The 54,414-nt window shown below is 57.0% G+C and carries 65 protein-coding genes and 1 pseudogene (2 of these 66 running past the window's edge); 39 read left to right on the top strand and 27 right to left on the bottom strand.

The features are described 5' to 3' along the window. Together EE949_RS17280 and EE949_RS17275 are read right to left on the bottom strand one after the other, a co-directional pair. Positions 1-28, bottom strand: partial view of a multidrug efflux RND transporter permease subunit gene (locus EE949_RS17280; RefSeq protein ID WP_122665381.1) — the 5' portion only. The gene continues 3,074 nt to the left of window position 1, outside the view; 28 of the gene's 3,102 nt are visible here — the first part of the coding sequence; its start codon is at positions 26-28; its stop codon lies off the left edge, out of view. Next, positions 25-1,185: an efflux RND transporter periplasmic adaptor subunit gene (locus tag EE949_RS17275; protein WP_122665380.1), complete on the bottom strand. Its 1,161-nt coding sequence runs from the start codon at positions 1,183-1,185 to the stop codon at positions 25-27. Before EE949_RS17275 ends, EE949_RS17280 begins: the two co-directional genes overlap by 4 nt. Positions 1,186-1,434: 249 nt before the next feature. Between EE949_RS17275 and EE949_RS17270 the strand changes: the two genes are divergently transcribed. The 7 genes from EE949_RS17270 (at position 1,435) to EE949_RS17240 (ending at position 8,626) form a co-directional block, all read left to right on the top strand. Further along, positions 1,435-1,806 carry a hypothetical protein gene (locus tag EE949_RS17270; protein WP_122665379.1) on the top strand — a complete coding sequence of 124 codons (372 nt, stop codon included), beginning with the start codon at positions 1,435-1,437 and terminating at the stop codon, positions 1,804-1,806. A gap of 331 nt (positions 1,807-2,137) precedes the next feature. Further along, positions 2,138-2,722, top strand: a complete 585-nt coding sequence (locus tag EE949_RS17265; protein ID WP_122665378.1) for a fimbrial protein — start codon at positions 2,138-2,140, stop codon at positions 2,720-2,722. Between the two features lie 181 nt (positions 2,723-2,903). Further along, positions 2,904-3,650: a fimbrial biogenesis chaperone gene (locus EE949_RS17260; RefSeq protein WP_122665377.1), complete on the top strand. Its 747-nt coding sequence runs from the start codon at positions 2,904-2,906 to the stop codon at positions 3,648-3,650. Positions 3,651-3,894: 244 nt separating this feature from the next. Beyond that, the gene (locus tag EE949_RS17255) at positions 3,895-6,342 is read left to right on the top strand and encodes a fimbria/pilus outer membrane usher protein (protein WP_240350582.1); all 2,448 of its coding nucleotides are present in this window, start codon (positions 3,895-3,897) and stop codon (positions 6,340-6,342) included. Further along, positions 6,339-7,070: a fimbrial biogenesis chaperone gene (locus EE949_RS17250; protein ID WP_122665376.1), complete on the top strand. Its 732-nt coding sequence runs from the start codon at positions 6,339-6,341 to the stop codon at positions 7,068-7,070. The genes EE949_RS17255 and EE949_RS17250 overlap by 4 nt, the downstream gene beginning before the upstream one ends. A 231-nt stretch (positions 7,071-7,301) precedes the next feature. After that, the gene (locus EE949_RS17245; RefSeq protein ID WP_430735952.1) at positions 7,302-8,300 is read left to right on the top strand and encodes a fimbrial protein; all 999 of its coding nucleotides are present in this window, start codon (positions 7,302-7,304) and stop codon (positions 8,298-8,300) included. A 101-nt stretch (positions 8,301-8,401) separates the two neighbouring features. Beyond that, complete coding sequence (locus tag EE949_RS17240; RefSeq protein ID WP_122665570.1) at positions 8,402-8,626, top strand: hypothetical protein; 225 nt, start codon at positions 8,402-8,404, stop codon at positions 8,624-8,626. Positions 8,627-8,819: 193 nt separating this feature from the next. On the opposite strand, the gene EE949_RS17235 is transcribed toward EE949_RS17240, so the two are convergent. From EE949_RS17235 to EE949_RS17220, 4 genes are all read right to left on the bottom strand, one after another. Next, positions 8,820-9,572: a YkgJ family cysteine cluster protein gene (locus tag EE949_RS17235; RefSeq protein WP_122665375.1), complete on the bottom strand. Its 753-nt coding sequence runs from the start codon at positions 9,570-9,572 to the stop codon at positions 8,820-8,822. Positions 9,573-9,678: 106 nt separating this feature from the next. Then, positions 9,679-9,999, bottom strand: coding sequence for a hypothetical protein (locus tag EE949_RS17230; RefSeq protein ID WP_122665374.1), 321 nt, complete (start codon positions 9,997-9,999; stop codon positions 9,679-9,681). 43 nt (positions 10,000-10,042) lie between these two features. Further along, a complete protein-coding gene (locus EE949_RS17225) occupies positions 10,043-10,540 on the bottom strand; it encodes a GNAT family N-acetyltransferase (protein ID WP_240350611.1) in 498 nt (165 codons plus the stop codon). A gap of 5 nt (positions 10,541-10,545) precedes the next feature. Next, positions 10,546-11,445 (bottom strand): chemotaxis protein, encoded by a 900-nt coding sequence (locus EE949_RS17220; protein WP_122665373.1) that lies wholly within the window; start codon positions 11,443-11,445, stop codon positions 10,546-10,548. 325 nt (positions 11,446-11,770) lie between these two features. On the opposite strand from EE949_RS17220, the gene hmpA reads away from it, so the two are divergent. The 7 genes from hmpA to cyoE all read left to right on the top strand — a co-directional run bounded on the left by hmpA (position 11,771) and on the right by cyoE (position 19,171). Beyond that, positions 11,771-12,952 carry an NO-inducible flavohemoprotein gene (gene hmpA, locus EE949_RS17215; RefSeq protein ID WP_122665372.1) on the top strand — a complete coding sequence of 394 codons (1,182 nt, stop codon included), beginning with the start codon at positions 11,771-11,773 and terminating at the stop codon, positions 12,950-12,952. 395 nt (positions 12,953-13,347) lie between these two features. Then, a complete protein-coding gene (locus tag EE949_RS17210) occupies positions 13,348-13,872 on the top strand; it encodes a disulfide bond formation protein B (protein ID WP_122665371.1) in 525 nt (174 codons plus the stop codon). Between the two features lie 457 nt (positions 13,873-14,329). Beyond that, positions 14,330-15,289, top strand: coding sequence for a ubiquinol oxidase subunit II (cyoA, locus tag EE949_RS17205; RefSeq protein ID WP_122665568.1), 960 nt, complete (start codon positions 14,330-14,332; stop codon positions 15,287-15,289). A gap of 3 nt (positions 15,290-15,292) precedes the next feature. Next, entirely contained in the window at positions 15,293-17,311 is a 2,019-nt protein-coding gene (gene cyoB, locus EE949_RS17200) for a cytochrome o ubiquinol oxidase subunit I (protein WP_122665370.1), read from the top strand. A 2-nt stretch (positions 17,312-17,313) separates the two neighbouring features. Next, the gene (locus tag EE949_RS17195; RefSeq protein WP_122665369.1) at positions 17,314-17,937 is read left to right on the top strand and encodes a cytochrome o ubiquinol oxidase subunit III; all 624 of its coding nucleotides are present in this window, start codon (positions 17,314-17,316) and stop codon (positions 17,935-17,937) included. Then, positions 17,938-18,273, top strand: coding sequence for a cytochrome o ubiquinol oxidase subunit IV (gene cyoD / locus EE949_RS17190; protein WP_122665368.1), 336 nt, complete (start codon positions 17,938-17,940; stop codon positions 18,271-18,273). A 10-nt stretch (positions 18,274-18,283) separates the two neighbouring features. Further along, a complete protein-coding gene (gene cyoE, locus EE949_RS17185) occupies positions 18,284-19,171 on the top strand; it encodes a heme o synthase (RefSeq protein WP_122665367.1) in 888 nt (295 codons plus the stop codon). Between the two features lie 74 nt (positions 19,172-19,245). Here the strand turns inward: cyoE and EE949_RS17180 are convergent, their stop codons facing one another. Beyond that, positions 19,246-20,754 (bottom strand): hypothetical protein, encoded by a 1,509-nt coding sequence (locus EE949_RS17180; protein WP_122665366.1) that lies wholly within the window; start codon positions 20,752-20,754, stop codon positions 19,246-19,248. A 314-nt stretch (positions 20,755-21,068) separates the two neighbouring features. On the opposite strand from EE949_RS17180, the gene EE949_RS17175 reads away from it, so the two are divergent. Continuing rightward, the gene (locus EE949_RS17175; RefSeq protein ID WP_122665365.1) at positions 21,069-21,959 is read left to right on the top strand and encodes a glycosyltransferase family 2 protein; all 891 of its coding nucleotides are present in this window, start codon (positions 21,069-21,071) and stop codon (positions 21,957-21,959) included. Positions 21,960-21,986: 27 nt separating this feature from the next. Here EE949_RS17175 and EE949_RS17170 read toward each other — a convergent pair whose 3' ends face one another. Then, positions 21,987-22,412 (bottom strand): VOC family protein, encoded by a 426-nt coding sequence (locus tag EE949_RS17170; protein WP_122665364.1) that lies wholly within the window; start codon positions 22,410-22,412, stop codon positions 21,987-21,989. A gap of 121 nt (positions 22,413-22,533) precedes the next feature. On the opposite strand from EE949_RS17170, the gene EE949_RS17165 reads away from it, so the two are divergent. Together EE949_RS17165 and EE949_RS17160 are read left to right on the top strand one after the other, a co-directional pair. Next, on the top strand, positions 22,534-23,418 hold the full coding sequence (locus tag EE949_RS17165; protein WP_122665363.1) for a LysR family transcriptional regulator: 885 nt from the start codon (positions 22,534-22,536) through the stop codon (positions 23,416-23,418). Between the two features lie 108 nt (positions 23,419-23,526). Then, positions 23,527-24,546, top strand: a complete 1,020-nt coding sequence (locus tag EE949_RS17160; RefSeq protein ID WP_122665362.1) for a branched-chain amino acid aminotransferase — start codon at positions 23,527-23,529, stop codon at positions 24,544-24,546. A gap of 90 nt (positions 24,547-24,636) precedes the next feature. Here EE949_RS17160 and EE949_RS17155 read toward each other — a convergent pair whose 3' ends face one another. From EE949_RS17155 to EE949_RS17145, 3 genes are all read right to left on the bottom strand, one after another. Next, positions 24,637-25,614, bottom strand: a complete 978-nt coding sequence (locus tag EE949_RS17155; RefSeq protein ID WP_122665361.1) for an ATPase — start codon at positions 25,612-25,614, stop codon at positions 24,637-24,639. 186 nt (positions 25,615-25,800) lie between these two features. Continuing rightward, positions 25,801-26,589 (bottom strand): transporter substrate-binding domain-containing protein, encoded by a 789-nt coding sequence (locus tag EE949_RS17150; protein ID WP_122665360.1) that lies wholly within the window; start codon positions 26,587-26,589, stop codon positions 25,801-25,803. Between the two features lie 185 nt (positions 26,590-26,774). After that, a complete protein-coding gene (locus EE949_RS17145; protein WP_122665567.1) occupies positions 26,775-27,563 on the bottom strand; it encodes a transporter substrate-binding domain-containing protein in 789 nt (262 codons plus the stop codon). Between the two features lie 445 nt (positions 27,564-28,008). Between EE949_RS17145 and EE949_RS17140 the strand changes: the two genes are divergently transcribed. Continuing rightward, positions 28,009-28,623: a YitT family protein gene (locus tag EE949_RS17140; protein ID WP_122665359.1), complete on the top strand. Its 615-nt coding sequence runs from the start codon at positions 28,009-28,011 to the stop codon at positions 28,621-28,623. Positions 28,624-28,710: 87 nt separating this feature from the next. On the opposite strand, the gene EE949_RS17135 is transcribed toward EE949_RS17140, so the two are convergent. Both EE949_RS17135 and EE949_RS17130 read right to left on the bottom strand, forming a co-directional pair. Next, entirely contained in the window at positions 28,711-28,950 is a 240-nt protein-coding gene (locus EE949_RS17135) for a hypothetical protein (protein ID WP_122665358.1), read from the bottom strand. A 48-nt stretch (positions 28,951-28,998) separates the two neighbouring features. Then, on the bottom strand, positions 28,999-29,883 hold the full coding sequence (locus EE949_RS17130; RefSeq protein WP_122665357.1) for a manganese catalase family protein: 885 nt from the start codon (positions 29,881-29,883) through the stop codon (positions 28,999-29,001). A 191-nt stretch (positions 29,884-30,074) separates the two neighbouring features. Between EE949_RS17130 and EE949_RS29660 the strand changes: the two genes are divergently transcribed. From EE949_RS29660 to EE949_RS30285, 3 genes and pseudogenes are all read left to right on the top strand, one after another. After that, positions 30,075-30,227 (top strand): hypothetical protein, encoded by a 153-nt coding sequence (locus tag EE949_RS29660; RefSeq protein ID WP_205504982.1) that lies wholly within the window; start codon positions 30,075-30,077, stop codon positions 30,225-30,227. 302 nt (positions 30,228-30,529) lie between these two features. Continuing rightward, positions 30,530-31,309, top strand: a pseudogene (locus EE949_RS30290) (PAS domain-containing protein); the annotation flags it as partial. 84 nt (positions 31,310-31,393) lie between these two features. Then, complete coding sequence (locus EE949_RS30285; protein WP_431194224.1) at positions 31,394-31,849, top strand: methyl-accepting chemotaxis protein; 456 nt, start codon at positions 31,394-31,396, stop codon at positions 31,847-31,849. Between the two features lie 229 nt (positions 31,850-32,078). Here EE949_RS30285 and EE949_RS17115 read toward each other — a convergent pair whose 3' ends face one another. The 3 genes from EE949_RS17115 to EE949_RS29860 all read right to left on the bottom strand — a co-directional run bounded on the left by EE949_RS17115 (position 32,079) and on the right by EE949_RS29860 (position 33,583). Further along, positions 32,079-32,321, bottom strand: coding sequence for a hypothetical protein (locus tag EE949_RS17115; protein ID WP_240350583.1), 243 nt, complete (start codon positions 32,319-32,321; stop codon positions 32,079-32,081). Between the two features lie 426 nt (positions 32,322-32,747). Continuing rightward, positions 32,748-33,026, bottom strand: coding sequence for a hypothetical protein (locus tag EE949_RS17110; RefSeq protein WP_122665355.1), 279 nt, complete (start codon positions 33,024-33,026; stop codon positions 32,748-32,750). Next, positions 33,023-33,583 (bottom strand): hypothetical protein, encoded by a 561-nt coding sequence (locus tag EE949_RS29860; protein ID WP_240350584.1) that lies wholly within the window; start codon positions 33,581-33,583, stop codon positions 33,023-33,025. Before EE949_RS29860 ends, EE949_RS17110 begins: the two co-directional genes overlap by 4 nt. A gap of 236 nt (positions 33,584-33,819) precedes the next feature. Here EE949_RS29860 and EE949_RS17100 point away from each other — a divergent pair, with 236 nt between their 5' ends. Continuing rightward, entirely contained in the window at positions 33,820-34,776 is a 957-nt protein-coding gene (locus EE949_RS17100) for a tyrosine-type recombinase/integrase (protein ID WP_240350585.1), read from the top strand. A 546-nt stretch (positions 34,777-35,322) separates the two neighbouring features. Here the strand turns inward: EE949_RS17100 and EE949_RS17085 are convergent. The 8 genes from EE949_RS17085 to EE949_RS17050 form a co-directional block, all read right to left on the bottom strand. After that, positions 35,323-35,766: a DUF2528 family protein gene (locus EE949_RS17085; RefSeq protein ID WP_122665351.1), complete on the bottom strand. Its 444-nt coding sequence runs from the start codon at positions 35,764-35,766 to the stop codon at positions 35,323-35,325. After that, a complete protein-coding gene (locus EE949_RS17080; protein ID WP_122665350.1) occupies positions 35,759-36,037 on the bottom strand; it encodes a hypothetical protein in 279 nt (92 codons plus the stop codon). The genes EE949_RS17085 and EE949_RS17080 overlap by 8 nt, the downstream gene beginning before the upstream one ends. A 68-nt stretch (positions 36,038-36,105) precedes the next feature. Next, positions 36,106-36,420: a hypothetical protein gene (locus EE949_RS17075; RefSeq protein WP_122665349.1), complete on the bottom strand. Its 315-nt coding sequence runs from the start codon at positions 36,418-36,420 to the stop codon at positions 36,106-36,108. Between the two features lie 24 nt (positions 36,421-36,444). Further along, on the bottom strand, positions 36,445-39,138 hold the full coding sequence (locus EE949_RS17070; RefSeq protein WP_122665348.1) for a toprim domain-containing protein: 2,694 nt from the start codon (positions 39,136-39,138) through the stop codon (positions 36,445-36,447). After that, the gene (locus EE949_RS17065) at positions 39,135-39,374 is read right to left on the bottom strand and encodes a hypothetical protein (RefSeq protein ID WP_122665347.1); all 240 of its coding nucleotides are present in this window, start codon (positions 39,372-39,374) and stop codon (positions 39,135-39,137) included. Before EE949_RS17065 ends, EE949_RS17070 begins: the two co-directional genes overlap by 4 nt. 74 nt (positions 39,375-39,448) lie before the next feature. Next, the gene (locus EE949_RS17060) at positions 39,449-39,814 is read right to left on the bottom strand and encodes a hypothetical protein (RefSeq protein WP_122665346.1); all 366 of its coding nucleotides are present in this window, start codon (positions 39,812-39,814) and stop codon (positions 39,449-39,451) included. Next, positions 39,811-40,290 carry a YmfL family putative regulatory protein gene (locus tag EE949_RS17055; RefSeq protein WP_275899021.1) on the bottom strand — a complete coding sequence of 160 codons (480 nt, stop codon included), beginning with the start codon at positions 40,288-40,290 and terminating at the stop codon, positions 39,811-39,813. The genes EE949_RS17060 and EE949_RS17055 overlap by 4 nt, the downstream gene beginning before the upstream one ends. A gap of 29 nt (positions 40,291-40,319) precedes the next feature. Then, positions 40,320-40,520: a DNA-binding protein gene (locus tag EE949_RS17050; RefSeq protein WP_122665344.1), complete on the bottom strand. Its 201-nt coding sequence runs from the start codon at positions 40,518-40,520 to the stop codon at positions 40,320-40,322. 93 nt (positions 40,521-40,613) lie between these two features. Here EE949_RS17050 and EE949_RS17045 point away from each other — a divergent pair, with 93 nt between their 5' ends. Continuing rightward, positions 40,614-40,967 (top strand): helix-turn-helix domain-containing protein, encoded by a 354-nt coding sequence (locus EE949_RS17045; RefSeq protein ID WP_122665343.1) that lies wholly within the window; start codon positions 40,614-40,616, stop codon positions 40,965-40,967. Positions 40,968-41,058: 91 nt separating this feature from the next. Continuing rightward, positions 41,059-41,235 carry a hypothetical protein gene (locus tag EE949_RS29495; RefSeq protein WP_162874437.1) on the top strand — a complete coding sequence of 59 codons (177 nt, stop codon included), beginning with the start codon at positions 41,059-41,061 and terminating at the stop codon, positions 41,233-41,235. 66 nt (positions 41,236-41,301) lie between these two features. Here EE949_RS29495 and EE949_RS17040 read toward each other — a convergent pair whose 3' ends face one another. The 3 genes from EE949_RS17040 to EE949_RS17030 form a co-directional block, all read right to left on the bottom strand. Next, positions 41,302-41,550, bottom strand: a complete 249-nt coding sequence (locus EE949_RS17040) for an ogr/Delta-like zinc finger family protein (RefSeq protein WP_122665565.1) — start codon at positions 41,548-41,550, stop codon at positions 41,302-41,304. A gap of 68 nt (positions 41,551-41,618) precedes the next feature. Further along, entirely contained in the window at positions 41,619-42,497 is an 879-nt protein-coding gene (locus EE949_RS17035) for a phage portal protein (protein WP_162874478.1), read from the bottom strand. Beyond that, complete coding sequence (locus EE949_RS17030) at positions 42,409-44,466, bottom strand: terminase large subunit domain-containing protein (protein ID WP_122665341.1); 2,058 nt, start codon at positions 44,464-44,466, stop codon at positions 42,409-42,411. The genes EE949_RS17035 and EE949_RS17030 overlap by 89 nt, the downstream gene beginning before the upstream one ends. A gap of 163 nt (positions 44,467-44,629) precedes the next feature. Between EE949_RS17030 and EE949_RS17025 the strand changes: the two genes are divergently transcribed. From EE949_RS17025 to EE949_RS16960, 15 genes are all read left to right on the top strand, one after another. Further along, entirely contained in the window at positions 44,630-45,547 is a 918-nt protein-coding gene (locus EE949_RS17025; protein WP_122665340.1) for a GPO family capsid scaffolding protein, read from the top strand. A gap of 1 nt (position 45,548) precedes the next feature. Further along, positions 45,549-46,565, top strand: coding sequence for a phage major capsid protein, P2 family (locus EE949_RS17020; protein WP_122665339.1), 1,017 nt, complete (start codon positions 45,549-45,551; stop codon positions 46,563-46,565). Beyond that, positions 46,565-47,284, top strand: a complete 720-nt coding sequence (gene gpM / locus EE949_RS17015) for a phage terminase small subunit (RefSeq protein WP_122665338.1) — start codon at positions 46,565-46,567, stop codon at positions 47,282-47,284. Before EE949_RS17020 ends, gpM begins: the two co-directional genes overlap by 1 nt. A gap of 97 nt (positions 47,285-47,381) precedes the next feature. After that, a complete protein-coding gene (locus tag EE949_RS17010) occupies positions 47,382-47,843 on the top strand; it encodes a head completion/stabilization protein (RefSeq protein WP_122665337.1) in 462 nt (153 codons plus the stop codon). Then, positions 47,840-48,283, top strand: a complete 444-nt coding sequence (locus EE949_RS17005) for a phage tail protein (RefSeq protein WP_122665336.1) — start codon at positions 47,840-47,842, stop codon at positions 48,281-48,283. Before EE949_RS17010 ends, EE949_RS17005 begins: the two co-directional genes overlap by 4 nt. Continuing rightward, positions 48,273-48,953 (top strand): phage virion morphogenesis protein, encoded by a 681-nt coding sequence (locus tag EE949_RS17000; RefSeq protein ID WP_122665335.1) that lies wholly within the window; start codon positions 48,273-48,275, stop codon positions 48,951-48,953. Before EE949_RS17005 ends, EE949_RS17000 begins: the two co-directional genes overlap by 11 nt. Before the next feature lie 11 nt (positions 48,954-48,964). Then, complete coding sequence (locus EE949_RS16995) at positions 48,965-50,074, top strand: DUF2586 domain-containing protein (RefSeq protein WP_122665334.1); 1,110 nt, start codon at positions 48,965-48,967, stop codon at positions 50,072-50,074. 6 nt (positions 50,075-50,080) lie between these two features. Continuing rightward, entirely contained in the window at positions 50,081-50,533 is a 453-nt protein-coding gene (locus EE949_RS16990; RefSeq protein WP_122665333.1) for a DUF2597 family protein, read from the top strand. Beyond that, positions 50,533-50,742 carry a TraR/DksA family transcriptional regulator gene (locus EE949_RS16985; protein ID WP_122665332.1) on the top strand — a complete coding sequence of 70 codons (210 nt, stop codon included), beginning with the start codon at positions 50,533-50,535 and terminating at the stop codon, positions 50,740-50,742. The genes EE949_RS16990 and EE949_RS16985 overlap by 1 nt, the downstream gene beginning before the upstream one ends. Continuing rightward, positions 50,742-51,071 (top strand): hypothetical protein, encoded by a 330-nt coding sequence (locus tag EE949_RS16980; RefSeq protein ID WP_240350586.1) that lies wholly within the window; start codon positions 50,742-50,744, stop codon positions 51,069-51,071. Before EE949_RS16985 ends, EE949_RS16980 begins: the two co-directional genes overlap by 1 nt. Continuing rightward, positions 51,068-51,595: a lysozyme gene (locus tag EE949_RS16975; protein ID WP_122665331.1), complete on the top strand. Its 528-nt coding sequence runs from the start codon at positions 51,068-51,070 to the stop codon at positions 51,593-51,595. The genes EE949_RS16980 and EE949_RS16975 overlap by 4 nt, the downstream gene beginning before the upstream one ends. Next, a complete protein-coding gene (locus tag EE949_RS16970) occupies positions 51,592-52,077 on the top strand; it encodes a lysis protein (protein ID WP_122665330.1) in 486 nt (161 codons plus the stop codon). Before EE949_RS16975 ends, EE949_RS16970 begins: the two co-directional genes overlap by 4 nt. Positions 52,078-52,109: 32 nt before the next feature. Continuing rightward, positions 52,110-52,400 carry a putative phage tail assembly chaperone gene (locus tag EE949_RS16965; RefSeq protein WP_122665329.1) on the top strand — a complete coding sequence of 97 codons (291 nt, stop codon included), beginning with the start codon at positions 52,110-52,112 and terminating at the stop codon, positions 52,398-52,400. 20 nt (positions 52,401-52,420) lie between these two features. Next, on the top strand, positions 52,421-52,564 hold the full coding sequence (locus EE949_RS29490) for a DUF6890 family protein (RefSeq protein WP_430735953.1): 144 nt from the start codon (positions 52,421-52,423) through the stop codon (positions 52,562-52,564). Between the two features lie 6 nt (positions 52,565-52,570). Continuing rightward, a protein-coding gene (locus EE949_RS16960; protein WP_122665328.1) for a phage tail tape measure protein crosses the window boundary here: on the top strand, positions 52,571-54,414 show its 5' portion. Its footprint extends 157 nt past the window's final position; the window shows 1,844 of its 2,001 coding nt (coding positions 1-1,844); the start codon lies at positions 52,571-52,573; the stop codon falls past the right edge of the window.

The raw sequence follows: 54,414 nt of genomic DNA, 5'->3' as shown, positions 1-54,414 counted from the left end.
AAGCGGAAATCGAGCCGCGGCCCTTCATCGTGTGCCGTCCAGATTGGCCGTCTGGCTACTCTCGGTCGTGTCACGCAGCACTTCGATTCGCGATCCGGCCTTCAGTCGTGATTGACCGTCGCTGACCAGGACGTCGCCTGCCTTGGGACCGGATATCAGCATCAGGGCACTGTCCTGATACAGGACCTGCACCGGCACTACCTCAACCTTGTCACCATTGACCCTGAACGCGAAGTGCTGGTCGATGCCGCGCTGTACCACCTGTGGAGGCACTCGCAGGGCGTCGCGCTCAACCGCTGTCTGGATTTTCACCGTGACCAACTGGCCTGGCCACAACAGTTGTTTCGGATTACTGAACTCGGCCTTGGCGCGAATGGTTCCGGTGGTGGCCGAGACCTGGTTGTCGATCAAGGTCAGCTTGCCGTCGCCCAGCAGCGTACCGTTGTCGCCATCACCGAGGAATGCTTTGACCGCCGCTGGCGTGCTGGAGGCGATCAAACCTTGCAGGGTCGGCAGCATTTGTTGCGGCAGCGAGAACTCGACCGAGACGGGATCAATCTGTGTGACGGAAAACAGGCCCTGAGCATCGCTGACGCGCAGAAAGTTGCCTTCATCGACGTTGCGAATCCCTACCCGGCCGCTCACCGGTGAGCGAATTTGCGTATACGACAACTGCACCTGGGCGGCGTTAATGGCTGCGTCGTTACCCATCGCGGTGGCTTTGAGTTGATGAACGGTGGCTTGCTGCTGGTCGAAAGTCTGTCTGGAAATGCCGTTGTCCTCGCTGAGCAGCCGGTAGCGCTTGAGATCGACCTGGGCCATGTCCAGCTGTGCTTTGCTTTGCGCCAACTGCGCTTTGGCCTGTTCCAGGGTTGCGCGGATTGCCCGGTCATCAATCGTCGCCAACAGATCTCCGGCTTTGACCGTTTGCCCTTCCTTGACCAGCACTTTGGTGAGGATGCCGTCCACCTGAGGCCTGATCACCACACTGTGCAGCGACAGTACCGAGCCTATCCCCGTCACGAAGCGCGGTACATCTTCCTCGGTCACTTTGACGACTTTGACAGGTACCGCCACCGGCGCGCTTATTTTGGCTGTGGCTGGACGGGTCAGACTCCAGCTGGAAACACCGATCAAGCCTGCGATCACAACAACGGCAAGGACGGTTCTGGTCTGTTTACGCATTCGAGAGACGCCGGAAAGTCGGGATAGGGAAGTGTGTCGATGTTGGCTTGTCTCTTATAACCCGCCAACCCGGTCAGCAGAGTGACGGCCGCCTGTCAGAATTGTCAGCAAGAAAAGCACACGACCCGCGAACGTTATCAAGAAAGCCCGGCCCGAGACGATATCCATAGAAAGGAATCTGCGGAAATTCTACTGCTTGTTCCGTTTGGCTCTTTGTACTGATCAGAACGTATAACTCGGAGCAAGCCTATGAAACGCAGCGTCTCAAGTTTCAATCGGTGTCTGGACGTCGTTCATGAGGTGCGCAAGGTCATCGCCCTTGTGATGGTGGCTCCCCTCTGCATGAGCGCTTTAGTGGCGCAAGCGTCCGAAGGGCAGCTGAGTTTTACCGGGCACATCAGCAATGCCAGTTGCGCGGTGCTGCAGTCGACGAATGCGCAGGAGAGGGCCAACACTCAACGGGTCAAGGTGTCTGAACACCTGTCCATTGTTGTCGACACCGCGCACAACGCCTGCGCGGCTTCAGTCATACCGTTCTCTGCGCAGTATCAGGCGCTGCCGGTAGTACTCTCCAGTCACTACAGCGCCGGATCGGGAATACTGACCCTGACTTACCAATAGCGTTGCGGGAATGAAATACCTGCTACTAAACCTGTACCTTGATAAAACAAGTGAAAGGTTTGGTAGCAAAAAGCTTTGGCGTTTGTAGTGTTGCTGTCAACTTTGTCTGAGGTTTTACCCGACCTCTATTATCAGGTATTGTCGCCAGGCTATACATGACGTGGCCTGCGCAAGAGTTCGGGGTTAGTCCTACGGAAAGTTCCTGCAAGTTGCGTGGGTTAATCCATCTAATCAAAGTAAAAAAGACGACATCGATCACGCAGATCGAACCTTATAGTGCGTGGCGTCCGATTCAGGGCATACACGAAATAACACAAGGAATGTCGTTAATATGAAAACTATCACTCTTGCGCTGGCCATTAGTGGCGCTATGGCTTTGAGCCTGACTAATACGGCCAATGCTGCGAACAATGGCGTGCTGAAATTTACCGGCACCCTGACCAATATTTCCTGCAGTGTTGCACCTGGGACCGGGACTGGCCCGGGTAATCAGCCTGGCGATATTGCTGTCGATCTAGGCAACGTTTCGTTCTCTGACATTGGCACCTCTGGCGAAAACAGGCTCGAGACCGCGACGCCTATCCAGTTGCTGGTCAACTGCACCGCGGGTGCCGATCAATACAATCTGGTGAAGATGCGCTTTAAAGCCGGAATGGGCCATGGCACGGATGACAATGACAGCAAGTTACTTCGTGTCACCGGTTCGGCAGGCGGTGTTGCCATCGGTGTGCTTAACGCTTCGAATCAACTGATGGATCTGTCCGGCACTGGAACCATCGACAAACCACTGGTCAAGGACGGCGCTGATGGTGCCACCGCTGAGCTCAACCTGGCTGGCGTCTACATGCTCAACGGCACGCCAACCCGACCAGGTACCGCCATGGGCGACCTGCCGTTCACGCTGGATTACGAGTAATACGCTGGCCGGAGCGAGCAGCGCTCGTTCCGTCTGCGGTTACGCATCTCCATAGAATATTGAAAGGTATGGACGTCCGCAGGACCTGCTTTAACCGCTTGCGGTTCAAGCCCGGTCCTGCGGGCAGTGTCTTGTTAAAGACGCTGTGGTATTTCATATCAAGTACAAGGCGAGCGTCAGCATGTTTTTGTTCCTACACCGTCGTGTGGTCCTGTTGGTTTCAGTGGCTGGATGGCTGTTACTGCTCAGCGCCAGTGTGCAAGCAAGCATCGTGATCAACACCACACGCATCATTTATCCCGGGTCAGACAAGGAAGTCAGTTTCGGCGTACATAACGCCGGAAATAAAGAGATCCTTGTACAAAGTTGGCTTGAGCCAAGTGCCGAGTATACGGATCCGAATAATCTGCCTTTTGTCATAACCCCGGCGATAGCCCGCTTACCGGGTGATGGCAGGCAATTGGTACGAATCATCTATGCCGGGATGGACATGCCACAGGATCGGGAGTCAGTGCTTTGGCTCAACGTTCAGGAGATCCCCCAGGTTGCCGCGCAAAACACATTGCAGATCGCGATTCGGCAGCGCATGAAGTTGTTCTTCCGGCCCAAAGGGTTGGTGGGCGATGTCGCCGAAGCGCCCGCTAACCTGCGCTGGAAACTGGATACAAATAATACCGTGCACGTTGAAAACCCCGGACCGTTTCACGTTTCGATGGTCATGATCGCTGCACAGCGTGCCGGCAGCGAGTTGCTGAGCAAAGACAGCCAGATGATCGCTCCCGGACAGCAACTGCAACTACCGTTGAATTCGCCCGGCGACGGAGCGTTGCTGAGTTTCATCAGTATTAATGATTTCGGCGGTCAGGTTGTTTACCGCGCTGCTCTGAAAACTGGCGAGATCACCCAGGCCATCAAAGTGGAACCTTGATAGCCGGCACGTAGTTTTAGTTACGCGTTACTTACCCAATTTGAGCCGCGTCATGCGCGACGGCTCGGTAGTTGTGTGTCTGCCTGAAAGGGATTCGGGTGTGACCCAGAACTTCTAGATCGAGTGGAAGCAGCTAATGGAATGGCTTGACAACAACATTGGGGAACTAACCCCGGGATCCATCCTGCCGTTAACAAAGGGGTTCAAATCAACGGGTTTAAAAGGCGGTATGGCATTGGCCCTGATGCCCTTACTGACAGCGCAGACCTGGGCTGTAGAGAGTGCGCCGGTCGCCGTTGTGAAGTTCAATACCGCGTTTATTCAGGGCAGCGACCAGCCGCCGGAACTCACCGAATTTTTGCAGGCCAATACGGTGTTGCCGGGAACGTATCGGGTGGATATTTACGTCAATCGTGCATTGAGCGGTCGGCGCGATATCGTCTTCACCCGCAATGCTCAATCCGGTCGTATCGAGCCTTGTCTAACGCTGGAGATGCTTCAGGGTTTCGGTCTTGATATCGAGCGTCTGCAGGCTGGACAGCCGCAGCAAAGTCCGCAGACGTGTTACGACTTGCCCGCACACATCGAATTCGCGCGTGTGGATTACCAACCCGGCGCGTTACGCCTGAACATCAGCGTGCCTCAAGCAGTCATGCAACGCAGCGCCAGGGGCTATGTACCACCGGAGTTGTGGGACGGGGGGGAGTCAGCAGCTTTTGCCAGCTACTCGTTCAACGCTGTGCGTCGCAGCAACCAGCGTGAGAAGACCGATCAGTACTACCTGGGGCTGCGCAATGGCCTGAACCTTGGTGCGTGGCGGTTACGCAACGAGTCCTCATTGGCCTATGGTGACAATCAGTCTTATCGTTTCAGCAGCAATCGGACATATCTGCAAAGGGATCTGAGTACGCTGCGCAGTCAGTTGACCCTCGGTGAGACGTTTACCGATTCACAGATATTCGACAGTGTGCGTTTTCTCGGTGTGGGAGTGAGCTCCGACGATGCCATGCTGCCCGACAGTGAGCGTAATTATGCGCCGGTGATTCGCGGCACCGCCGAAACCAACGCGTCGGTGGAAGTTCGGCAAAACGGTTTTTTGCTCTACAGCGGCAATGTGTCGCCTGGGCCGTTCGAGATCACTGATATCTACCCGAGCGGCTCCAATGGTGATCTGCAAGTCACCATTATCGAAGCCGATGGCCGTCGGCGCACTTTCACCCAGGCCTATGCTTCGCTGCCGATCATGGTGCCTGCAGGTGCATTTCGCTACAGCCTTGCAGCAGGGCAGGTCGACAGCGGCAGTGATGACGCAGCCAGCCCGATGTTTGGCAGCCTGGGTCTGATTTACGGCGTGTCCGAGCGGGTCACGGGCTTTGGTGGTTTGCAGTTGGCTGAGGATTATCAGGCAACCAATATCGGCGCCGGTCTCAATACCGGATACGGCGCACTGTCAGCCGACCTGACCCACTCCATCAGCGAGACTGATCAGCAGAGTCAGGCGGGACAGAGCGTACGGGTGCGATACGCCAATACCCTGAATGCCACCGACACCACGTTTGCAGTGGCTGGTTATCGATATTCCACCGACCTCTACCTGTCCTTGAACGAGCACGTCGAATCAGCCCGCGCACGTTTTCGTCGGGCAATGATCGGCCGTCCGAAAGACCGCATGGAGCTGACTGTTACTCAGACCTTGCCTGCGCAGTTCGGCAGCCTGAGTCTGACCGCCTCGGAACAGCGGTATTGGCGCATGGAAGGCAAAACCCGGCAGTTCTACCTGGCGTATAACGCTGCCTGGCGGTCGCTCAGTTACAGCCTGTCGCTGGAAAACAATCGTGATTTCGGTCGCGACGGGCAGGGTGAGAGCGACAATCGAATCGCCGTCAGCCTGATTTTGCCACTGGGAGAAAGCTCCAGCGCTTCGCGGCTGTCTTTCAATGGCGTACGAGACAGCGCGGGCGATTACAACGCGCAAGCGGGCCTCAGTGGTCAGGTGCTTGATCAGCGCCACGCGTTCTATTCGGTACAGGCCGGGCACGACAGCAGTTCAGGCAGTTTTGGCTCCGGAAAGCTCAACACCACCCAGCCCTACGGCCGCTTCGAGGCAGGTTATAGCCAGGGTCGTGATTACAATGCCTTGAGTCTGGGGGCGTCCGGTTCTGTGCTGGTTCATGGCGGGGGCATAAACCTGGGGCAGTCACTGGGGGAAACCTTTGCTCTGGTAGAGGTCCCGAAGGTCGGCGGTGCCCGACTGACCAGCTTCAGCAATGTCGAGACCGCAGCCAATGGCTACGCAGTGTTGCCTTACGCGCAGCCCTATCGAAGCAACTGGGTCAGCCTGGATACCCGGCAACTCGGCGCGGACGTTGAACTGGATAACGCGGTCAACCAGATTGTTCCGCGTCGCGGCGCGATGCCTGTGGTGCGCTTCAAGGCTTCAACCGGGCGCCGTGTTCAGTTCGAGCTGGTTCAAGCCGACGGCAGCAGAATTCCTTTGGGTGCCAGTGTCGAAACGCCTGAAGGCAAGGCTTTGGCGCTGGTTGACCCCACCGGTCGGGCGCTTGTCCTGAGCGAACAGGACAGCAGTGAGTTGCGTGTCAGGTGGGCTGATCGAAGCTGTCGTGCACCGTTCTCGTTGCCGGCTCGTGATCCGTCGCGTGCCTACGAGCGCATCCGGGTGATCTGCCAATGACGACGCTTGTTTATCTGGGGCTCGCTGCGTTACTGGCAAGTTCTAGTGCGCACGCTGCGGTGTCCCTGAGCGGGACGCGGCTGATCTTTGATGGCCGCTTCCCCGAGGCAAGCCTTCAAGTTGTCAATGGCAGTGAGCATGAAGTGTTGATCCAGTCCTGGCTAAGCGATCCGGCCAACATTGACGGCAGTCTTGAAGGTGCCGCCGTCGAGCTGCCATTCGTGCTCAGCCCTCAATTGGCCCACCTGGAAGCGCGCGGCAAGCAGACGTTAAGGGTTCTGTATCAAGGTCAGGGCATGCCATTGACTGGAGAATCCCTGCTGCACCTGTACGTACTGGAAATTCCAAGGCGCACTGAAGTCACCCACGCGTTGAGCATTGCCATCCGCCAGCGCATCAACGTCTTCTACCGCCCTGCCGGACTCGCTGATGATCCGGCCACAACCGCCTCCCGATTGAGCTGGACGCTCGCTTCAACGTCGCTGAGCGTGAGTAATCCGACTTCTTACCATGCCGCGTTACAGGATGTGCGGCTGGGTGAGGTGGCTGTCAGCGACTACCTGCTACTGGCGCCAGGTGCCAGCCATGAGATGCCTGTTCCTGCTGCGCGCGGGATACGGAATCTGTCGTTCAAGGCGCTGAACGATTATGGCGGTGCGGATGCTTACTGCGCTGCGGGCAAAAGCGACGGCTTTGACAACACTGAACACCGGCAAAAGGACTGCTGAATGATGAATACCTATCTCCAGACTGCACGCGATTTTCTGAGCTTGAAGGCCCTCCCTGTAGACGTGCGTTCCTGTCCAGCAAAATATAAATCACGGAATAGATACGATTTTTATGTGGGAGCGGTGCTTGCCCGCGATAAAAACACCGCGTTTTATCCTTCAGACCGCGTCGCCTTTATCGCGGGCAAGCACCGCTCCCACATAAAGCCGAGTTTGTTGCGCGACAGCGAGGTGCATTGGCGACGGGGCGGCGCGTGCAGGGCCTTGCTTCTGCTGGCTCTATTGCTAACCCCGGCCACCAGCTTCGCGATGATCTGCAAAACTCAAGGCTCGGGGGAAACGGTGGTTCGGGCTGATCTTGACAGCAGCGTGGCGATCCCTGCGAGCGTGCCCGACGGGGATGTTGTCTGGCGATCCGGGCGGCAGGACCTTCAGATCGAATGCATCAAGGACGGCGCGCTGGCCGCTCAGGAAGAAGTTGTTCTCTACCTGAATCCGGACAACCTGAAGGTCGGTCAGGGCATTCGGGCTGGCATCACGTTAGCGGGAGTCGACCATACGCAGAGCAGTGGGCGAATCGGTACGGGTCATTACCTGCCTGTTTGTCACGAAGGCGAGGGCAATATCGGCGCCTGCCCCAAGGTCCGATTCAACCTGGCCTTCTCCGTGTTCATTCAAAAGTTCGGGCCAATCCCTCACTCCGGCGTTGCCAGTGATCTGCTTGATTACCGGGTGTTCCAGCTCGACAGCGGCAAAGGGCTCAATCCGTTGCCGGATCACAGCCTCAATTACCGGATCAATAACCTCAACGGGCTGCGATTTGTCGCCTGTGATGCGCAGTTGCAAGTCGTGCCTGAAACCGTGGAATTCGGCAACGTCGGCATTCAGCACGTTGCGGTGGGCAAGGTCATCGAGCGCCGGCCATTCTCGCTTGTCACCCGACGCAGTTGTGAGTCACCGTTCAGTCTTGGTGCACGCTTCAAACCGGTCAGTGGCAAATTGTCGGGCAACTATCTGATCCCGGTTGCCAATGACAGCGTGGGCATCCGCATCCTGAGCGCTCGTGATGAATCCGTGTTGAGTTACAACGAACCTTTTCATCTGGCTGATCTGCTCAACGACACCCAGACGAGCAGTGTGGACTTCAATGCCGAGCTGGTCTGGCAAAAAAACAACCCTAAAGCCGGGCCTTTCGAGGCCGAAGTCATGGTTGACCTGTTTTACAAATAGCTTCAGCTGATAGGAGGTTCCGGCTGTGCAGGCGGCGGGTAAATGATTCAGGTATGCTGCGCGACCTTTCGACGACTGATTGCCAATTTCTGGAGCTTTTCATGACTTCTATCGACCCCACACCGGCTCCTGAAACTGTCATTGCCGAAGATTCGGCTACGGACAAAAAGGCGTCGGTCCCTGCGTTCAGCTTTCCTTTCAAGCCTGCAGACTTCGCGCAGTCGAAAACGGACCAGCCCTGGTATCAGAAGTCGAACAAGCACGGCCACAACAAAACCCCTGGCGCCGCGCCACACGGCACGCGCAAGTCGATGGGCAAGCGTTAAACCGTAGGCGGGATGTTGTGAGTGTGACGTGGGATTCTGCGGGAGGGATTCCGTGTTTCCTGCTAGCTCAATTCCCTGTAGGAGCTGCCGAAGGCTGCGATCGCGGTGTTTCAGGATAAATCCTTCGCAGCCTTCGGCAGCTCCTACAGAAAATGCATTTCAATCCAGTAGTTTGATGAGAGTGAGGCTGCTGTCAGACCGCCTGGAGCGGAATAAACATGTACCCCGCAGGTTCGCCCGTGGCCAGCTTGGCCCCGGCCAGATTTAGTGTGTCGATAACCGCGTCGCCCGCCACGTGAAACGTCCAGCCATCGTTGACGGCGGCTGCGTCATTGCCGTCCACCAGGTCCATCACGGCGGTGGCGAAAGCGTCCATGTCCGGTAAGTACGCAACGAAGCCATTGCCTTTCAACGCCGTGGCACGAATTCCGAGGCGTTGGCAGATCGCTTCTTTAGCGCCGATGTCTTCGCGGTCGGCCTGGCGAGATTGTTCAATCAGGCGGCTGAGTTCGGTGTCGGCCAATTCTCCACCCACGATCAGATCCGGACCCTGCTCCCAGGACTCGGGTGGGCAGTCCTTGGCTTGTGGGCGCAAAGGAATATGCGGATTGATCTCCATCGGATAGATCCGGCACACCAGCGGCCGACGGTCATAAATCCGACAGAGCTTGTCTGCGTCAAGATTCCGGCAAGGACCGACGTTATAGGCGGCGAAAGTGATCGCCACCTGCGCCTGGGTCATGCCACTCTGGACTCGCGTTGAGCGACGCGTGGCGTGAGTCAGTTGCGCTTCAGGCACACCATAACCATCAGCCAGAAATGCCTCGGTCAGGATGATCAGTGATCCGCCGTCGGCCGCCCATTGCAAGGCTTCACCGAGTGTCAGGGGGACGTGGTGGTCGGTGCAGCAGCGGCCGCAACCGACACAGGAAAATCGGGTATTCATTGCGATAGAGGTCCGTCATGACAGGCGTCGCGCGCTGCACAGGCCAGGGTTGCAGGCACGACTGAGACGGTGTTCGAAGCAAGTTATGAGCCAGCGTGGGGCGCTGTTACTTTTTCAGGTTAGCGGGCAGCTCGGTCCACTCACTGACCGTGGCTTTTTTGCTCTGCCGGTTGTACAGGCACAGCTCGGCCCCTGGTTGATTTTTCATGTGCGGCTGCGGGTAGCGGCCTCTGAGCATGAGCGCCTCATAACCGAGGTTGTCGTCAAACCCTGTCTTGCCGACAGCTCGTACTTCCTTGAGCTGGCTGGCTTTCATGCAGCTCTCGATAACCGCTTTCTCCAGGGCTATCCAGGCATCCGGGCTGGCGGCGTTGGCCTGGCCGGCGAGTGCCGCGCAAGCTATCAACAGGAAGGTAGACGCTTTCATAGTCGTTCTCCATGGTCATCGATTGATGGTGGAGTATGCCAGATCAGGCCTGGTTGGTTTCCAGCCGCTGCACATAGCGCATGCCTGCTTTCTCGTACAGGCAACGTGCGGGCAGGTTGTTTTCCATGACTTTGAGGTCTGCAAAAGCCTCGCGCCGCTGGTGAAAAATGCGGAATACGTGGTTAAGCAACTGGAGCGCCAAGCCCTGGTTTCTGGCCCGGGGGTGGATCACCAGGTCTTTGATGAACGCGCTGGTCCAGCCCTGAATCAGGCCGATCATGCCCTGATCGTCATGAAGGGCGAAGCATAAGGCCGGATCGTATTCGGGGTCGGTCTTCCAGGTGTTTACCCAGTCCGGGTAGTCAGGCAGCGCTGCATCATCGGCGTAACTCTGCCGCAAGAGGGCATAGGCTTGCGGCGCATCCTCAAGGGTGAACGCGGTAATGTGAATGTGAGGTGGCCACGCCTCTGCCGCAGGCAAGCGATCAAGATCGCGGCGCATCAGCCAGCAATGCCGGTCAGATCCGCCGAGGCGTTCCATCACATTCACGCGCCTTGGGCCTGTACCGCCCGTGCGGCGACGATCAGGCTGCGGGTCAACTCCGGCGAGGAGAACTTGGTCAGTACCGAGTTGGCGCCCGCGAGCCTGGCTTTTTCACTGTTCATGGCGCTGTCCAGGGACGTGTGCAGCAGGATGTACAGGTCCTGGAAATCAGGCGTTTCACGCAGGGTCCGAGTCAGTGCGTAGCCGTCCATCTCGGACATTTCGATATCGGATACCACCACGTTGATTTGCGCGGGAGAGCCCTGCAGTTCCAGCAATACGTCAATGGCTTCCTTGGCGCTGCGCGCCGTGTGGCAATCCAGGCCCAGGTTACGCAAGGTGAGCAGCGATTGCTGCAGCGCTACCTGACTGTCATCGACGACCAGGATCCGCGTTGCCGCCAACAACTCGGCTTCTTCCATGGTCAATTCATCCGGTTGCGCGACGATCTGCGCCGGAGCAATCCCGTGGATGACTTTTTCGATGTCCAGCACCTGTACCAGCGTCCCGTCTACCTGGGTCACGCCCGTAATGAACGAACGACCGTTGGCGCCAAATGGCGGCGGGCGAATGTCAGTGGTCAGGCAATGGACGATCTTGCTCACAGCCTGAACATGCAGGCCCTGCTTGGAACGGCTGACATCGGTGACGATCAGGCAGCCGCCATCCGGGTCGACCAGCGGCTTTTCACCAATGGCCCGACTGAGGTCAATCACGGAAAGCGAGGCGCCTCGCAGCGTGGCAACGCCTTTGACGTGCGGGTGCGATTCTGGAAGTCGTGTCAGGGCAGGGCAGGGGATGATCTCACTGACCTTGAGCAAGTTGATCGCCATCAACTTGCCGCTGCGTAACGTGAACAGCAGCAGCGAAAGTGAATCTGCTCGGACATTCTTGGTGGACATATAAACCTTCTGGCAATAAGTGTTTCGCCGCAGTAAGCAGCAAACAGCCTTCTCTGGATAGGTTATCGACCCTGCGCAGGTACGCTTGAGGTTTTTTGTACGCTGGCGGGTTTTCCCTGATCCCGTCGGGTGGCCGATAGGGGCCTGGATGAAATTTACCGCAGCCGGGTCATTAAGACTGCGGCGAGTCAAAATGACCATCCAATTTCTGGTGTCTATTTGACCATTTCACACTAACTTGTTGATTTTGCTAGCAGTAAATTTTGGCACGGTTCCTGAAACACCATGGTTACATTCTACAAAGCCTGTGTGCCTGGAGTACATCATGTTAAGCGCCTCGGATCGTGCCATTGTTAAAGCCACCGTGCCACTGCTCGAAAGCGGCGGTGAGACGTTGACGACTCACTTCTACAAAAAGATGCTCGGCGAGTATCCGCAGGTAAGGCCGCTGTTCAATCCGGCGCATCAGGCCAGTGGTGACCAGCCCAGAGCGCTGGCCAATGGCTTGTTGATGTACGCCCGGCACATTGACGAGCTTGAGCAGTTGGGTGACTTGCTGGCGAAAATCATCAACAAGCACGTCGCGCTGCAGATTCTTCCCGAGCACTATCCGATTGTAGGCAGTTGCTTGCTGAGTGCTATCCGCGAAGTGCTCGGTGAGGAGATCGCCACCGATGAAGTACTGCAAGCCTGGGGCCGCGCTTATCAGCAGCTTGCCGATGTGCTGATCGGTGCCGAGGGGGCGATCTACGAGGAGAAGGCCCAGGCGCATGGAGGCTGGCGTGGTACCCGTGAATTCAGGCTGGCGGCGAAAGTTGCTGAAAGTTCGGAAATCACCTCGTTCCACCTGCAACCCGCGGACGGCGGTCCATTGCTCGATTTCACGCCGGGTCAGTACATTGGCCTGCAGTTGCGAATAGGCGACGAAGAGATGCGCCGCAATTATTCGTTGTCAGCCGTGGCGGGTGGCGCTCAGTACCGGATCAGCGTCAAGCGCGAGCCTCATGGCAAGGTGTCCAGTTACCTGCATGACGAACTGCAGGTGGGCGACAGCCTGCTGCTGTTTCCGCCGTCGGGTGAGTTCACCCTGACCACCAGCGACAAGCCGCTGGTGCTGATCAGTGGCGGGGTGGGCATTACGCCGACCCTGGCAATGCTGGAAGCCGCACTTGAAACCTCTCGCCCGGTGCACTTCATTCACTGTGCGCGTAACGGCCGCGTGCATGCGTTCCGCGATTGGGTAGACGGTCTGGTGGACCGGCACCCGCAGCTAAAACGATTCTATTGCTACGCGGAAGATGATGGCGTCAGCCCTGCTGGTGATGCCGTCGGCCTTCTTGATCAGGCACGTCTGGAGCAGTGGTTGCCCGAGGAACGGGATGTGGACGTGTACTTCCTTGGCCCCAAGGCGTTCATGAAGGCCGTCAAGCGTCAGCTCAAAGCGGCAGGTGTTCCGGAGAAGCAAAGTCGCTTCGAGTTTTTCGGTCCGGCTTCTGCACTGGAGTGAGGTGCGACAAATAGTCGCGCTCTTCTATATATAGAAGAGCTCTGCTGACACCGTGCTTCCTACAAGGGCCACATTTTCTGCAAAGCGTTAACGGGAATGCTCTGATCCATTTTGCCTGCGACAAATGGCCGCATCCTTCTATATATAGAAGGATGCGTTTTTTTGCGTGGGGGGCTTTTGTTCAAGCGCTGAATTCGCACGCCGAACGCCATCGGGCTGCCAAATATGGCCATATGGCGGGTGCGGGCTTGAGTTGTCCTCAATGGCCCCTGATTATCGCGAGCGATCGGGGCGCTGTGCCTTTACAATCCGGTGTCAGCCCTGAAGGGGCACTGCTACACGCCTCCGGCATTGATCGAACGGTCCGAATGGACACCCTTTCGAAAGGTATGTGAATGATCGACAACATGTTGTACCTAAAACGCGAAAAGCGCTTCCTGGTCTTGCTGGGCGTTATCTGCCTGGCGCTGATCGGCGGGGCGCTGTACATGCAGATCGTGCTGGGCGAGGCACCTTGCCCGCTGTGCATCCTGCAACGCTATGCGCTGCTGTTCATCGCAATCTTCGCTTTCATCGGCGCAGCCATGCCAGGTCGCCGGAGCATCACTGCGCTTGAAACACTGGTGGTGCTCAGCGCCATAGGCGGCATCGTTGCCGCCGGCCGTCATGTCTACATCCTTTCGCACCCTACCGAGAGTTGCGGCATCGACATCCTGCAACCGATCGTTGATGGCCTCCCGCTGGCCTCGATGTTCCCGATCGGATTCCAGGTCGGCGGCTTCTGCACGACCCCTTATCCGCCAGTCCTCGGATTGTCACTCGCGCAATGGGCGCTGGTGGCGTTCGTATTGACCGTCATACTGGTCCCGATCGGCATCATTCGTAACCGGCGCAAATACCGCGGTCTACAGGGCTTGTGAGGAAATAATGCCCCTACAAAAAGGGGCATTTCTTGTGAAAATTTCGTGAGCTGATTCTCGATTTTTACAGATCCTGATACAAACTGTTGCTAAAAAAAACATAGTCATTAAATTTCTAGATATCTACAATCCCCGCACTTGCCGCGCAGGGTCACCCCGCGCTGAGCATTTTTGAGGTCAGAAAAGCGCCTTTTGCGCAGGCTGTGCCGGTAGTGCCAGTCGGTCTCTGAAAGCACCATGAATGTCCGCACCAAAGGGAATTGGCCCGTAATCCGGGCGTGATGCCACACATTCGAATAAGAAATTAAAGATAAATATGGATTTGTCGTTACGCTTTGCATGCGTCGTGACAGGCTTTGTTCAATCCAAAAAAATATGCCAACTCCGGCAGGTTTCGGTGTTGGCGGTCGAAAACCAATTGCACCCGCAAGCTGCTTTTGCTTTTAGAGGTCGTGAGATGAGTAAAAAAAGGTACCCCAGGTTTTTTGGCTTCTTGGCCCTTTTCAGCATGCTTTTGCTCAGTGGTTGCGAGGGCGTGCCTCTGCTCGATCCTAAAGGGCAAGTGGGGCTCGACGAGCGCAACCTGATTATCACCGCAACGCTGTTGATGTTGATCGTGGTAATCCCGGTCATTTTCCTGACGATCATTTTCGCCTGGAAATATCGCGCTTCGAACAAGGCTGCTACCTACACGCCTGACTGGTCTCACTCGACCAAGATCGAAGCTGCAGTGTGGGGCATTCCGATGGTCCTGCTGCTGGTGCTGTTCTACATCACCTACAAGTCTACCCACGCACTGGACCCGTATCGTCCGATCGAATCCGACGTGCCGCCGGTCACCATCGAAGTGATTTCGCTGGACTGGAAATGGGTGTTCATCTATCCGGAACAGGGCATTGCCACGGTCAACAAGATCGTCTTCCCTGCCAACACTCCGGTCAATTTCAAGATTACTTCCGATTCGGTGATGAACTCGTTCTTCATTCCGGGTCTGGGCGGCCAGGTTTACGCCATGGCGGGCATGCTGACCAAGCTGCACCTTATCGCCAACGAGAACCATGAGTTCAACGGTATCTCCGCCAACTACAGTGGCGCAGGTTTCACCGGCATGAAGTTCAAGGCAACCGCAACCTCCAAGGCGGATTTCGACGCCTGGGTCGCCGAAGTCAAGAGTTCACCTAAAAAGCTTGAAGCTTCGGAATACGCTGCTTTGCTCAAACCGAGCGAGCGTAACCCGGTCGAGCTGTTCTCCGAGGTCACTCCGAATCTGTTCAATGCCGTCATCGACAAGTACGAAGGCATGAAACCAGGCAAGAAAAACCCTCATGAGCAGGAAGGTACTGCTGAAGAGTCGGCTCAAGCCGGTCAGGTCGGGATGGACATGGGTAAGCATGTAGCTGCTGGGGCAGAGGAGTAAACGATGTTTGGTAAATTAAGTCTGGACGCGATCCCGTATCACGAGCCGATAGTCATGATCACCCTCGCGATGATCGCGCTGGGTGGCCTTGCGTTGGTCGCGGCGATCAGCTATTTCAAAAAATGGACCTACTTGTGGACCGAATGGCTGACGTCAGTCGACCACAAGAAAATCGGTGTGATGTACATCATCGTTGCCATGGTCATGCTGTTGCGCGGTTTCGCCGACGCCGTGATGATGCGTACCCAGCTGGCTTTGGCCCAGAACGGCTCGGAAGGCTATTTGCCGCCTGAGCACTATGACCAGATCTTCACCGCTCACGGTGTGATCATGATCATCTTCATGGCGATGCCATTCTTCACCGGCCTGATGAACATCGTCGTGCCGCTGCAGATCGGTGCCCGTGACGTTGCCTTCCCGTTCCTGAACTCCCTGAGCTTCTGGCTCCTGGTGTCCGGCGTACTGTTGGTCAACATCTCTCTGGGTGTCGGCGAGTTCGCCAAAACCGGTTGGGTTGCTTACCCGCCACTGTCCGGCCTGGCTTACAGTCCTGGAGTGGGGGTCGACTACTACATCTGGGCGCTACAGTTATCGGGACTCGGGACAACGCTCACGGGTGTCAACTTCCTGGTCACCGTGCTGAAAATGCGCACGCCTGGCATGAAGTTGATGGAAATGCCGATCTTCACCTGGACCTGCACCTGGGCAAACGTTCTGATCGTGGCTTCGTTCCCGATCCTGACCGCTACCCTTGCAGCTCTGACGCTTGACCGTTACCTGGACTTCCACATTTTCACGAACGAGTTGGGTGGTAACCCGATGATGTACGTGAACCTGTTCTGGGCATGGGGTCACCCTGAAGTTTACATTCTGGTATTGCCTGCTTTCGGTGTGTTCTCCGAAGTCATCTCTACCTTTACCGGCAAGCGCCTGTTCGGCCACAAGTCGATGATCTACGCCAGCGGCGGGATCTGCGTCCTGGGCTTCATGGTATGGCTGCACCACTTCTTCACCATGGGTTCGGGTGCCAGCGTCAACGCCTTCTTCGGTCTGGCGACAATGCTGATTGCGCTACCGACGGGTGTGAAGCTATTCAACTGGCTGTTCACCATTTACCAGGGCCGTCTGCGCTTCACCGCGCCAGTACTCTGGACTCTGGGCTTCATGATCACCTTCTCGATCGGCGGTATGACCGGCGTTCTGTTGGCGATCCCGGGTGCTGACTTCGTACTGCACAACAGCCTGTTCGTCATCGCTCACTTCCACAACGTCATCATCGGCGGTGCGGTATTCGGTTACATCGCTGGTTTCGCGTTCTGGTTCCCTAAAGCATTCGGCTTCAAGCTGAATGAGAAGTGGGGCAAGTCTGCGTTCTACTGCTGGTTCTTCGGTTTCTTCATTGCGTTCATGCCGCTGTACTTCCTGGGCTTCCTGGGGATGACTCGTCGTCTGAACACCACTGATAACCCGGCCTGGAACCTGTACCTGGACATCGCCTGGTGGGGTGCAATGCTGATCGCTGTTGGTATCGCATGCCAACTGATCCAGATCTTCGTCAGCGTTCGTGACCGCAACAAGCCAGAGAATCGTGATCTGACTGGTGACCCGTGGAATGGCCACACGCTGGAATGGTCGACGTCTTCGCCGCCGCCGTTCTACAACTTCGCCGAGCTGCCGAAAGCAACCGACCTGGATGCCTTCACCGAAGCCAAGCGTAACGGCACTGCTTACAACGTACCGGCTCACTATTCGGCGATTCACATGCCGAACAACACCGCGACCGGTCTGGTGATGGGTCTGCTGTTGACAGTGTTCGGCTTCGCCATGATCTGGCACATCTGGTGGTTGGCTATCGCCAGCCTGGTGGCGACCGTAGTTTCGTTCGTTATCCACGCCGCACGTGACGACCAAGGCTACATGGTGCCCGCTGAAGAAGTGGCGCGTATCGAAGGTGAGCAGCACAAGGTCCTCGTGGCTCAGGGTGCATACACGCCTGGCAAATCCACACTGGAACAGGTTTAAACATGTCGAACTTAGTATTGAATCCAGGAGATGCCCACGGTCATGACGACCACGGGCATGATCACCACGATGCGGGGCCAATGACCGTCTACGGTTTCTGGCTCTACCTGATGACCGACTGCGTGTTGTTCGCATCCTTCTTCGCGATCTACGCGGTGTTGGTCAACAACGTAGCGGGCGGTCCTTCGGGACACGACATTTTCGAGCTGCCATTCGTGGCCGTCGAAACCGCGTTCCTGTTGTTCAGTAGTATTACTTACGGCTTTGCGATGCTGGCCGTCCACAAGGGCAAGAAGAGTCAAGTGCTGGGCTGGTTGGCCCTGACCTTCCTGTTCGGTGCCGGCTTCATCGCGATGGAAATCTACGAGTTCCATCACCTGATCGTCGAAGGCTACGGCCCTAGCCGTAGCGGCTTCCTGTCTGGCTTCTTTGCACTGGTAGGCCTGCACGGCCTGCACGTGACCAGCGGTCTGATCTGGATGGGCATCATGATGTATCAGGTCAAGACTCGCGGCCTGACGTCGACCAACGCTACTCGTCTGAGCTGCCTGAGCCTGTTCTGGCACTTCCTGGACGTAGTATGGATTTGCGTCTTCACCGTTGTTTATCTGATGGGGACTTTGTAAATGGCTAACGCACACGCGCATATCTCTGCTGAAGACCACAGCCATGGTGTGAAGGACTACGTGATCGGCTTCGTCCTGTCCGTGATCCTGACCGCTATCCCGTTCGGCGTGGTGATGTATCCGGTGATGTCCAAGACTGCGACCCTGGCGACGATTCTGATCTTCGCTGTGGTACAGGTTCTGGTTCACCTGCGCTACTTCCTGCACCTGGATCGTTCGGAGGCTCAGCGTAACAACGTGTTCGCGTTTGCGTTCACTGCGCTGGTCATCGTTCTGCTGGTCGGCCTCTCGTTGTGGATCATGTTCAGCATCCACACCGTCATGATGGCTAAATGAGGTAACCCTGATGTCCCTTAAGCACTTTATCCAAATCACCAAGCCGGGGATCATTTTCGGTAACGTGCTTTCGGTGGCAGGTGGCTTTTTTCTGGCCTCCAAAGGGCAAATTGACTTCGGCATGTTTCTGGCCGCAGTCATAGGCACCTCATTGGTCGTTGCATCCGGTTGTGTTTTCAACAACTGCATCGACCGTGACATCGACCAGAAGATGGAGCGCACCAAGAACCGCGTGTTGGTACAAGGCCTGGTCTCGTTGAGACTGGCCTTGCTCTACGCAACGATTCTGGGTGTTGGCGGGGTTGGTTTGCTGTACACCAAAACCAACCCGCTCGCGGCGTTGCTTGCAGTGATTGGCTTCGTGATTTACGTCGGCTTCTACAGCCTGTACTTCAAGCGCAAGTCGGTACACGGCACGCTGATCGGTAGCTTGTCGGGGGCCATGCCTCCGGTGATCGGCTACTGCGCAGTGAGCAACAGCTTCGACTTTGCGGCATTGACCCTGCTGGTGATGTTCAGCCTCTGGCAGATGCCGCATTCCTATGCCATCGCGATTTTCCGTTTCAACGACTATCTGGCTGCGAAGATTCCGGTATTGCCGGTTGAGCGCGGCATCAAGGTCGCCAAGCGTCATATCCTGCTCTACATCCTGGCGTTCCTGGTGGCCACCTTGATGTTGACCTTCGGCGGTTACGCCGGGCTCAACTATCTGGCGGTCGCTGCGGGCATGGGCATGTACTGGCTGTATATGGCCTGGAAAGGCTACAAGGCAGTGGACGACACTGTCTGGGCCCGTAAGCTGTTCGTATTCTCCATCTTCACCATCAGTGCTCTGAGCTTCATGATGTCGGTGGACTTTCAGGTGACCAAAGATCTGTTGGTGACTTACGCCTTCTGATCCAGGCCAGCCTGAAAACAGAAAACCCGTTGCTCGGTAGAGCAGCGGGTTTTTTTTGCTTCTATCTTTTCGGGCTACTGACGCTCGAAGATAAATTCGTATTTCCCCGTCGGCTGCTCCAGGGCGTAAGTCTGCATGACATCCTTGAGGGTCTGCGCCGATACCTCGTCGGTGGCGTAAAACGCCACGTGATTGAACGCAGTCGCGATCTTGGGCACATGCATTTGCAGTTCACCGACCTTGATCCAGTTATCCGGGCGCTCGGGGAACCACTCTTCGTAGATAAACGCGTAGTGCACGTTCTTGCGGTCCATCAGGTCCTTGATCCAGCCGGAGCCAGTTTCTGTCTTGCGCAGTTTCAGGGCCTCAAGGTTGCCAAGCCCCCAGAGGTCCAGCACGTATTGCCTGGAGTTAAGCGCAACCAGGCCAAGGTCATTGACGGCCACGGGCGCATTGAGTCGCTGGGCGACTTGTGACATCGGATATTGCTGGTTGTACACCGCTGCTGAGGCCAGTGGCGTGCTCAGGGTGGTGTACACCAGTTGTGCGAAGGCCAAGGGGAGCAGGGCGAAGATAATGGCTGTGCTGCGCGCCTTGAGATGAGTGATGCACAGGTGCAGGAAAAACACCCCGAGGAAGGTCAGCCAGTAGATTTCATAACGGCCGAACCAGCCGTTCTTGCCAAACAGCGCGTGCAGCGCTGTCACCGTAACCAGCAGCATGATCAGCAGCTTGCGGTTTGGCATGAAGGCGCACATCACCAGGAGTGCCACAATGATCCAGCCATACTTTTCAAACTGGCCGATGGCGTTCATGGCGATGGACGACAGCCCGCTGGTGTCTGATTTGGCGATGACCGAGGAGGGCAGGTAACCCACGCCTAGCCTGGCCAGAAACAGCGAGAACAGCGCCACGGCGCTGACCAGCAGCGCCCCGCACATGAGCGGCCTCAGGCGCTCCCCTTTGCAAAGCAGATACAGCAAGACGGGGAGAGACACCGCCAGCCCTTCGTAGCGCACCAGCGGTAGCACCAGAATGGCCAGATAGACGCCATTGCGGGTCACTTGTTCGCTGTAAAACTCTTTGCGCAGCACGCCCAGTGCAATCACTGTCACCAGAAAGATCTGCAGGCAGTGTTCCATGCCGTTGAACATCAGCCCGTAGAAATTGGTTGCCAGAAACCATCCGCCGAGGATGCACAAACGGTGAACCAAGCTGATCTCTGGCAACAGGCGGTTGAAGAGTGAGCAGGTCAGAAACGAGAAGCCAATGTTCAGTAGCAGCGGAACCCACAGCATGAAATTGCCGAGTGGGGTAAAAGGCGCCAGGAGAAAGGGCCAGAGGATACTGGACGATGGGGCTGAGTATTCCCCCGGATTAATACCGTAATGACCGCTGAAGATACGTTTGGCCAGATCGATATGGATATATGGATCGTCCAGGGTGTACATCAGCATGCCGCCGTTTATGGCCAGTGTTGCCAGCACCAGAAAGACGACCGGCAAAAAGAACAACACCAGCATGACGCGGCGATCAACTGCGTGGGTGGCGACCGGGCTGGCTACGTTAATGCCTGTTTCCATGGCGAGTTTGCTCATTCTGTCGAGTAAGGCGGGAAGGTCCTGTCTGACGTGTCACGGGCTGAGCGTAATCGAGAGAGTTTGCAAGTCAAATTAATGACTTCAATGGTGGGGCTGGAAAGGCAGGGTTTAAGGGGTGTCAAAGTAATGGCTTGGCTGCAAGGGAGGTTAATCCGTCTCGATATGAGTCGATTGGCTTCGTTGAACGGACGATTTTCATGAGGCGTTCACCAGCTTGGGCTGAATATCTATAACAAACGTGCGTTGATTACTCGGGATCGTTACAATCGTTTTCGTTGAAGCCATTCCGAAATGTGATGATGACCGAACTCTCCACAGAACAGCCGCTCGCTAGTGCTCCGCCTCTCGTCTCGATTGTCGCGCCTTGCTATAACGCGGAAAAGTTTCTTGAAGACGCCATGGCAAGTATCTTTGCTCAGGACTATGAGAACTTCGAAGTTATTGTCGTGGACGATGGTTCGACGGATAACAGTTTCGCCCTGCTGCAATCACTTCAGTCAAAGTATACGTTTCAGCTTTACCAGCAAGAAAACCAGGGTGTCAGTGCAGCCCTTAATCACGGCATGCAATACGCCAAAGGGACTTATGTTGCGACCCCGGATCTGGACGACATTATGTTGCCCGACTCTGTGAGAGTACGTGCGGAGTATCTGGATAAGCACCCCCATGTGGGATGTGTCGGCGCCTTGATTATTTATATGGACAGTGAGGGTCGAGATACTAAGCGCCAGCATCGCGACTACATTGAATACCTCAAGTTTGAGCAAGTTCTCAGGGGGGCCGTTGTGGTGGGTGCGCCGGTCGCGCTTTATCGCCTGGATGCCATCAAGGCTGCCGGGTTTTACGATCCGAATATCAGGGTTCAGGATTTCCAGATGACCCTGAAGATTGCTCATCAGGGTTATTGTATTGACGTGCTGCCGGTATGCGTCACCCGCTATCGTCGGCACGCGAATAACCTCTCGCGCAAATACAAAGTGCTACTGGACGCGGATCTGCAGACCATCGCGCCTTATAAGTCGCATCGCGATTATCACAAGGGCAGAACCTTGATCGTGCACAAGGCGCTCAAATACGCGGTGGTCTCGGACAAGAAACACGCCTGGAGCCTGTTGCGCTCCATCCCGCTGCGGCACATGAACATGAAGACCCTGACACGCTTCAAGCGGCTGGTGCTGAGTCACTGAGCAAGTGACATGGCACCAGCGTTTGCCTTACTTGGCGAACAGTTGACCGATGTCTTTGAACGCCTTGAATTCCAGGGCGTTGCCACAGGGGTCGAAGAAGAACATGGTGGCTTGCTCGCCCACTTCGCCCTTGAAGCGCACATAAGGTTCGATCACGAACTTTATACCTTGTGAGTGCATGCGCTCCGCCAGGATTTCCCAGTCTTCCCAACTCAACACCACGCCAAAGTGAGGCACCGGCACGTCATGGCCGTCCACGACGTTAGTGCCTGCCGACTCCTGCGAGGCGGTTTTGGGGTGTTCGTGGATCACCAACTGGTGGCCATAGAAATCGTAATCAACCCAATGATCGCTTGAGCGACCCTCAGTGAAACCGAACACTTCAGTGTAGAAGTGGCGCGCGGCTGCCAGGTCGTAAACGGGGATTGCCAAATGGAAGGGGGCGAGGCTCACGGTAAATATCCTTTTTATGAAGAAGGCTATTGAAGACGATTTATTTTAGATAAGAATAAATTTATACAAAGCGGATATATTCACTGCTCAGCTCAAAAAAAATCGATCAATGGAGCGGCTTATGCTGCGTGAATTGAAAACCTTCCTGGCCGTAGCCCGTTACGGCACGTTCGCGGCAGCGGGTATGCACATCGGTTTGACCCAATCGGCGGTCAGCTCGCAGATCAAGAATCTCGAACAGGCGCTAGGTGTGCGTTTGTTTGATCGCACCGGACGACAGGCCATTCTCAATGCGGCCGGTATTCGTGCGCTGCCCATGGCTCAGGAAATGTTCGAGTTGTTCAACCGCATGTCGACGCCAGTGGACCCTGAGGAATATCGCGGTGAAATGAAGATCGGTGCGATTGCCAGTGCGCAAACCGGTTTTCTGCCTCAGGCGTTGCTGCGATTGCGGCGTCGTGCGCCGGCGGTTGAGGCCAAGCTGGTGCCGGGTGTGTCATTAAACTTGCTGAGCCAGCTGGATGCCGGTGAACTGGATGTGGCAATTCTGATCAAGCCGCCATTCGAGTTACCCAAAGAGCTACATGTGCAAGTTCTGGAAACCGAACCTTTTGTGCTGATCGTTCCACTGGATCTCGAAGAATCTGACCCGCTCAAACTCTTGGCTGAACAGCCGCATGTGCGCTATGACCGGGCGTCGTTTGGTGGGCGTCAGGTCACCCGGTTTTTGCGTGAACAACAGATTGAGGTGCATGTGGCGCTGGAGCTGGACGAGCTGGACGCCATCGTCAAGTTCGTTGAAAGCGGGCTGGGCATTTCTCTGATACCTCGGGCCGGTCTGTGGCTGGAGCGGGATGCCAGAGTGCAGGTGATCAGCCTGGGCGATCTCACGTTTTACCGCGAAGTGGTGTTGATGATGCGTCGTAGCCAGCGCGACTTGCCGCTGCACAAGCTGTTTACTGATTGCCTGGCTCCCGAAGCAGGTAATGCGCAATTGCCAGATTGAACATGTATCAAGGTTTATGTGTTTTTCGGGCCGCAAGCCGCGGATGATCTGGCAGAATACGGCCATGGCCTGATTCGTCCAGGCAGCCGCTAAATGAAAGAGGGCGTTATGAGTCACGACAGCATTAATTGGGACACTCTGGGTTTCGACTACATCAAAACTGATATGCGCTACCTCTCTCATTGGCGCGATGGCGCGTGGGATGAGGGCTCGTTGACTGAAGATAACGTGCTGCACATCAGCGAAGGCTCCACCGCGCTGCATTACGGCCAGCAGTGTTTCGAAGGCCTGAAGGCTTATCGCTGCAAGGACGGCTCGATCAACCTGTTCCGCCCTGACCAGAACGCCCTGCGCATGCAGCGCAGCTGTGGTCGTCTGTTGATGCCGCAAGTGCCGACCGATGTGTTCATCGAGGCGTGCAAAAAAGTCGTTGCTGCCAACGAGCGTTTCATCCCGCCGTACGGCTCCGGCGGCGCGCTGTATCTGCGCCCGTTCGTGATCGGCGTGGGTGACAACATCGGCGTGCGTACCGCGCCCGAGTTCATCTTCTCGATCTTCTGCATCCCGGTGGGTGCCTATTTCAAAGGTGGCCTGAAACCGAACAACTTCGTGATCTCCGGCTACGACCGCGCGGCGCCACAAGGTACCGGCGCAGCCAAGGTCGGCGGTAACTATGCAGCCAGCCTGATGCCGGGTTCCGAAGCCAAGAAACTGAGCTTCGCGGATGCCATCTATCTGGACCCGCAAACCCACACCAAGATCGAAGAAGTCGGCTCGGCCAACTTCTTTGCCATCACTCACGACGACGTGTTCGTGACGCCGAAGTCGCCGTCCGTGCTGCCGGGTATCACCCGTCTGTCGTTGATTGAACTGGCGCAGAGCCGCTTGGGTTTGAAGGTCGTTGAAGGTGACGTGTTCATCGACAAGATTTCTGACTTCAAAGAAGCCGGCGCTTGCGGCACCGCTGCGGTGATCACGCCAATCGGCGGGATTTCCTACAAGGACAAGCTGCATGTGTTCTACAGCGAAACCGAAGTCGGCCCTGTCACCCGCAAGCTCTACGCAGAGCTGACCGGCGTACAGTCGGGCGACGTTGAAGCGCCAGCGGGCTGGATCGTCAAGGTTTGATGTAAACCTGTAGGAGCTGCCGAAGGCTGCGAACGAGGCTGTGTCAGACAGACCGCTTTCGCAGCCTTCGGCAGCTCCTACAGATATCCTCTACTTCGTAGAATTTGCGTCCTTCGCCGGCCCCAGCACAATCACCAGGTGCCGCAAGTCTCCCACACTCAAACTGATGCTCTTGCCCGACGGGCTCTCGCTCACTTCGCCCAGTACATATACCGTGAAGAACTTCACTTCATCGGCATGGCTCAGCAATTCGCTGATGTATCGGCTGGATCGGTACGCTTTCATCTGTGCAGGTGACACGTACAGCGTTACCAGTTTGCCCTCAAGGCGGTCAAAGAACTTGAACTTGAAGCCCAGCCCATAACGTTCCACCAGACCACCGCCGTAAAGCACCCGCCCGTTATCGCCCAGCTTCGCGTATTTGATATGCCGGAAATAGGAGCGCAACGTCTGCTCACCTTGTCCGGGAATCTTCAAGGTCAGCAATTTGAAGTCATCTGCGGGCAACTGCGCTTTGGCTTGACGATAACTGTCCACGAGCCGTTCGAGATTATTGGTGCGTGTTTCGCTGTCGCGAGGTGGCTTTACCTTTGGCGTTTTAACGGCCGCAGGTTCGTCCGCTACCTGAACGGCAACAGCAGCAGGCTTGGCTTCTTTGCTCTTTTCTACACCTGACGTTTTTATCGTGGGGTCAAAGACATCGATATAGTCATCGAGCTTGCGTTTGGCCTTGCGGATGCGTGTTTGCGGCTCGGTTTCTTCAATATCAACAGGCGGCTGGTTTTCTTCAGCCTGCTCATCAATCCATTCGCAATCCGGGTGGTGATCGGAATGTGGATTGGCGCGAAAGTGGGCCGACACAAACGTCGGGTTGTCCTGAGGCTTCACGTCATAGCGCACGCCCGTGATCTTTGCCCCAAGCTTGCGACAGGGCTCGCTGGAGCAGAGAAACTCGAAACGCTGCCGAGGCTCTTCCAGGGAAAAGTACTCGCGACGCGCAGCGCTGATAGACACCTCTTCCTGAAGCTCGACACAGAACGCCCGGGTAATGCTTTTGTTGGTTTTCATCTGGCAGGTCCGACAGGTCAGAAGCACGTCGTAGTGTCTTTGACATAACTGTGTCCTGCAATAGACCTCAAGGCCGTATGCAGATGCCGTGGGACCGGCTTTAGCCGGGAATGGTCCTGCACAGTCGCTGCATTTGTATCATTAGTCATGCAGCCTTCCCGGCTGAAGCCGGTCCCACGTCATCAGTCACTGGGCAGGCACGGCCAGCCAGTTACCGACAGTTTTCTGATACGCCCCCGTCGCTTTGCTCAGATGCAGCCACTGATCGACGTAGCCCTTCCAGGCCACATCACCACGCGGCAGCAAATACGCCTTTTCACCGTATTGCAGGGAGTGGGTCGGGTTGATCGCACACAAGCCCGGCATACGCTTTTGCTGATAGAGCGCTTCGGACGCTTCAGTGATCATCACGTCGGCTTTTTTATCCAGCAGTTCCTGGAAGATCGTCTTGTTGTCGTGGAAGGCCAATTGCGCATTGGGCAGGAACGCACGGGCGAAGGCTTCGTTGGTGCCGCCTGCCGGTTCGATCAGGCGCACCGTCGGCTTGTTGATCTGCTCGATGGTTTGATACAGCGCCACATCTTCACAGCGCGCCAGCGGGATCTTGCCGTCGACGTCCAGCGTGCTGCTGAAGAAGACCTTCTTCTGGCGCTCTAGCGTTACCGAGATGCCACCTACGGCGATGTCGCACTTCTCGGCCACCATGTCCGGCACCAGCGTTTTCCAGGTGCTCGGCACCCATTGCACTTTTACGCCCAGACTTTGCGCCAGAGCGCGCGCCAGTTCGATATCGATGCCTTCGTATTCACCATCCTCGCGCAGGAAAGAATACGGTTTGTAATCCCCTGTAGTGCACACCGCCAGTTGTCCTTCTTGCAGCACCTTGTCCAGATGAGACGGCAATTCTTGTGCCTGGGCAAAACTCGACAGCCCGAAGAGCAGGGCGGCTGTTGCGCTGTGTTTCATGTTTTTCATAAGAGTCGAGCTCGACGATCGGAAGGATGCTGCGGACAAAGCAAGAACGAAGCCATATGCACGATTTATTGAGTTGGAATGTATTCCTGTAGGAGCTGCCGAAGGCTGCGAAGCCTTTGACCTGACACACCGCTATCGCAGCCTTCGGCAGCTCCTACGCATCATCGAATGAGTCTATGGGGGAATTACTGCCCCGGCACCGCCAGCCAGTGGCTGACCACGGTCTGATAAGTACCGGTCGCCTTGCTCAGGTGCAGCCATTGATCGACATAGGCCTTCCAGGTGATGTCGTCCCGTGGCAGCAGGTAAGCCTTTTCGCCGTACTGCATGTAGCGCGTCGGGTTGATCGCGCATAGCCCGGGCATGCGCTTCTGCTGGTACAAGGCTTCGGATGAATCGGTAATCATCACGTCGGCTTTCTTGTCCAGCAGCTCCTGGAAAATGGTTTTGTTGTCATGGAAAGCCAACTGCGCTGCTGGCAGATGGGCGCGAACAAAGGCTTCATTGGTACCGCCGGCGGGCTCGATCAAACGCACGGACGGCTTGTTGATCTGCTCGATGGTTTGATACAGCGCCTGATCTTCGCAGCGGGTCAGGGGGATCTTGCCGTCCACATCCAGCGTGTTACTGAAGAAGGCTTTCTTCTGGCGCTCCAGCGTCACCGACACACCGCCCATGGTCACATCGCACTTACCGGCAAGCATGTCCGGCATCAGGGTTTTCCAGGTGGTCGGTACCCACTGGATTTTCACCCCAAGGCTTTGCGCCAGCGTGCGGGCCATTTCGATGTCGATGCCTTCATATTCGCCATCTTCGCGCAGAAAAGTGTAGGGCTTGTAATCACCGGTGGTGCAAACGGCCAACACACCTGACTGCAACACCTTGTCCAGGTGAGAGCCTGAATCCTGCGCTAGGGCGACGCTGGAGCAACTGAACAGCAGGGTAGCGGTGATGCAAAGTTTCTTATTATTCATGGCAGGCAACACTCGAAAGTTAAGTGATAAAGCGGCGGTAATCCTGCCTGACAATGCTCACCGATGCCATCGTTCGCGGTTTACGGGGGCATTCACCGCATAAACACCTGACTGCACTGTTTCTCGTGGGAGCGAATTCATTCGCGAAGGCATTTCTGCTGGAAAGTATCTGCATCTGATACACCGCTTTCGCGAATAAATTCGCTCCTACCAGGAGTCTCCATTCACTCCAGCAGCGGCGGGTTATTTGACAAGCGCGATACGACGCACCACTGCAGTGCGGTGTGGTGCATAAGTAGTGCGTTTTTTGATTGTTTGTGCGTGATACACGCATATTTATCTATTTTTAGCGCGCATTGGTCTTTTTCTGGGTAATCTATGCGCGCTTTGGTTTGCAGTGCTCTGCTTGCCTGCTATTCATCCTTACGCCTTTCAAGAGTTCGCCATGACCCAGATCGCCGCCACGCAAACCGTCAAGCACTCCACTTTCGAAGACATATTTGCGATCGTCATCGGCACATTGATGGTGTCCTTCGGGGTAATGATGCTTCGCCAAGTGGGCGGGGTGACCGGTAGCAGCGCCGGGATCGCCTTTTTGATCAGCTACGCGACCCATTTGTCATTCGGTGTGGCGTTCTTCCTCATTAACTTGCCGTTCTATTACCTGGCCATTCGCCGCATGGGCTGGGCGTTTACCATTAAGACCTTCTGCTCGGTAGCGCTGGTGTCAGTGTTCTCTGAACTGCATGCGCGGTTCATCCACATCGATCAACTGCAGCCTATCTACGCGGCGCTGTTCGGCAACATCATGATGGGCCTTGGGTTCATCGTCCTGTTCCGTCACAAGGCAAGCCTGGGCGGGATCAATATCCTCGCGCTGTACCTGCAGGACCGCATCGGTCTGCGCGCGGGCAAATTGCAAATGGTCGTGGACGTACTCGTCGTACTGGGTTCGCTGTACCTCGTGAGCCTGCCGATACTGCTGGCCTCCATCGCGGGCGCCATCGTGCTCAACCTGATCATCGCCGTTAACCACCGGCCGCATCGCTACACCGCCTGAGCCCTTTTCAGAATCGGCGAATGAATAAAAAAGAGCAGGTCCGGTAAGGGGCCTGCTCTTGTTTGTAATGCAGTGCGTCACTGGTCTTTACTCTGGCGGCGGGCCTGACCGATAGCTGATTGCTGCATAACGGCTACCAGATTTCGACTGAAGCTCTCGGGTCAATTGCCCGAGTGTACGCAGGCTGTGGAGTGTTTGATTCACCCGAAAGCCGCGTTTGAGGTTGAGCGCCTGCTGATCAAAGCTTTTCAGCGTTGAATCAAATACCGCAGGTTCAGCCTCCAGCGATTCGAAATCCTGATGGGGCGAGTGTTCCGATAAATCCATGACGACCTCCTGGCTCGTTGGTGGGCAGATCATTGCGTTGTGTTGTGATCAAGCGCTCTTTCCTTGTACGAAGCCGGAGCCCAGATCAGCCGCTGTGATCGGGTTTGAATCCGGATCGGACATGGTTCGGTTTTTCAGGTTGAGCAGCACTTCTTCATCGTCAGATGACAGCACCACCGAGGCGCTGCCATCGCCGCCGTCAACAGCAGGCTCAGGCGACTCGACGTATTCCCACTCTTCCCCTTCGTTCCACGGGCCGCGCAGGTCAGGGCCGCCGTTGGACATGTTGAAGTAGACGTTGGTGAATTCCGGCATGCCCGGCAGCTTGCCTTGCGGGAAGTTCGGTTGAATGGATTGCAGTGCCTTTTCGAACGACTTCTGGTGGGCTATTTCCCGGGTCATCAGGAAGCCCAGCGCCTCTTTGATACCGGGATCATCAGTGACGTTCATCAGGCGTTCGTAAACGATCTTCGCCCGCGCTTCGGCGGCGATGTTGGAGCGAAAGTCGGCAGTCGGTTCGCCAATGGTATCGACGTAGGCGGCAGTCCATGGCACGCCGGCCGAGTTGGTCAGCGGCGCACCGCCGCCGTACAACAGGCTGGTGATGTGCGAATCGTTACCGGCGCCATTGATCGCCCGATACAGTTCGCCTTCTTCCTGGATGCCTTCGGCCAGTTGGCCTTTACCGCCACGGTTGAGCATGCAGATGATCGAGCCGATGATCTCCAGGTGGCTCAGCTCTTCTGTAGCGATGTCCATCAACAGGTCTTTGCGGCCTGCATCTTCCTCGGCCAGGGCTTGCGTGAAATAGCGCGCGGCGGCTGCCAATTCCCCCTGGGCTCCACCAAACTGCTCAAGTAGAAGATTAGCCAACCCCGGATCCGGTCTTGCTACACGCACGGTGTATTGCAAACGTCGGTTATGCATAAACATGGTTTCAATCCTCAACTTTATTTTGGCCAAAACGGCTGTGTGGTCATCTGCGTGGCCACAGGAAAGAGAGCAATCGAGGAGAAGCGCCGTTCCGGAAAGTTGACCAGCGGCCGAAAAATTCAAGAACCGGCAGGTATTTGGATTCGACCGGATGTGTGAGAGGGGGCGTTGGATTTTTTTGGATTGCTAGCGTGGGGCCAGCTTGCGCTGCGATCTTTCTGGTTCACCACTACGTCCCGGAAAACCGTGCCTTGCGTCGCTGGCTGACCCACGAGGTCATGCCTGCGCCTCAAACATGGGAACAACCCTGGTGGCGCAAAGTACTGCGCATGGATCGAACATGAGCGAATTTTTCACATTTTGACGATGGATAAAAAACCACTATTTAATTATAGAAACACCCGGTTGTTTCGTTAATAACCCACCTGAAGTACGGGTGTATTCTGGATCCAATTTTTCAATTATCTAATTTATTCAACTGTGTATCCCGCGTTAATCCGCGAGTTACCTCACTGCGCTGCAAAACCTTGTTTTAGAGCCTCAAGTCTTAGACGTCGCTGCCGTTATCAAGCCTAGACACGGCGAATAATCACTTTTGATTGCGCTTGCCTGCCTCTATAAAAAATGTGTGCGGAGTGACTGCTTTATGATTTTCAATAAACGATTGAAGCAGGAGTTATTAACGATAAGCGAAAAGCTTTCGACCATGGAGCAGGTACGCGACAGTCTTGAGATTGAAATGCTGTCCATCAACCTCAATGAGCGCGGCAAAATCGAGTCAGTTAACAGTAAGTTTGAACAGGAAATGCGCTACACGAGTAAAGAGCTGGTCGGCCGTTTGCTGGTAGAGCTGGTCCCCAAGTACGCTCAGAGTACCGACCACTTTGCGCGCATGAGCAAAGCCATTCAGCAAGGCAAGCACTGGGCGGGCGCCCTGCAGATTTTCCGTGGCGACCAGAAAGAGGCGTGGCTGCGGGTGATTGTTCAGCCGGTGACCAACAGCGCTGGCAAGGTCATACAGTTCTCTTTGTACGCCAGTGACCTGACGCGCACCATCGAGACTTCCCGTGAGCACGAGAACCTGATCGAAGCGCTGCAACGCTCCACCGCGGTTATTGAATTTGATTTGAGCGGCAACGTGCTGACTGCCAACCAGCGCTTTCTGGATTCCATGGGCTACTCGCTGGCGCAAGTGGTTGGCAAACACCACAGTATTTTCTGTGAGGCACAGGAAGCCAACTCCCAGCAGTATCAAGTGTTCTGGGAAAAGCTGCGCCGTGGTGAGTTCGTGGTCGATCGCTTCAAACGTATCGACAGCCGTGGTCATTCGGTCTGGCTGGAGGCTTCTTACAACCCGGTTACAGACGCGCACAATCGTCTCTACAAAATCGTGAAATTCGCGACTGTTATCACTGAGCAAGTCGAACGCGAAGAGGCCGTTTCCGAAGCGGCAAAAATTGCCTTCACGATTTCCAAACACACCGACGAAACTGCACGCAAAGGCAGCATCGTGGTCAAGGAAACCGTCGACGTCATGCGCGCCCTGGCTTCGCAGATGGAGCTCGCCGTAGAGGGCATCGGCGCACTCGACAAGCAATCGCAAATCATCGGTTCGATCATCACTGCCATCAGCAGCATTGCCGATCAAACCAACCTGTTGGCCCTCAACGCCGCCATCGAAGCCGCCCGCGCTGGTGAACAAGGCCGAGGCTTTGCCGTTGTTGCCGACGAAGTCCGCCAACTCGCTTCCCGCACCAGCGCCGCCACCGCCGAAATTGTCGACGTGGTGCAGAAAAACCAGGCACTGGCAGAACAAGCCGTGGGCGTTATCGAACACGGTAAAAAACAGGCAGAACAAGGCCTGGAGCTGTCAGGTCAGGCAGGCAGAGTCATCGTCGAGATTCAGGACGGGGCCAAGCAGGTAGTGAACGCGGTGGGGCAGTTTGCGAATCAGGTTTCGGGGTGATTGATCAACCAGGCCCGGATTAGACCGGGCTTGGTTTGATTGCTCGTCTCAGGCTGCAGATCTTGCAGATCGGTCAGGGCAGCGCGTCTCTGTGGGAGCCGAGCTTGCTCGCGATAAGGCCGGACGCGATCTAAAGTGAACCGAGTCCAGCCTTATCGCGAGCAAGCTCAGCTCCCACAGTGGAATGCAATCCTGCAGGCAGAGCTGGGTGGCCAGACCAGATTCGCAATCAATCCTCAGGATCAGCCTGACTCTCCGGTTTCCAGCGCGCCACCAGATCAGCCATCCCGGCCGTAATGCCGTCGGTGTTGTCTTCGATGATCTGTAAGTGGCTGGCGATGCTGTCGGCGGCGTCTACTGCGCCGCGCTCATCGAGCCAGATTCGAACCTCGTCCATGGCCGCACGTAGCGCGTTGATGTTTTGGTCGAGGCTGGCAAGCAAGGCAGGGGTGGGGTCATCAGGCACTGACATGGTCTTTCCTCCATAAAAAGGAAAGTGTAGTTGTGGCCCCTACAGTGTCATGCAGATCAAACGGGTACTTTGTGTCCAGTCTTGTCGGTCGATACCGCGCCTTCCTCAGCCCGGAGGAATGGTACCCAGCAGGCCCACGCCGATTGCAGCCACTAAAAAGATCGCCATGTAGATCGTAAGCTTGCCCATAAGGCCTCCCGAAGATGGGTGATGTAGCACGTTCAGAATCACGTCAAGAACGACCCGATCAGTTGAAGGGTTCAGGCTGTCGGGGTGGCTTTATTATCAGGGGGAGGGCGATTGCAATACAGATTCAGATGGGGGAGAAAAATACGGATCAGATGGGTGTGCAGGTGAGTAGGCGATAAGGTTTGACAGTGAGGAATAGGTAACTTGCGTTCTCACAATCAGAGCGATACTGAAACGTCAGCGAATATTTGCTCCAACTTCGCTGATTTCATCCGCCGAAAGGTCTCGCCAATCTGGTGGGCCTATCCCGTACTCCGCGCTTGCAGCTTCAAGCACTTCTTCAAGTGAATGATAGAGATGGTCGCCTTCAACGATGTTTGGGTAATCGATATAGCGAATAACCAGATAAAAAACCTCATCTTCCGTGGTCACCAGGCCGAACGTTACCAGTGCGGTAACGCCTGCATCATCGGGCTGCCTCAGCGAGGCGAAGAGGTAGCTCGGTTGTGACGTCATGGTGTTGCGCCTTTAGCGGGATGAGAGGCTTGGCTATCCTTGATCTCTTCCAGGCGACCGCCGCAGTCAATGAACGACTCTTTGTAATTCTGCCGACAGATCTTGCTTTGCGCCGCGCCAGGGTCGACCGGCTCCGAGCCACAGGGGTTGGAAATTTGCGGGGTCGCTGGGGTCTGCTGCATGCACGCTCGATAGCCAACCATTCGGCCTTCGTAAGTCGCCCGCTGGCCCTGAACGCTTTCCTCCGCGAGCTTTTCACAGGACTGGACTCTTGCATCCAGCTGGGCGACACAGCGTTGTCCCTGCTCGGTTTCAGGTTTGACATAGCGGTAGTGAGTACAGGCGGCGAGGTTGAGCAAGGTAAAGGCGGCGAGGGAGATCGAAGCGAAGCGCAGAGGCATGAATTCCATATCCTTGGGATAAAACATGCGCTGTTCGACTGGGGAAATGGGATCGGGTTCTAAATTGCTGGGCGTTTGTTCTGCAGGTGGGGTGGTCCGATAATCAAGCACAAAAAAACCGGCGCAATGGCCGGTTTCTTTGTATTCAAGCTGCATTGAGCAGCAGCTTGAAGTGTGTCGTGGTGCCCCGAGGGGGACACGGGAGTCCTGTGACAGTAAACGGCAGGTAGCGGCAAAAACCGGTAATCCCCGGCCACGCTGGGCGAAACTGATGTTCACCAACGACAGCAGACGGCAGGTTCGTGTTTCTCCGTGTTAGCCTTTACGCCATTTTTACGCCAGGAGGGTGTATGGCTTCATATAGGAAACGGAGCGGTGGTTGGAGGGCCGAGGTGGTGAAGCTGGGTGTGCGTGACTCCCAAACGTTCGATACCAAGGCTGCAGCCGTCGCATGGGCAATTGCTCGTGAAACTGAAATCATGGCTCAGAGCGGGACATCCCGCGCAAGCGTCTCGATGACTGTTTCGGAAGCCCTGGGCAGATACAAACGGGATGTTTCTCCTACCAAGGAAGGCCAGCGTTGGGAGGAACTTCGGTTGGATAGGTTTGACCGGGAGCTTGAATGGGTAGGAGAGCTTATGGGCAACATCACGTCAGAGCAGGTCGCTCAATGGCGGGATGGGCGGCTGAAAAAGGTCAAGAGCTCGACTGTGCGGCGTGAGATGACACTTCTATCTTCCGTGTTTGAAATCGCTAGGCGGGAGTGGAAAACGTGCCTGGTCAACCCTGTTCGAGATGCCAAAAGGCCGAGTAATGGCCCGCCTCGCGAACGACGTGTTGCTACCGGTGAAATTAGCGCGCTGATCAATCGGTTTGGCTATGTTGAGGGGCAGCCGCCGGTGACTCTGCTGCAAGAGTTGGCGTATGCATTCCTCATCGCTATCGAAACTGCAATGAGGCAAGGCGAGATCTTGGGTATGACCGCGAAGTGGGTGAATTTGCGCGAGCGCTTCGTTCATCTACCCAAAACAAAAAATGGCTCTACTCGGAATGTTCCGTTGAGTAAGCGGGCGGGAGAGTTGTTGGTGCCGATGTTGGAAGGGAAGGGCGGTAGCGATCGCTTATTCAAGCTCGAGTCGGCATCGGCGGACACTATGTTTCGCAAGATCCGAGACGAGCTAAAAATTGATGGCCTGACCTTTCATGACACCCGGCATGAAGCCATTACGCGGCTTGCCCGCAAGGTTGAGGTGTTGGACCTGGCGCGTATCACCGGTCACAAGGATCTCAAATCCCTGATGATTTACTACAACGCCACGGCATCCGAAGTGGCTGAACGTCTGGGATAAAAAAAGCCTGCGGGGTACGCAGGCTTTCATTCACGCGGTTTGTCTGGCTCGCCTAGCGACGGGCAATCTCGCACGATGTTGGCGCAACCAAACAATAACCTCTGCCGCAAACCATCTTTTCGCCGCTTTCACTCCCGTTGCACAAGGTTGGACGCTCATGGGGAAACTCGGCTGAACAACGATCCTACGCTCTACAGTGTCGCCCGACAGTTTCAGGTAGGCAGCTATGTCCTGCGAGGTCCACAGTTCATGTTCTGGCGCAACCGCCGGACGCTGTAGCTGTCGGATCAGTTCATGCAGCGAGCGGATCAGATCAACCGTTCCTGGTTGATCCTCACCGGGCATAGCGCTTCTCCCTCGCTGCTCGAGCAGCTTTATTTTCAGCCATGACTGCCGCCCATTCATCAGCTTTGCGCTGCTGACGGATCTTGCTGCAGAGCTGGTGTCTTGGAATTGATCGTGCGAATTCACAGATATCGCAGATGCTTGGCAGGTCAAGGCGATGGCTGGCCAGCGGTGGTCGGATTCTTTCTGTTCCCTGCATGGTCAGTCTTCCGTCGGGGCTGGTAATTCTTTGAGCTCGACTTCAAAGAACCCGGGCACGTCGACTTCGGCACCTATCACCCGCATACCGCACCAGCCATAAGGCTTCTCGTCCGCCTCACAGCCGCCAAAACCGTCGGTACTATGCAGGTCGTGGGTCCAGATGAGGCCGGGATTGTCACCGAATATATTCTTGAAGGCCGGGGTGAAACCTGCCCCACCTTGCTCGAGCATGATCCTGATCATGGTGGAGCCAGCCATTCGGATCGCAACGCGTATGACGTCGCCATCTTCATCCATCAACCTGGTTTTATCGTCGGAAAGGTAGCTGTTGATCATGGCGGCCCGATCAGGCGTCAACACATCGAGATTGACCTCAAGCAGCACCTCGTAATCTTTCCAGGACTCGCTTACTTTGAAACGCTTGATATTGGTTTGCTCAGACATGATTTCGGCCCTGCTGCTGGATAGATTTAGTAGGTATGGCAAGTACATTGGCGACGACCAGTGCCTCGATTTCGGTTAGGTCGCCTTGTGCCATTGCGAAAGTGGCCAACGACTCGAGCCGGACACGGGCATCGGGGGTCTTGCGTACCTGGTACTCGAAAAGCGCTGTACCAACGATGCGGATCGTCAGCAGGTGGCGGGTGGCTTGCGCGCTTTGTTCGGGTGTTGTGGTAGCCTTCGTGCCGCCACTGCTTTGGTGCTGTGCTTGCATGGTGTTGCCCTCTGTGGTGGTTGGTGTCGGGGAGGTACGAACTCCTCGACGCCCTTGCTTTACCGGGGTTAACCGGCGCTCTGTTCAGCCGGAACCGGTCGCACCAGGTGAATTACCAAGTCCTTCAGATCGACGTTGCCATCTGTCTCTGACTGCCATTCCAAAACCGCTTGAATGTGGTCACGGCTGCAGCCCATCACCAGAATTTCCCGCTCACCGCGAGCGGCGCGAATCTCCAAAATCCCCAGCAGCCCCTCAACCGCATACGCATCCGCGTGGACGATAGGCATGCCGTCGCTGGTCTCCTTGAGGCAGGCGATGAGAAAGGGAATCTGGTCTGCTGCATCCGTGGTGCGGGATTCGATAACGACTTCAACTTGCATTGCCGGTACTCCTCTGTGCGTTCATCAAGCGGCCTGGAAAATCCAGCACCGTACGGTTTTGGCTTTGTTAGCCGCGTCGACGTCCCAGGCCGAACACACGTTCCGGTTGGTTTCGATAAATTTGGGGCACTTGCTGGTTTTCAGGTGGCGTTTCAGCTCGGTCAGGTCGGGCACCTTCTGGCGTTTCTCTGCCGCTTCCTTCGCAAAGTCGTTCAGGTTCACCGCGATCAGCCCCTCGTTTCGGGAATGGTTGAGGCCACCGGCGGTGCTGTTCAGGTACTCGTACAACTCCCAGAACTCAACGACGATCGGGTGGTCTGCGTTGATCGCCAACTGGCGCTCTTTGGCCATGCTCTGGATCTCTGCATGGGTGGCTTTGATCTGCTGCTTGGTCAGCGGTACGACGTGTACCAAGGCGTCGACAAGCGCGTGCAACTGGGCGTGATTCTTGGCAATCCGGACGGTGCGAATCTCAGGTAGGGCCAGCAGCTGCTGTTCGTAAATCGGTACCTGTTCACGGACGGTCTGCATCACGCTGCTTTCTTTCATCGTGGCCTTGACCAGAAACCCACTCACGCGGTCGACCGGCATACGCTCCAGCTTCTCCACCAACAGCTTGGTCTGTGGGGTCTGACCATCCTTGGTCATGGCGATGTGCACCAGACGCTGCAGGATGGGTTCGGACGCATTCACCGCATGGTTCTGACCGATCACCACGACACCACGGAACGGCGGTTCACGTGTGTCGTTGCCGTTGTTCTTAACGCCGGTGGAGCGAACGCTGCGGCCGTTGTAGGCGGTCTTGAGTTCGTCCCAGTCGTACTGCTTGGTCTGGCTGCCGTCGGTCTTTTCCCGCTCTGACTCGATCAGCACCACGGGCAGGTTGCCGACTTGGGCGAAGTTCCGTGCTCGAGCAACTGGCGTGCCTTTGGTTGGGTCGAAGCCCTCGTAATCGATACGGCCGCAAAGCTTCCACAGAAATTCGATCAGGGTGGATTTACCCGCACCAGGCTCACCGATGATTTCGGCGAAGGGGTAGCTTTTCTGGTACTGGCGGATCTGCTCCGCGAACAGGGATCCGAACCAGAAGGCGAGCGCGACCAGTCCTTTGGGACCGAAACATTCCCAGATGATGTCCAGCCACTCGGTATCGAATTTCTCGAGATCGGTGTTCAGGTTGAGAATCACCGACTGACTAAGCGTCTTGATGCTCAGGCGCTCCATGTCGAAGAAGTCTTCTTCATTGAGCTTGAACACTTTCCCGTCGCGCACCGCTACGTCGCCATAGACATAAGCGCCGTGCTCTTTGGTGTAGCCGGTGAAGTCGATGGTCTGGACGGTTTTGAGCGCATCTGTCTGCTCTTCGATAAACGCGTCCAGTTGCTGTGTGGTCCCGGTGAACATCCCGCCCGGGGCGATGCCAAGCAGGCGCTTCTTGAACTCGGCAGAGGAGGAGATCTGCGAGCTGGTGAAGGTGTTCTTGATCGGCGCAGCATCGTGAGCAAACGTGATCCGGAAGTAGTACCAAGACTCGTCGGTCAGCTTGTTTTCCTGGTAGTACAGGGCTTTCGGATTGCAGGTGGCGATCCGCTGCAGCGCACCGCACTGTTGCATGGCCTTTGCCCGCATCTGTTTGTTGTTCAGCTGCTGATCGTCGTGGTGCTCGCTTTCTTCCAGCTCCTGGATCGCTTTGTTGTACTTGTCCAGATCGAGTCTGAACCAGTAAAGGCGGTTGCCGAACTCCAGGTGGAATTCGCTCCGGCGCTTCCAATCGAACATGACCAGGGCTTTTTCGGTCGCGTTCTCAGCGATCAGAAGAGCACCGAAGTGGCGGGCGGTGGTTATGTCTTTGTCGACCTGAACATCGCGCTTCTCGCCTTCGTCCAGGAACTGCCAACGCTGGTGAAGATCGTTCCAGTCGACCTTTCTGTTATCGCGCTGGGGGATCTGCGCCGCTTCGCAAGTAAAGCCCAGCTCGCGAGCCATACGCACCCAGCGCTTCGTGTAAGCGTGTGCACCGGGTTCGTTATCCAGCGCCCATACCAGCTTCGGCAGACTGCCCTGGCGTGCTGCTGCCAGTGATTTAAGAGAGTCAGCCGGGAATGCGTTGGAGGACATGGCAGATACGGCGGCAATGTCATGGTGCCCCAGGGCGATCGCATCAAAGATACCCTCGACAATCCATAGCTCTTTAACGGTGGCCAGGTCGACGTTCGGCGGACACCACCAGACGCCCTTATAGCTCTCGCCTGGCATAAACCGAGCTTTCATCTTCCCGAAGCGTGCGGGTTTGTCGATCAGCCGCTCCCAATACCCGCCTTTCTCCAAGGCAAACCGAACGGTAGCGCTGCCGGCGTTGTGCTGGCTTGAGTAGTATGTGTCCTGGGTAAACCAGTTACCGATCAGTGAAATATCGAAGCCACGGGAAAACTCCAGATACGCCCGTGCTGTAGCCGAAGGCGCGTTTTCAGTAGCCGGAACGCGCTTGCTCCAGTCTTCGAAAAGGTCGGCATAGATTTCTTTGACATGTACGGTGTGGCCGCATTTTTCTTGACGTCCACAGTTGAGCTGCCAAGGTTTCTCAAAGCGGGTGTACAGCTCCCTTTTATTACATTTTGGGCAGGTGCCGCCGCGCATGTAATCGGTGCCGGGCCGGTGTTTGAGGCCGAAGTCGGATTCGATGCGCTGCAGGACGTCGTGACGTAGATCGTCTCTCATGATTGCTTCACTGCGTTGAGGCTGTGGGACAGGGCTGCCATAAGGCGTTTTTGCGCGGCCATTACCGGGACGTGGGCGATGATTGCGCCATGGCGCAGACCATCCGCCACCAGGCGGAATTGGTCGGCATACCAGTACTCGTTGAGGTTCAGTCGGTACTGTTCACGCAGGGCTGCCAGCAAGGCTTCAGCCTCTGCCGGCGGCAGTTGGGTGGTAACAATTACGGCGTTTCCCATCGTGAAACCTCGAATTCGGGCGCAGCTCACCCAAACCCACGGGGTGTGGGGCAGGCAATGTGTTGGGTTTGGTGTTACGAGTTGGCTAAGCGGTAACGCCCGTTGTCCGGTGCGTTGATGATGCGTTCGTAGATCAGGCTGACCGGGATTGCCCAGGCGTGGCCGGTTGTTGGGTCGACAATCACCGAATGGGTTGTCGAGCTGTTGAGGACGTCGAGGCGTTGCCGATCGCGAATCACGCTCATGTCGCTGCAGGCCAGGTGAACCATTCGTTCGGCCATCTGAGTCAGAACGTCGTAGTCAGCGACGAGGTGTTGAACAGCACGGGCAAACAACTGCTGGTCATTGCCCAGGTGCTCGCACTGGTGGCGCTCCAGGAAAGCCAAAGCAGCCGCTTTAAGCACGTCCTGATATTCCTGTACTGCAGGCTCATTGTTCATTGGGCGGTCCCTGATTTGGCGCGGTACAGATCGATGGCTGACAGCACTTCGGCGTGGCGTGCGGCCATGTGCAGGTTGTGTGCGTTGAGAATGTGCTCTGCCTCGGCCTCGTTAATCACACCGTCCGCAAGGGCCTTGGCAATCTCTTGGTCGACACACCCACGCTTTGCAGATACTTGAACGGAGAGCGCATACATTTCGACGTTATCCAGTTCATCCGGATCCGGGACCGGGACGAACAAACCGCCATACATGGAAGCGACGTAGTTAGGGAAATGCTGCGTGCCAGCTTCTTGCTCAAGCTGGTAAAGCTGAGCGTCGCTTAAGGGCCGGCTGTTGTTGTTTTCATAGGCGTGGTTGTCGAACTTCTTCAATGCCAGGCCGATGCGAGCGGCAGCGCATTCGCGACCGCCTGGATAGCTGCAAATAATTGCGCTTACTACTTCGCGGCGAGTCTTTAGAACTGGGCTTTTCATGTTCTGCTTTTCCCTGCTGACCTGTGCCATTACTGTGCGATCACGCCGTTTTTGATACCTAGCAACACTGCGGCGCGATGTGCCTCCCCGCGGCGACCTTTGAGCCGACCGTTCAATAGGTCGCTGACTAAATTTTTGTTCAGTCCGTGCTGGCGACTGAATTCCGCGATGCTGACCCCCTTGTGATCGAGAGCGGCCCGGGCTTGCTCGGGCGTAACGGTGGCGGGCATGATGTGTACTCTGTTTGTTTGTGGTGGTTTCTGTTTGTCTGTGGTGATTCTTGGTCAAAAAAATGATCAGGTCAATAGGGTGTGAATAAAAAAATGCTCATAGCTGATGGAGTTGGTGATCGCCTAAGGGAAGAGCGTGAGCGCCTTGGCATGAATCAAACTGAGTTTGGAACGCTGTTAGGGGTCAGTCGGGGGACGCAGAAGAACTACGAACTGGGCGCGAATTCGTTGGATCTGAGGTATGTGTCGGCCTTGACGGAGTGCAAGGTAGACGCGGGCTACGTGCTTACTGGACTGCGCTCGCGGCCCCCTGCAGAAGGGCTTGATCAGGCCGAAGTAGAATTGATCGAGCAATTTAGGCAATTGCCCGCAGATGACCAAAAAACGGTTCGACGCATTGTGAAGTCGATGGCCGCCGAGGCGATGGGAACTTCGCAGCAAATCTAGATGTGTCATGTAATCCAGCCTTTTGCGTTCTGCAAAGCGGTACTTGCCCCGATAACGTCGATTCAGTCATGCACTTAATGGAGAAATACGCATGTTGGATCGCAAGACATATGAAAGTCGTTATCGCGAAACTGTTGGTTATGAGTGGTCAGAATTGACTGATCTAGAAGTACGCTTGCTGCAGCTCTATCGCCAGATGCCCGAGAGCAGTCGAAAACAAATCCGGCGTATAGCCGGATTCTTAGCCGAGTCGGCTGACGACGAGTAAGACTCACAATCGTGCCCAAATCAGTTATTGAACGCTGGCCATTTCGGCTGGCGTTCCCGCCCAGCATCACGCCGCCCCCAACTGATCGAACAGCTCCCGCTGTTGGGTCCGTGACAAGTTCTTGAGGCTGTCGAAGAGCAGCCGGTCCATAGCCTGCGCGGACGGGCTGAGCGTATGTGAAAACGAAAGATTTGCCACCCAGGTGTGCCCGCATTTCGCGTCCAGGCACTGGCAATACAGTTTTGCGAAGTCCACCGAAAACCTCTCAGTCGACGAAATCCGCCCCTTGTGTCCGCACTTACATGTAACCCGCATCTCGTGTCCCTCCCCAGGGGCAGCCAATTGCCAGCATTTTGCCACAATCTGTAGTGGCATTCTCTTAGCTAGACACCTTCTGTAGTGTTTTCACCTGCTGATGGCGTTTCTCGCCAGGCGATTCGCCTGTCTGCTCGCAAGGTATCGTTCACCTGGTCGAAAAGTTGACAGATGGGCCGGATCTCGTTGCTTGTGTACACCCGATCGATCTTCTCGATATCGCCGAAGCCGCCGCTGTTCTCCGGGATGATTCCTGCCAGCGCGGGGTTCATGCGCCAGGCGGCGATCACGTCGTTACGGGTGATGTTCTTGACCTTCTCCAGCTCGTCCTTCGCCTGGAAGTCACCCACGGGGATGATCTGAATAGCGTTTTCCTTGCCGTTCGGGATGTTCACGAACATCGATCTGAAGTTGCCCACGCCCTTACTGGCGCTGATCTGGGAGCGCAGCTCGTCCTCGTCTTCCTCGGTCAGGTCCGGGTCGTTGGTGTAGAAAATGTATCCGGCGTGCGCACCGTTGCTGTAGTAGCGCCGGCGAAACAGAGTCGCGGCTTCGTTGAGCAACAGCGCCTGCAGACCGCCCAGGTAGTCCGGGACGCCGTAGATGTTCTGTTCGACGTCGTAGTCGAGCACGTGCTCGATCTCGTCCTGGGCGAACTCCAGTTCCTTGTTGTCCGGCAGCAACATCACGAAGCCTCCGTCGACCTTGACCCGCATGTTGATGGCCGGGAGGTGCTGCAGCTCCAGGACTTGGCCGAAGGCGTTGGAGTTTCGATAGAAATACGACTCCCCGAACACCATGTAATCAAGGCCAGCGCGGCCCATGGTCTGTGTGCTGCAGCCTGCCGAGGCGATGAACTCACGCAGCAGCAGGTTGCGCTTGAACTTCGGGATGGCGCCGTGGTGTGCGTTGGCGCGCAGCAGCTTGGCCAACCCCGTGCGTGACACAGGCGGCTTGTAGATTTCGCCGTCGTCGCTGGGGAACACCCCCACGTACTCGCCGATGTTCCCCGACAGGACCTGCTCGGGTTCCCCGAAGGTGAATGACCGCATGGGTTGCTGCGGTCGTTGGACTACCTGAGGCTTTCTGCGTTTGTTGGCCATGGCTGCTGTGGGTGCTCGTGACGTAGCGGCTGCGACGCCGCTTGTTGATGTTGAGGGGTTCGTTTGCCAGGGCGTGCATCACCGCCCAAGCGATATCGGCATGGCCGGTGGCTTCGGTGCGCGATGCGCTGTAGGTGATCTGGCCGCTGGTGGTTGTGCCCCGCTTGATGGTCAGGAAGGCCTGAGCGATGTCCGTCCAGCCGGCGTCCCATTCGATGCGGCTGCCCTGAATCGTGTCCTGAGCCTTGAGCACCAGGGTGTTTTTGGTATCGAGGCTGTAGTGGATCGGTGTGACTTTGGCGTAGAAGTCGCGCACCAGGTCGAACACCCCATAGCCCACGCCGGTGACATCGATCCCGATGTGCTGCACGTTGAAGCGCTCGGTGAGCTTTTTGACCTGGGCGGCCTGGTAGGTGAACGAATGGCCACGCCAACTGTGCTTTTCCAGGATCCGGAACTTTGCCCCGGGTTCGAGCGGCGGCGCGACCACCACACAGGTGGCGTCGTCCCGGGTACGACTCGGGTCGTAGCCCAGCCAGACCGGGCTGTTGCCGAATGGCCGCTCCAGATCGGGGTTGTAGTCTTCCCACAGCGACAGATCGGAGTAGCAGCGCTCCAGATCCTTGAGGCCGAATGCGCTCTGCGTGCTGTCGATGAACTTGCAGTAGAACAGCTGCTGAAACTTGTCCTCGTCGTACTCCAGCTGCAGCTGCTCGATGTCGAACAGATCGCAGCCGCCGGCAATGGCATCGTCCAGGGTGATGGTTTTGCGCCATTGGCCATCCGGACACAGCGCGCCCTGGGTGTACGCCTCTTCGGTAGGCCAGGTGCCGTCGGCTTTCTTCCCGCGTTTGCTGTTGCGGAAAGCTTCGCCTGACCAAAACGGGTACGCCTGGTGCGATACGGCGCTGGGCGTCGAGAAGTAGGTTTTGCGCCATTTCTTGTGGGTACCCATGGCGCTGGCCACGGTGCTGAGCTTGTCGAAGTCGCGGATCCAGAAGTATTCATCGACGTAGACGTGCCCGTGGTAGCCCTGGGCGGTACTGCTGTTGGTGCTGAGAAAGCGCAGCTCTGCACCGTTGCTCAGAACAATCGGGTTGCCCGTCAGCTCGATATCGAACCATTGCTTGGCGAACTGGATGATGTAGCTGCGGAAGATCTCCGACTGTGAGCGGCTGGCAGACAGGAACACCTGGTTATCGCCGCTGAGCACCGCATCCATGAAAGCTTCGCCAGCGAAATAGTAGGTCAGGCCCACCTGGCGGCTTTTGAGGATGTTCCGGATCCTGCAGGTCAGCGGGTTCTGCTTGGCGGCGAACAGCTCCTGCTGATAGCGGTACATCTTGGATATGAATTTATCCAGGAAGTCGACTTCGGTCAGGTCGCTGATGTCGTTTTTTTGCTTCTTCTCCCGCTTTTTCCCGCCCTTATCGCCTCGATCCCCCCGGTCCTTTCGCTCCCGTCGCGGTTCATCAGAACGCTGGCCACCGTCCTGTGGCTCATCGCTCACCGGCGTGGGTGCAGGCTTGGCGCACTGTTTGGCCAGGCGCTCGCGAATGGTGGTCAGCTGCGCCAGTTCGTCCAGATCGGCCTTGCTCAGGCTCCCGGGTTTATCCAGGAGCAGGGTGATACGCCGGCTGACCGCCGTCAGCGGCTCCTCTTCGGTCAGCATGTCCTCCCAGCAACCTTGGCGGATCCAGTAGTAGACGATCCGAACGCTGGGCAGGTTGAGCTGCGCCTGAATTTCCTTCGCTTTGCAGCGACGCAGAAACAGGCGTTTGGCGGCTTCTTTGACTTCGGTTGAGTAGTACATGGGCCGCAGTCTATGCGGCGAAAACGCAGGAAACGCGGGGTTAAAATCCGTGTTTATCCTAGATCGTGGAAATAGGACCAAGACAAAAGTTTACTGATTGTTGGAGGCTCCGCGGCTCCCTATCTTGGCGGCTCAAATCACCGATTGAGCGCAGTTAACGCCCATGCCCCGTTCCCTTGTTTCGTTCTGGAAACGCGTCGCCACCAGCGGCCTGACCGTCGATGGTCGCGAGATCCTTCCCCAGGAGCTGCGCGACATCGCTGAGACCTACAAATCGTCTCTCTACACCGCTGTGATCTGGTGTGACCACGAACGTTGGCACGGTTCTCATGGCACCGTTTATTCGGTGCGCCTGGTCGAGGAAGCCGATGATCTGGAGCCCGGGCAAGTGGCGCTGGAGGCTCAGTTGAAGCCGAACGACCGCCTTCTGTACCTGAATGACCAGGGCCAGAAACTGTTCAGCAGCATCGAAATCACTCCGAATTTTCGCGGCACCGGCAAAGCCTACCTCACTGGCATGGCTGTGACTGATGAGCCCGCCAGTGTTGGCACCCAGGAACTCTACTTTTCGAACAAAACCGCCAAAAGCGCCTATTTCGCCGCGTCCATCCCGCTCGGATCGCTGGACGAAGACAAGCCCGAAGGCGAAGTGGGCACGCTGATCGGTTTGCTCACCAATTTTTTCAAGCGCTTCGCAGTGGACACCCAGCCCGCTGAACCCACCCCCCCAACCGAGACCCCCCCAATGGATGAAGCTACAGCAACGGCCCTGAAAGCCCTGCTGGCTCAATTGCTGATTGTCGCTGCTGGCATTCAGGCCGTGATTGAGCCTGTCGCGGAAGAGGCTCCAGAGCCTGATGACGCACCGATCGATGACGTGCAAACAGCCGTCGACGGCATCGTAAGTACTGCCGAGGCAGATCGTGAGTTCAGCCGTAAGGGCGGTGCCACGAACAAAGCCTTGTTGGCCAGCATGGAAAAACTGCAGGAGCAGTTCTCCGCGCTGCAGAACACCGGCACTGGTCGTCAGTTGCCACGTAACCAGGGGCCAGTCGGCACCGCTTCGAAAAAGGTGTTCTGACATGGCCCAGAATCTGAGTACATACGGCGCGAAAATGTACGCGCAGCTGCAGCTCGCCATCGCTGAAACTTACGGTGTTGAGCTGTCCAGTAAGATGTTCAGCGTGGAGCCGACGATCGCCCAGGAACTGAACGAGGCGATCACCGCCAAGTCGGACTTCCTGCAGCGCATCAACGTCGTACCAGTCACCGAGATCAAGGGTCAGAAGGTGTTTCTGGGCGTATCCGGTCCGGTCACTGGTCGTACCAACACCAAGACCACCGACCGTGAAGCCAAGGACGCATCGGCACTGGATGACAGCACCTACGAGCTGTTTTCCACCGAATCCGACGTCAGCTTGCCTTACGCGAAAATCGACGCCTGGGCGAAATTCCCGGATTTCCACCAGAAGTACTCCGCTGCCGTTCAGAAACAGATCGCGCTGGACCGCATCATGGTTGGTTTCCATGGCACGAGCGCGGCTGCTCAGACCGATATCGCCGCTAACCCGATGCTCCAGGACGTGAACAAGGGCTGGCTGCAGATCGCCCGTGAGCAGATCCCGGCCCAGGTGCTCAAGGAAGGCAAAACCGTTGGCAAGGTGACCTTGGGCGTGGACGGCGACTACGCCAATCTTGATGCCCTGGTGCATGACACCAAACAGATGGTGGACGAGCGTCTGCGCGATGGTGGTGACCTGATCGCGATCATCGGTTCCGACCTGCTGGCAGCCGACAAGGCCAAGCTGTACGCCAAGCAAGGCGACGTGCCGACCGAAAAAGAACGTGTGGAAGACGCCCAGGTCATCGCGACTTACGGTGGCCTGCCGAGCTTCAGCATTCCGTTCTTCCCGGTCAACGGCGTGCTGGTCACCAGCTGGGACAACCTGTCGATTTATTACCAGGACTCCAGCTGGCGCAAACAGACCGTGGACAACCCGAAACGCTCCCGCGTCGAGGATTACAACAGCCGTAACGAAGGCTATGTGATCGAGCAGCTGGAAAAGTTCGCGCTGACCGAAAACGTGGAGCTGGTCTGATGAGCCTGGCTCTTGCCCACAAACGTCGGATCCAGAGCCTGGGCGCGGCTGCAGTGGTGGCGTCTGCCACTGCCGCAGTCACCTACTCACCGGCCGAAGCGCTGAACAGCCCTGCCAATGCCCGCAAGCACCTGCTGCTGCAGGAAGCGGCGCTGGATCAGGATCTGGAGCGCCTGAGCGCGATCAAGGGCCTGGCAGGTCGCCAGTCGCTCAAGCGTGATGAGTTGCTGCCCAAATACCAGGACTTCATTCAGCGCTACTGCGAGTCTGGCCTGGTGATGCCGAACCGTGTCCTGGTGCAGGCGATTATCTGGCTGTTCGACACAGCCCAGTTCGAAGACGGGCTGGAGCTGGCTGACTTCGCGATCGGGCAAAGCCAGGAAATGCCGGCGCGCTTCAAACGTCGCGACATTCAGACCTTTGTGGCAGATGCCGTGATCGATTGGGCCTATGCCGAATACCACGCCAGCCGTAGTCCGGAGCCGTACCTGTCCGACTTGCTGCCCCGGGTTGATGGTGAATGGGACCTGACAGAGCAGATCCCTGCCAAGTACCACAAGTTGATCGGCATTCGTGCCATGGAGGCCGACGAGTGGGAGACGGCGCTCAAGCACTTTGAGCGAGCCACCGAGCTTTACCCACAGGTCGGTGTGGATACCCGCATGAAGAACTGCCACCGGGTATTGAAAAAACTACAGCCGGCGACGGCTTCCGAATAACCGACTACCCCCCCAGCGGGAACCTGTGGAAGTGAGCCGCCCATTTATGGACCGTCCCACTGAAAACAGGCTTCCCGCCCTATTTGAGCGGCCAGCAATGAGCTTTTCCGGGAAACCCACCACCTTTGTGGAACAAGCGATCGAGAACGACGGCTTTTGGCCTGACCTCTCTGTGGCCGAGTTTCAGAAAGGTTACCGCCTGCCGGCGGAGTACCTGGTAGACATGCTGGCCACTGAACTGACCACGGCCATGCACGAGGTGAATCTCGACCTGGCCAAGCTTAAAGCGCGATGGCAGGGCGCTGGAGTGTCAAGCGTTGAGTCTGCAGACACCAGCGTGCTGCCTGAGCGCACCTATCAAACCGCGACCTACAAACGCGCCGTCTACAGCCGCGCCAAATCGACCCTGCTCACCCAGTTCGCCACGGTGACCCGTCGCGAGCCTGCCGAGAACACGGGCAAGGAACTGCCTGAACGCGGGGAAACCTTTCTCGCCTTCAGCCAGGCCGCTGTGCGTTCGCTGCAGGGCCGTGGCCGCATTACGGCGGCGCTGCTGTGATCAAGCTCAAGGCGTTGACCGCCTACCTGATCGAGTGCGCCCTGGTGCAACCCGAGCAGCTCGATAGCTGGACCGACCAGGTGCAGGTGGAATTGATCTGGAAGCCAGACCAGAAGGGCATGCGCATGGGCGACATGAACTACGGCGCAACCATCGTGCTCGAGCGTTTCGCCGATAACCCGGCGCGGCTCTTTGCCCTGGTCGGCAGCTGGCTGGAAACCTATGACCAGGATCGTGACGGCCTGCCCCAGGTGGTGTTTGACGTGACCATGCTCGATGACGACCTGGCGGACGTTGACATCAAGCTGCAGTTCACCGAATCGCAGTACCTGACCGAGGACGATGACGGCGAGATCAAGGTCGGCGACAAGTCCTATGCCTTCAAGCCGTATGAGCTGTGGGTGGCCGAAGAAGGCGAGGTGACTGGCCGTGGCGCGTAGCACCTTCGAACGCGACGTGCGCGGCATGCTCGATGTCGAAAAGCAGCTCGCCCTAATGGAGCTGCGCCCTCAGTTGCGCCGCCGTTTGCTCAACAACGTCAGCAAGCGCGTGCGCAGTGTAAGCCGTAAGCGTCAACGCGATCAGCAGAACGTGGACGGCACGCCGTTCGAGGCGCGCAAAGGCTCGTCGAAGGGCAAAAAGAAGATGGAGGCCGGGCTGGCCAAGCTGCTGGAGGTCACCCGGCTGGACGCTGACGAGGCCGAACTGGGCTGGCGCAACGCGCTGACCCGTTGGGTTGCCACCCAGCAGCACAACGGCGTTTCCGAGCGTCGTACCGCCGCCCAGATGCGCCAGTGGAACAAGGTTCCCGAAGGCCTGGCTGCGACCGAAAAGCAGGCCAAGCGTCTGCGCCGTCTCGGTTTCAAGGTACGCCAGGCGGGCAAGAAAACCCTTACACGTCCGTCTGTGGCGTGGATTCAAGAGCATGTGAACTACGCCAAGGCGGGTCTGCTGATCCGCATCCTGGACGACGAACAATCCGAATCATCTGGTGCGCAAAGCTGGGAAATCACCCTGCCCAAACGCCAGTTCCTCGGCCCCGGCACCGAAGCGGAAACCAGCGCGCTGGTGAACCTGGTGCTGGAACAAATCCTTAATTCCCAACGATAACGAGGCACTGCATGGCACTCGGCAAAGTCAGCGTCAACAATCTCAACCTCAGTCAGGGCGCTGTCACCCAGGTCGAGAACTATTTCCTTTTCATCGGTACCGGCCCGAAAAGCCAGGGCCAGGTGATTGCTCTGAACACCGACAGCGACCTGGACGTGATGCTCGGCGTTACGGCCAGCGACCTGAAAACCCAGGTGACGGCGGCGCGCCTCAACGGTGGCGATCGCTGGGCCTGCCTGGCGATCCCATTGGCAGCGGATAAGACCTGGCAGGACGCGCTGACCTATGCGCTGCAGCATAACTACTCGTTCGAAGCGTTCGTGATCTGTGCACCAGTGACCGAAGGCGGCGAGCTGGAAGACATGCACGAAGCCGCGATCGGTCTGCAGAACACTTACGGGCGTCGTGCATTCGTCATGGCATCGTCACTGGGCATTGAACCAAACGTTACCTGGTCTCAGTACACCACTGCACAGAAGGCGATCACTGACGGTATCGCCGCGCCCCGCGTGTTGTGCGTGCCCCAGCTGCACGGCAATGACCTGGGCGTGTTGGCCGGTCGCCTGTCCAACGCGGCCGTGAGCATTGCCGACAGCCCGATGCGCGTAGCCACCGGTGCTGTGATGGGGCTGGGTACTGTTCCGGTGGACTCCGAGGGCGTTCCGCTGACGTCTGCCGTTCGCACCGAGCTGGACAAGTCGCGCTTGTCGGTCAGCCAGACCTACCCGGATTACGAGGGCGTGTACTGGGGCGACGGCAACATGCTGGACACCCCGGGCAGCGACTTCCTGGTGATCGAGTACCTGCGCATCGTCGACAAGGCTGCGCGCCAGGTGCGCCCGCTGCTGATCCGTCGCGTTGGTGACCGTAGCCTGAACAGCAGCGCTGCGAGCATGGCCAGCAACAAGACCTACCTCATGACCCCGCTGCGTGCGATGGCCAAGTCCACGACCTTCGCTGGGCGTGTGTTCCCGGGCGAGATCGAGACCCCGTCTGACGACGCGATCGTCCTGACCTGGAAGAGCAAAACGGCGGTCGAGGCTTACATCAGCATCCGCCCCCTCAACTGCCCGAAAGACCTGACCGCGAACATCGCGCTCGACCTTTCCACCACGGAGTAACCCCCCATGGCTGCAAAAATTGGCGGCAAGAACTTCGACATCACCGTGGGCGATCTCGCCATTCACGTCGAAGCTTGCACCCTGGACATCACTGATAACACCGCCGTGGCGCAAACCCGTGGCGTACCCAACGGCCATGTAGACGGTGACGTGGCGGCTGCTGGCGAGATGGAGCTGGACACCACCAACTTCAATCTGCTGATCGAGGCGGCTAAAACCGCCGGCAGTTTCCGCGAGTTGCCGCTGTTCGATAACGTGTTTTTCGCCAAGGCAGGCGAGGAAGAACTGCGGATCGAGGCCTTCGGTTGCAAGTTGCGTCTGTCCAGCCTGCTGAGCATCGATCCCAAGGGCGCGACCAAGAACACTCACAAGATCCCGTATGACGTCACCAGTCCGGACTTCGTGAAAATCAATGGCGTGCCGTACCTGGCCTCGTCTGAAATCGAAGGGCTGACCTGATGGTGTGCCCGTTCGATCGCGCCCAAGTCCTGGAACAGCGGCAACGCGACCAGGCGATAGCGGCCCAACTTGCCCGTGCGCGATCCAGCGGGCCAAGCCTGACCCATTGCGAAGACTGCGACCAGCCGATTCCGGAGCTGCGCCAGGCGCTGGGCGGGATGACCCGCTGTGTCCCGTGCCAGAGCCTTTTCGAAAAAGGAAACCGCTGATGAGTACTCCTCTGCAGCAGCCTCTTGCCGATCCCGGAACCGACACCACGCGTGTGGGACGGATCGAGCGCGACGTGATGTTGATCCAGTACCGGCTGGAGTCGATGGAAAATCGGCACGAGTCGGTGCCGATCCGTGTGACCAAGCTCGAACAGCAGTTTGAACACATGTCCGGCCAGCTCTCGGAACTTAACGTTGGCCAGCAGAAGCTGACGGTTGTTGTCTCCGATATCGGCAAGAAGATCACTTGGGCGCTGGCCATCGCCAGCACCTTGTGGGCAATCCTGCAGATGGTTGGCCCGACGTTGTTGCGAGGGCTGTTCCCATGAGCCTGCGCGGAAGGATTACGGCTGGCACGCTCACGTTGTGCAGTTCTGCCCTGGTGTTGTTCCTGGGCACGTGGGAAGGCAACGGCCAGAACGTCGTTTACCCGGACCAGTTGGCCCGTGGACTGCCTACGGTGTGCAAAGGCATCACCCGCCACACCAGCCCGTATCCCGTGATCGTGGGCGACTTCTGGTCGGATGATCGCTGCGCCGAGGTGGAGCACCTGGTGATCGAAAAGGGCCAGTTGACCCTGGCCGACTGCCTGACCAATCAGGCGATCGGGCAGAACACCTTCGACGCGCTCTCCAGCCATGGCCATAACTTCGGCAACTCCACCACCTGCGCCAGTCGTGCCGTGGGGCTGATCAACGCTGGTCGGATCAAAGAGGGCTGCAGGGCGTTGGCCTGGGCCCCGGACGGGAAAACGCCGGTTTGGGCCTACGTCACTGACGCCCAGGGCAAGAAATCATTCGTGCGCGGCTTGCACGCCAGGCGTTTGGCCGAAATGGAGCTGTGCCTGAAATGACGATCACCCCAATGCGCTTTGTATTCGCGGTGCTGCTCACCGCGCTGATCCCGTTGTTTTGGTTCGTTCAGGTCGTTAAAGAGCGGGACACCGCTGTGCATGAGCTGCAGCAGGCCAAGGCCGATGTGAAGACCCTGATAGAGCACGCGAACTCGGTGGCGAAGATGCTCGCCGATCGTACTGCGCTCGACCTGAAACACACCCAGGAACTTAAAGATGCGCTCGATCAAAACCAGTCTTTGCGCCGCGATGTTGATGATGGCCGTCAGCGGTTGCTCGTCAAAGCCCGTTGTCCCGCCCCAGGACTGCCCACTGCCGCCGGAGCCACCGGCCTGGCTAATGCTGGATCCCCCGAACTCGCAGCAGACGCTCGACCGGATTATTTCACCCTCCGAGACCAGCTCGCCCTAAGCAGGCAGATGGTGCTCGGCCTGCAGGACTACATCCGCCAGGTGGTGCAACGCGCACCGGCGAAACCCTGATTTTTCTCAACCAACTGTTAACGGATAACACCATGACTGACGTAAACCGCGACATCACCCTGGAAATCAAAGGCACTGACTTCGTTTTCCGCCTGACCCCTCAGGACGTGACCAAGTACTTCAACGCCACCACCCAGGCTAACAAGGTCGCGCCGGCTACCAACTTGCTGACAGGCACGATCAACCAGGAGCAGAAGGCCGAGCTGAAACTCTTTCTGGGCAACCCGGTGACGGTGATGGAGCTGGCCGGCGCGCTGCTCGAGGAGTACTCGCCTGATATCGGTCTGGTCGTAAAAAAGTCCTCGAGCACGCTGACGGCTTAAAAGACGACGGCTTGGGCCAGTTGCTGGCCCTGACCAATCGCTGGCTGCCTGGCACCGAGCCCACCATTGAAAACATGGGGGTGGCCAAGTGGCTGGAGGACGAACACTGGAGACGCATGGAGATCGCGGTTGCCAACGGCATCGCCCATGCGCTGAACGGATAAAACCCCATGGCTGACCGCAGTGCCCGCTTGGCCTTCATCCTGAGCCTGACCGATAAGGTCAGCGCTCCCCTGGGCAAGGTCAAAACCAGCTTTTCCGACCTGGCCACCCAGGGCGAAGCCAACATCAGACAGATGGGGCTGGGCCTTGGCGGGCTGGTCGGCGCGGCCAAGGGCATCAGTGAGTCACTGGAGCCGGCGCTGGAAATGAACCGCGCCCTGGGCGAGGTTCGTTCCCTGGGCGTTGCCGAGGACGCGCTGACATCCCTGAATCAAAAGGCCCTGGAGTTCTCTGTGAACTACGGGGCTAACGCCCGGGACTTTGCTGCGTCGGCCTACAGTATTTCGGGCGCGATCAAGGGGCTGGTGGGCGAGCAGCTGGCCACCTTCACCAACACCAGCAACCTGCTGGCCAAGGCCACCAAATCCGACGCCGAGACCATGGGGGCGTACGTCGGCACCATGTACAACCTGTTCAAGACCTCGGCCGATTCCATGGGCAAAAGCCAGTGGGTCGAGAAGCTGGGCGGGCAAACGGCATTGGCGGCTCAACTGTTCCGCACGGACGGCGCGCAGCTCAAGGACGCTTTCAAGGAAGTCGGCCAGATCGCGAATACGGCGGGTGTCGATATCGCCGAGCAGTTCGCGGTGATCGGCACACTGAGCAGCACCATGGAAGGCGGCGACGCGGGCGGCTTGTACAAGTCGTTTTTCGAGAACATTGGCTCTGCGTCGGAAAAGCTCAAGATGAAGTTCACCGAGCAGAACGGCCAGCTGATGCCCATGGCGGACATTCTGGCCAAGCTCGAGGGCAAGTTCGGCGACCTCAACAGTGCCGCCGCCGGCGCGAAGCTGACCGAAGCTTTCGGCGGGGAAGGGGCGCGAGTCATCACCGCCCTGGCCAAGGACACCGACCGCTTCAAAACCAGCCTGGATCAGTTGGGCAAAGTCCGCGGACTGGAAAATGCCGAGAAGATGGCCAAGGCGATGGTGGATCCGTGGCAGCAGTTCGGCGCCGCTGTGGTCGCGCTGCGCGTGTCCTTTGGCCAGGCGCTGATTCCGATGCTGACGCCGTTGATGGACAAACTGGTCAGCATTGCCGCGACTCTGACGCGCTGGACGCAGATCTTCCCGAACATTACCCGGGTGATTGGCGCGACGGTGCTGATCATCCTTGGCCTGGTTGCCGCGATGTCGGCCGTCACCCTAGTGGTGGGCATCAGCAAAATGGCCTGGCTGGGCGCACTCACGGTCTGGAAGCTGCTCAACTGGCAGGGCTACAAGTCCATTGCCATGTTCCTGTTCCATACCGTTATGGTCGCCGCGTTTGTGGTCGGCCTAGTGGCCCTGTACACCTGGATGGGCATTGTCCGGGTGGGGATGATGCTTTGGCAGGGCGCGATCTGGCTGGTGAACGCCGCGTTGCTGGCCAACCCCGTGTTGTTGATCGTGATCGGGATTCTCGCCCTGGTCGCCGTCGTGGTTGCCGCGATCGTCTACTGGGACCAGTGGACCAGCGCGCTGATGAACACAGCCGCTTTCCAGTGGATCCAGAAGCAACTGGATGCGCTCAAGAGCTGGTTCGGCACGATCGGCGGCTGGACCGGCATGGCCAAGTCCGCATGGGACGGCATCGTCGGTATCTTCCGCAACGCCATCAAGGGGTTGATCGACATGATCAACAAGATCCCGGGCGTGCAGATCGATGCAAGCTTTGGCGACCTGCCCAAGGCCCCGGAATTGCCAGGCATGACCGCGCCTCTGGTCACCACACCTTCACTCGCTGAACAGGCCGAGCAGGCCCGCAAAAACATGAACGCCGGTACCGGGGGCGGCTTGTCGCCTACGCGGCC

The organism is Pseudomonas viridiflava (genome assembly GCF_900602065.1).
Taxonomy (GTDB): Bacteria; Pseudomonadota; Gammaproteobacteria; order Pseudomonadales; family Pseudomonadaceae; genus Aquipseudomonas.
This window is presented reverse-complemented; position numbering and strand designations above follow the sequence as displayed.

Excerpts from the sequence above, each read along its gene's own strand:
- EE949_RS17175 (WP_122665365.1), top strand. The coding sequence starts at position 21,069 with ATGATGACCGAACTCTCCACAGAACAGCCGCTCGCTAGTGCTCCGCCT.
- EE949_RS17210 (WP_122665371.1), top strand. The coding sequence starts at position 13,348 with ATGATCGACAACATGTTGTACCTAAAACGCGAAAAGCGCTTCCTGGTC.
- EE949_RS17255 (WP_240350582.1), top strand. The coding sequence starts at position 3,895 with ATGCCCTTACTGACAGCGCAGACCTGGGCTGTAGAGAGTGCGCCGGTC.
- EE949_RS16970 (WP_122665330.1), top strand. The coding sequence starts at position 51,592 with ATGACGATCACCCCAATGCGCTTTGTATTCGCGGTGCTGCTCACCGCG.
- EE949_RS17085 (WP_122665351.1), bottom strand. The coding sequence starts at position 35,766 with ATGTCTGAGCAAACCAATATCAAGCGTTTCAAAGTAAGCGAGTCCTGG.
- EE949_RS17180 (WP_122665366.1), bottom strand. The coding sequence starts at position 20,754 with ATGGAAACAGGCATTAACGTAGCCAGCCCGGTCGCCACCCACGCAGTT.
- EE949_RS17150 (WP_122665360.1), bottom strand. The coding sequence starts at position 26,589 with ATGAAAAACATGAAACACAGCGCAACAGCCGCCCTGCTCTTCGGGCTG.
- EE949_RS17045 (WP_122665343.1), top strand. The coding sequence starts at position 40,614 with ATGCTCATAGCTGATGGAGTTGGTGATCGCCTAAGGGAAGAGCGTGAG.
- cyoD (WP_122665368.1), top strand. The coding sequence starts at position 17,938 with ATGGCTAACGCACACGCGCATATCTCTGCTGAAGACCACAGCCATGGT.
- EE949_RS17270 (WP_122665379.1), top strand. The coding sequence starts at position 1,435 with ATGAAACGCAGCGTCTCAAGTTTCAATCGGTGTCTGGACGTCGTTCAT.
- EE949_RS17230 (WP_122665374.1), bottom strand. The coding sequence starts at position 9,999 with ATGAAAGCGTCTACCTTCCTGTTGATAGCTTGCGCGGCACTCGCCGGC.
- EE949_RS17030 (WP_122665341.1), bottom strand. The coding sequence starts at position 44,466 with ATGTACTACTCAACCGAAGTCAAAGAAGCCGCCAAACGCCTGTTTCTG.
- EE949_RS29495 (WP_162874437.1), top strand. The coding sequence starts at position 41,059 with ATGTTGGATCGCAAGACATATGAAAGTCGTTATCGCGAAACTGTTGGT.
- EE949_RS17040 (WP_122665565.1), bottom strand. The coding sequence starts at position 41,550 with ATGCGGGTTACATGTAAGTGCGGACACAAGGGGCGGATTTCGTCGACT.
- EE949_RS17235 (WP_122665375.1), bottom strand. The coding sequence starts at position 9,572 with ATGAATACCCGATTTTCCTGTGTCGGTTGCGGCCGCTGCTGCACCGAC.
- EE949_RS17225 (WP_240350611.1), bottom strand. The coding sequence starts at position 10,540 with ATGGAACGCCTCGGCGGATCTGACCGGCATTGCTGGCTGATGCGCCGC.
- EE949_RS17260 (WP_122665377.1), top strand. The coding sequence starts at position 2,904 with ATGTTTTTGTTCCTACACCGTCGTGTGGTCCTGTTGGTTTCAGTGGCT.
- EE949_RS17165 (WP_122665363.1), top strand. The coding sequence starts at position 22,534 with ATGCTGCGTGAATTGAAAACCTTCCTGGCCGTAGCCCGTTACGGCACG.
- EE949_RS17265 (WP_122665378.1), top strand. The coding sequence starts at position 2,138 with ATGAAAACTATCACTCTTGCGCTGGCCATTAGTGGCGCTATGGCTTTG.
- EE949_RS16990 (WP_122665333.1), top strand. The coding sequence starts at position 50,081 with ATGGCTGCAAAAATTGGCGGCAAGAACTTCGACATCACCGTGGGCGAT.
- EE949_RS17020 (WP_122665339.1), top strand. The coding sequence starts at position 45,549 with ATGGCCCAGAATCTGAGTACATACGGCGCGAAAATGTACGCGCAGCTG.
- EE949_RS17050 (WP_122665344.1), bottom strand. The coding sequence starts at position 40,520 with ATGCCCGCCACCGTTACGCCCGAGCAAGCCCGGGCCGCTCTCGATCAC.
- EE949_RS17135 (WP_122665358.1), bottom strand. The coding sequence starts at position 28,950 with ATGGATTTATCGGAACACTCGCCCCATCAGGATTTCGAATCGCTGGAG.
- EE949_RS17130 (WP_122665357.1), bottom strand. The coding sequence starts at position 29,883 with ATGTTTATGCATAACCGACGTTTGCAATACACCGTGCGTGTAGCAAGA.
- EE949_RS17275 (WP_122665380.1), bottom strand. The coding sequence starts at position 1,185 with ATGCGTAAACAGACCAGAACCGTCCTTGCCGTTGTTGTGATCGCAGGC.
- cyoA (WP_122665568.1), top strand. The coding sequence starts at position 14,330 with ATGAGTAAAAAAAGGTACCCCAGGTTTTTTGGCTTCTTGGCCCTTTTC.
- EE949_RS17065 (WP_122665347.1), bottom strand. The coding sequence starts at position 39,374 with ATGGGAAACGCCGTAATTGTTACCACCCAACTGCCGCCGGCAGAGGCT.
- EE949_RS17155 (WP_122665361.1), bottom strand. The coding sequence starts at position 25,614 with ATGAAAACCAACAAAAGCATTACCCGGGCGTTCTGTGTCGAGCTTCAG.
- EE949_RS17080 (WP_122665350.1), bottom strand. The coding sequence starts at position 36,037 with ATGCAAGCACAGCACCAAAGCAGTGGCGGCACGAAGGCTACCACAACA.
- EE949_RS17110 (WP_122665355.1), bottom strand. The coding sequence starts at position 33,026 with ATGACGTCACAACCGAGCTACCTCTTCGCCTCGCTGAGGCAGCCCGAT.
- cyoB (WP_122665370.1), top strand. The coding sequence starts at position 15,293 with ATGTTTGGTAAATTAAGTCTGGACGCGATCCCGTATCACGAGCCGATA.
- EE949_RS17240 (WP_122665570.1), top strand. The coding sequence starts at position 8,402 with ATGACTTCTATCGACCCCACACCGGCTCCTGAAACTGTCATTGCCGAA.
- EE949_RS17075 (WP_122665349.1), bottom strand. The coding sequence starts at position 36,420 with ATGCAAGTTGAAGTCGTTATCGAATCCCGCACCACGGATGCAGCAGAC.
- hmpA (WP_122665372.1), top strand. The coding sequence starts at position 11,771 with ATGTTAAGCGCCTCGGATCGTGCCATTGTTAAAGCCACCGTGCCACTG.
- EE949_RS16975 (WP_122665331.1), top strand. The coding sequence starts at position 51,068 with ATGAGCCTGCGCGGAAGGATTACGGCTGGCACGCTCACGTTGTGCAGT.
- EE949_RS17025 (WP_122665340.1), top strand. The coding sequence starts at position 44,630 with ATGCCCCGTTCCCTTGTTTCGTTCTGGAAACGCGTCGCCACCAGCGGC.
- EE949_RS16965 (WP_122665329.1), top strand. The coding sequence starts at position 52,110 with ATGACTGACGTAAACCGCGACATCACCCTGGAAATCAAAGGCACTGAC.
- EE949_RS16985 (WP_122665332.1), top strand. The coding sequence starts at position 50,533 with ATGGTGTGCCCGTTCGATCGCGCCCAAGTCCTGGAACAGCGGCAACGC.
- EE949_RS17060 (WP_122665346.1), bottom strand. The coding sequence starts at position 39,814 with ATGAACAATGAGCCTGCAGTACAGGAATATCAGGACGTGCTTAAAGCG.
- EE949_RS17160 (WP_122665362.1), top strand. The coding sequence starts at position 23,527 with ATGAGTCACGACAGCATTAATTGGGACACTCTGGGTTTCGACTACATC.
- EE949_RS17140 (WP_122665359.1), top strand. The coding sequence starts at position 28,009 with ATGACCCAGATCGCCGCCACGCAAACCGTCAAGCACTCCACTTTCGAA.
- gpM (WP_122665338.1), top strand. The coding sequence starts at position 46,565 with ATGAGCCTGGCTCTTGCCCACAAACGTCGGATCCAGAGCCTGGGCGCG.
- EE949_RS17250 (WP_122665376.1), top strand. The coding sequence starts at position 6,339 with ATGACGACGCTTGTTTATCTGGGGCTCGCTGCGTTACTGGCAAGTTCT.
- EE949_RS17195 (WP_122665369.1), top strand. The coding sequence starts at position 17,314 with ATGTCGAACTTAGTATTGAATCCAGGAGATGCCCACGGTCATGACGAC.
- EE949_RS17010 (WP_122665337.1), top strand. The coding sequence starts at position 47,382 with ATGAGCTTTTCCGGGAAACCCACCACCTTTGTGGAACAAGCGATCGAG.
- EE949_RS17055 (WP_275899021.1), bottom strand. The coding sequence starts at position 40,290 with ATGAAAAGCCCAGTTCTAAAGACTCGCCGCGAAGTAGTAAGCGCAATT.
- EE949_RS17220 (WP_122665373.1), bottom strand. The coding sequence starts at position 11,445 with ATGTCCACCAAGAATGTCCGAGCAGATTCACTTTCGCTGCTGCTGTTC.
- EE949_RS17070 (WP_122665348.1), bottom strand. The coding sequence starts at position 39,138 with ATGAGAGACGATCTACGTCACGACGTCCTGCAGCGCATCGAATCCGAC.
- EE949_RS16995 (WP_122665334.1), top strand. The coding sequence starts at position 48,965 with ATGGCACTCGGCAAAGTCAGCGTCAACAATCTCAACCTCAGTCAGGGC.
- EE949_RS17145 (WP_122665567.1), bottom strand. The coding sequence starts at position 27,563 with ATGAATAATAAGAAACTTTGCATCACCGCTACCCTGCTGTTCAGTTGC.
- EE949_RS17115 (WP_240350583.1), bottom strand. The coding sequence starts at position 32,321 with ATGTCAGTGCCTGATGACCCCACCCCTGCCTTGCTTGCCAGCCTCGAC.
- cyoE (WP_122665367.1), top strand. The coding sequence starts at position 18,284 with ATGTCCCTTAAGCACTTTATCCAAATCACCAAGCCGGGGATCATTTTC.
- EE949_RS29860 (WP_240350584.1), bottom strand. The coding sequence starts at position 33,583 with ATGCAGCTTGAATACAAAGAAACCGGCCATTGCGCCGGTTTTTTTGTG.
- EE949_RS16980 (WP_240350586.1), top strand. The coding sequence starts at position 50,742 with ATGAGTACTCCTCTGCAGCAGCCTCTTGCCGATCCCGGAACCGACACC.